This window comes from Achromobacter sp. FW305-C-28 (assembly GCF_058783235.1).
Window position 1 is genome coordinate 55065 of record NZ_JBYSYL010000019.1, and the last position, 51497, is coordinate 106561.

At 67.1% G+C, this 51497-nt stretch carries 48 protein-coding genes and 1 rRNA gene (1 of these 49 only partly in view); 28 read left to right on the forward strand and 21 right to left on the reverse strand.

Annotated features, from left to right (window positions below):
• A protein-coding gene (locus tag AC3WMR_RS29860; RefSeq protein WP_025137871.1) for an aldo/keto reductase crosses the window boundary here: on the forward strand, nt 1-446 show its end. Its footprint begins 511 nt before the window's first position; 446 of the gene's 957 nt are visible here — the last part of the coding sequence; its start codon lies off the left edge, out of view; the stop codon is at nt 444-446.
• A gap of 46 nt (nt 447-492) precedes the next feature.
• Here AC3WMR_RS29860 and AC3WMR_RS29865 read toward each other — a convergent pair whose 3' ends face one another.
• The 7 genes from AC3WMR_RS29865 to bktB all read right to left on the reverse strand — a co-directional run bounded on the left by AC3WMR_RS29865 (nt 493) and on the right by bktB (nt 8227).
• Nucleotides 493-1467, reverse strand: a complete 975-nt coding sequence (locus AC3WMR_RS29865) for a Bug family tripartite tricarboxylate transporter substrate binding protein (RefSeq protein WP_025137875.1) — start codon at nt 1465-1467, stop codon at nt 493-495.
• A gap of 168 nt (nt 1468-1635) precedes the next feature.
• On the reverse strand, nt 1636-3177 hold the full coding sequence (locus AC3WMR_RS29870) for a malonate--CoA ligase (protein WP_492266702.1): 1542 nt from the start codon (nt 3175-3177) through the stop codon (nt 1636-1638).
• 5 nt (nt 3178-3182) lie between these two features.
• The gene (locus tag AC3WMR_RS29875; protein ID WP_492266703.1) at nt 3183-3974 is read right to left on the reverse strand and encodes an enoyl-CoA hydratase/isomerase family protein; all 792 of its coding nucleotides are present in this window, start codon (nt 3972-3974) and stop codon (nt 3183-3185) included.
• 83 nt (nt 3975-4057) lie between these two features.
• On the reverse strand, nt 4058-5374 hold the full coding sequence (locus tag AC3WMR_RS29880; protein WP_492266704.1) for a malonyl-CoA decarboxylase domain-containing protein: 1317 nt from the start codon (nt 5372-5374) through the stop codon (nt 4058-4060).
• On the reverse strand, nt 5325-6077 hold the full coding sequence (locus tag AC3WMR_RS29885; RefSeq protein ID WP_025137879.1) for a GntR family transcriptional regulator: 753 nt from the start codon (nt 6075-6077) through the stop codon (nt 5325-5327). The genes AC3WMR_RS29880 and AC3WMR_RS29885 overlap by 50 nt, the downstream gene beginning before the upstream one ends.
• 148 nt (nt 6078-6225) lie before the next feature.
• Entirely contained in the window at nt 6226-6996 is a 771-nt protein-coding gene (locus AC3WMR_RS29890; RefSeq protein ID WP_492266705.1) for a class I SAM-dependent methyltransferase, read from the reverse strand.
• Between the two features lie 49 nt (nt 6997-7045).
• Complete coding sequence (gene bktB, locus AC3WMR_RS29895) at nt 7046-8227, reverse strand: beta-ketothiolase BktB (protein ID WP_175218453.1); 1182 nt, start codon at nt 8225-8227, stop codon at nt 7046-7048.
• A 216-nt stretch (nt 8228-8443) separates the two neighbouring features.
• Here bktB and AC3WMR_RS29900 point away from each other — a divergent pair, with 216 nt between their 5' ends.
• Together AC3WMR_RS29900 and AC3WMR_RS29905 are read left to right on the forward strand one after the other, a co-directional pair.
• A complete protein-coding gene (locus tag AC3WMR_RS29900; RefSeq protein WP_492266706.1) occupies nt 8444-9595 on the forward strand; it encodes an acyl-CoA dehydrogenase family protein in 1152 nt (383 codons plus the stop codon).
• A gap of 9 nt (nt 9596-9604) precedes the next feature.
• Nucleotides 9605-10624: an acyl-CoA dehydrogenase family protein gene (locus AC3WMR_RS29905; protein ID WP_492266707.1), complete on the forward strand. Its 1020-nt coding sequence runs from the start codon at nt 9605-9607 to the stop codon at nt 10622-10624.
• Between the two features lie 4 nt (nt 10625-10628).
• Here AC3WMR_RS29905 and AC3WMR_RS29910 read toward each other — a convergent pair whose 3' ends face one another.
• A complete protein-coding gene (locus tag AC3WMR_RS29910) occupies nt 10629-11525 on the reverse strand; it encodes a LysR family transcriptional regulator (protein ID WP_492266708.1) in 897 nt (298 codons plus the stop codon).
• 71 nt (nt 11526-11596) lie between these two features.
• On the opposite strand from AC3WMR_RS29910, the gene AC3WMR_RS29915 reads away from it, so the two are divergent.
• The 3 genes from AC3WMR_RS29915 (at nt 11597) to AC3WMR_RS29925 (ending at nt 14424) form a co-directional block, all read left to right on the forward strand.
• Complete coding sequence (locus AC3WMR_RS29915; RefSeq protein ID WP_492266709.1) at nt 11597-12850, forward strand: CaiB/BaiF CoA transferase family protein; 1254 nt, start codon at nt 11597-11599, stop codon at nt 12848-12850.
• Nucleotides 12847-13332, forward strand: coding sequence for a MaoC family dehydratase (locus AC3WMR_RS29920; protein WP_175196447.1), 486 nt, complete (start codon nt 12847-12849; stop codon nt 13330-13332). Before AC3WMR_RS29915 ends, AC3WMR_RS29920 begins: the two co-directional genes overlap by 4 nt.
• 126 nt (nt 13333-13458) lie before the next feature.
• Nucleotides 13459-14424 (forward strand): Bug family tripartite tricarboxylate transporter substrate binding protein, encoded by a 966-nt coding sequence (locus tag AC3WMR_RS29925; protein WP_492266710.1) that lies wholly within the window; start codon nt 13459-13461, stop codon nt 14422-14424.
• A 91-nt stretch (nt 14425-14515) separates the two neighbouring features.
• Here the strand turns inward: AC3WMR_RS29925 and AC3WMR_RS29930 are convergent, their stop codons facing one another.
• The 5 genes from AC3WMR_RS29930 to AC3WMR_RS29950 form a co-directional block, all read right to left on the reverse strand.
• Nucleotides 14516-14890 (reverse strand): tautomerase family protein, encoded by a 375-nt coding sequence (locus AC3WMR_RS29930; RefSeq protein WP_492266711.1) that lies wholly within the window; start codon nt 14888-14890, stop codon nt 14516-14518.
• A gap of 143 nt (nt 14891-15033) precedes the next feature.
• Nucleotides 15034-16407, reverse strand: coding sequence for a quaternary amine ABC transporter ATP-binding protein (locus AC3WMR_RS29935; RefSeq protein WP_492266712.1), 1374 nt, complete (start codon nt 16405-16407; stop codon nt 15034-15036).
• Nucleotides 16404-17261, reverse strand: coding sequence for an ABC transporter permease (locus AC3WMR_RS29940; protein ID WP_025135633.1), 858 nt, complete (start codon nt 17259-17261; stop codon nt 16404-16406). Before AC3WMR_RS29940 ends, AC3WMR_RS29935 begins: the two co-directional genes overlap by 4 nt.
• A 210-nt stretch (nt 17262-17471) precedes the next feature.
• The gene (locus tag AC3WMR_RS29945; RefSeq protein ID WP_492266713.1) at nt 17472-18473 is read right to left on the reverse strand and encodes an ABC transporter substrate-binding protein; all 1002 of its coding nucleotides are present in this window, start codon (nt 18471-18473) and stop codon (nt 17472-17474) included.
• A 585-nt stretch (nt 18474-19058) separates the two neighbouring features.
• Nucleotides 19059-20333 carry a class I SAM-dependent methyltransferase gene (locus AC3WMR_RS29950; protein WP_492266714.1) on the reverse strand — a complete coding sequence of 425 codons (1275 nt, stop codon included), beginning with the start codon at nt 20331-20333 and terminating at the stop codon, nt 19059-19061.
• Nucleotides 20334-20555: 222 nt separating this feature from the next.
• On the opposite strand from AC3WMR_RS29950, the gene AC3WMR_RS29955 reads away from it, so the two are divergent.
• The 6 genes from AC3WMR_RS29955 (at nt 20556) to AC3WMR_RS29980 (ending at nt 26557) form a co-directional block, all read left to right on the forward strand.
• Nucleotides 20556-21704, forward strand: a complete 1149-nt coding sequence (locus AC3WMR_RS29955) for a Bcr/CflA family multidrug efflux MFS transporter (protein ID WP_492266715.1) — start codon at nt 20556-20558, stop codon at nt 21702-21704.
• A 322-nt stretch (nt 21705-22026) separates the two neighbouring features.
• Nucleotides 22027-22263, forward strand: coding sequence for a 50S ribosomal protein L28 (gene rpmB, locus AC3WMR_RS29960; protein ID WP_006390601.1), 237 nt, complete (start codon nt 22027-22029; stop codon nt 22261-22263).
• 37 nt (nt 22264-22300) lie between these two features.
• On the forward strand, nt 22301-22468 hold the full coding sequence (gene rpmG / locus AC3WMR_RS29965) for a 50S ribosomal protein L33 (RefSeq protein WP_003810296.1): 168 nt from the start codon (nt 22301-22303) through the stop codon (nt 22466-22468).
• A 219-nt stretch (nt 22469-22687) separates the two neighbouring features.
• On the forward strand, nt 22688-23911 hold the full coding sequence (locus AC3WMR_RS29970; protein ID WP_492266716.1) for an ABC transporter substrate-binding protein: 1224 nt from the start codon (nt 22688-22690) through the stop codon (nt 23909-23911).
• A gap of 13 nt (nt 23912-23924) precedes the next feature.
• Entirely contained in the window at nt 23925-25802 is a 1878-nt protein-coding gene (locus tag AC3WMR_RS29975) for an ABC transporter permease (RefSeq protein ID WP_492266717.1), read from the forward strand.
• Nucleotides 25799-26557 carry an ABC transporter ATP-binding protein gene (locus AC3WMR_RS29980; RefSeq protein ID WP_492266718.1) on the forward strand — a complete coding sequence of 253 codons (759 nt, stop codon included), beginning with the start codon at nt 25799-25801 and terminating at the stop codon, nt 26555-26557. The genes AC3WMR_RS29975 and AC3WMR_RS29980 overlap by 4 nt, the downstream gene beginning before the upstream one ends.
• Before the next feature lie 13 nt (nt 26558-26570).
• On the opposite strand, the gene AC3WMR_RS29985 is transcribed toward AC3WMR_RS29980, so the two are convergent.
• From AC3WMR_RS29985 to AC3WMR_RS29995, 3 genes are all read right to left on the reverse strand, one after another.
• Complete coding sequence (locus AC3WMR_RS29985) at nt 26571-28346, reverse strand: SulP family inorganic anion transporter (protein WP_492266719.1); 1776 nt, start codon at nt 28344-28346, stop codon at nt 26571-26573.
• 73 nt (nt 28347-28419) lie between these two features.
• A complete protein-coding gene (locus AC3WMR_RS29990; protein WP_492266720.1) occupies nt 28420-29292 on the reverse strand; it encodes a phosphonopyruvate hydrolase in 873 nt (290 codons plus the stop codon).
• A gap of 87 nt (nt 29293-29379) precedes the next feature.
• The gene (locus AC3WMR_RS29995; RefSeq protein WP_492266721.1) at nt 29380-30531 is read right to left on the reverse strand and encodes a D-alanyl-D-alanine carboxypeptidase family protein; all 1152 of its coding nucleotides are present in this window, start codon (nt 30529-30531) and stop codon (nt 29380-29382) included.
• A 377-nt stretch (nt 30532-30908) separates the two neighbouring features.
• Here AC3WMR_RS29995 and AC3WMR_RS30000 point away from each other — a divergent pair, with 377 nt between their 5' ends.
• The 10 genes from AC3WMR_RS30000 to AC3WMR_RS30045 all read left to right on the forward strand — a co-directional run bounded on the left by AC3WMR_RS30000 (nt 30909) and on the right by AC3WMR_RS30045 (nt 40940).
• Nucleotides 30909-31367 carry an HU family DNA-binding protein gene (locus AC3WMR_RS30000; RefSeq protein ID WP_025135623.1) on the forward strand — a complete coding sequence of 153 codons (459 nt, stop codon included), beginning with the start codon at nt 30909-30911 and terminating at the stop codon, nt 31365-31367.
• A 145-nt stretch (nt 31368-31512) separates the two neighbouring features.
• Nucleotides 31513-32025 (forward strand): MarR family winged helix-turn-helix transcriptional regulator, encoded by a 513-nt coding sequence (locus AC3WMR_RS30005; protein WP_492266722.1) that lies wholly within the window; start codon nt 31513-31515, stop codon nt 32023-32025.
• A 58-nt stretch (nt 32026-32083) separates the two neighbouring features.
• On the forward strand, nt 32084-33304 hold the full coding sequence (locus AC3WMR_RS30010; protein ID WP_492266723.1) for an MFS transporter: 1221 nt from the start codon (nt 32084-32086) through the stop codon (nt 33302-33304).
• A gap of 85 nt (nt 33305-33389) precedes the next feature.
• Complete coding sequence (gene leuS, locus AC3WMR_RS30015) at nt 33390-36047, forward strand: leucine--tRNA ligase (RefSeq protein ID WP_492266724.1); 2658 nt, start codon at nt 33390-33392, stop codon at nt 36045-36047.
• 11 nt (nt 36048-36058) lie between these two features.
• Nucleotides 36059-36721: an LPS-assembly lipoprotein LptE gene (locus AC3WMR_RS30020; RefSeq protein ID WP_492266725.1), complete on the forward strand. Its 663-nt coding sequence runs from the start codon at nt 36059-36061 to the stop codon at nt 36719-36721.
• A gap of 3 nt (nt 36722-36724) precedes the next feature.
• Nucleotides 36725-37783, forward strand: coding sequence for a DNA polymerase III subunit delta (gene holA / locus AC3WMR_RS30025; RefSeq protein ID WP_492266726.1), 1059 nt, complete (start codon nt 36725-36727; stop codon nt 37781-37783).
• 92 nt (nt 37784-37875) lie between these two features.
• Nucleotides 37876-39156 (forward strand): glutamate-5-semialdehyde dehydrogenase, encoded by a 1281-nt coding sequence (locus AC3WMR_RS30030; protein ID WP_492266727.1) that lies wholly within the window; start codon nt 37876-37878, stop codon nt 39154-39156.
• Nucleotides 39157-39204: 48 nt separating this feature from the next.
• Nucleotides 39205-39585, forward strand: a complete 381-nt coding sequence (locus AC3WMR_RS30035) for a hypothetical protein (RefSeq protein WP_263912406.1) — start codon at nt 39205-39207, stop codon at nt 39583-39585.
• Between the two features lie 5 nt (nt 39586-39590).
• Entirely contained in the window at nt 39591-40373 is a 783-nt protein-coding gene (locus AC3WMR_RS30040; protein ID WP_492266728.1) for a 2-keto-4-pentenoate hydratase, read from the forward strand.
• Nucleotides 40374-40415: 42 nt separating this feature from the next.
• Nucleotides 40416-40940 carry a GNAT family N-acetyltransferase gene (locus AC3WMR_RS30045; protein WP_492266729.1) on the forward strand — a complete coding sequence of 175 codons (525 nt, stop codon included), beginning with the start codon at nt 40416-40418 and terminating at the stop codon, nt 40938-40940.
• 82 nt (nt 40941-41022) lie between these two features.
• On the opposite strand, the gene AC3WMR_RS30050 is transcribed toward AC3WMR_RS30045, so the two are convergent.
• On the reverse strand, nt 41023-42426 hold the full coding sequence (locus AC3WMR_RS30050; protein WP_492266730.1) for an amidase family protein: 1404 nt from the start codon (nt 42424-42426) through the stop codon (nt 41023-41025).
• A 142-nt stretch (nt 42427-42568) separates the two neighbouring features.
• Nucleotides 42569-43435, reverse strand: coding sequence for a LysR family transcriptional regulator (locus AC3WMR_RS30055; protein WP_492266731.1), 867 nt, complete (start codon nt 43433-43435; stop codon nt 42569-42571).
• A 213-nt stretch (nt 43436-43648) separates the two neighbouring features.
• Here AC3WMR_RS30055 and AC3WMR_RS30060 point away from each other — a divergent pair, with 213 nt between their 5' ends.
• Nucleotides 43649-45061: an MFS transporter gene (locus tag AC3WMR_RS30060; protein ID WP_492266732.1), complete on the forward strand. Its 1413-nt coding sequence runs from the start codon at nt 43649-43651 to the stop codon at nt 45059-45061.
• Between the two features lie 69 nt (nt 45062-45130).
• On the opposite strand, the gene AC3WMR_RS30065 is transcribed toward AC3WMR_RS30060, so the two are convergent.
• Entirely contained in the window at nt 45131-45781 is a 651-nt protein-coding gene (locus tag AC3WMR_RS30065; protein WP_492266733.1) for a hypothetical protein, read from the reverse strand.
• 114 nt (nt 45782-45895) lie between these two features.
• Here AC3WMR_RS30065 and AC3WMR_RS30070 point away from each other — a divergent pair, with 114 nt between their 5' ends.
• The 3 genes from AC3WMR_RS30070 (at nt 45896) to AC3WMR_RS30080 (ending at nt 47831) form a co-directional block, all read left to right on the forward strand.
• Nucleotides 45896-46840, forward strand: coding sequence for a 3-hydroxyacyl-CoA dehydrogenase NAD-binding domain-containing protein (locus AC3WMR_RS30070; RefSeq protein WP_492266734.1), 945 nt, complete (start codon nt 45896-45898; stop codon nt 46838-46840).
• Nucleotides 46841-47162: 322 nt separating this feature from the next.
• Nucleotides 47163-47435, forward strand: coding sequence for a GNAT family N-acetyltransferase (locus AC3WMR_RS30075; protein ID WP_492266735.1), 273 nt, complete (start codon nt 47163-47165; stop codon nt 47433-47435).
• Nucleotides 47436-47441: 6 nt separating this feature from the next.
• Nucleotides 47442-47831, forward strand: coding sequence for a YchJ family protein (locus AC3WMR_RS30080; RefSeq protein WP_492266736.1), 390 nt, complete (start codon nt 47442-47444; stop codon nt 47829-47831).
• Nucleotides 47832-47981: 150 nt separating this feature from the next.
• On the opposite strand, the gene AC3WMR_RS30085 is transcribed toward AC3WMR_RS30080, so the two are convergent.
• Entirely contained in the window at nt 47982-48866 is an 885-nt protein-coding gene (locus AC3WMR_RS30085) for a LysR substrate-binding domain-containing protein (RefSeq protein ID WP_492266737.1), read from the reverse strand.
• A gap of 600 nt (nt 48867-49466) precedes the next feature.
• On the opposite strand from AC3WMR_RS30085, the gene AC3WMR_RS30090 reads away from it, so the two are divergent.
• Complete coding sequence (locus tag AC3WMR_RS30090; protein WP_492266738.1) at nt 49467-50177, forward strand: haloacid dehalogenase type II; 711 nt, start codon at nt 49467-49469, stop codon at nt 50175-50177.
• 321 nt (nt 50178-50498) lie between these two features.
• The gene (locus tag AC3WMR_RS30095) at nt 50499-51254 is read left to right on the forward strand and encodes an aldolase (RefSeq protein ID WP_492266739.1); all 756 of its coding nucleotides are present in this window, start codon (nt 50499-50501) and stop codon (nt 51252-51254) included.
• A gap of 157 nt (nt 51255-51411) precedes the next feature.
• Here AC3WMR_RS30095 and rrf read toward each other — a convergent pair.
• Nucleotides 51412-51497: ribosomal RNA gene (rrf, locus tag AC3WMR_RS30100) — 5S ribosomal RNA — on the reverse strand; the annotation flags it as partial.

The window sequence follows — 51497 nt, forward strand, 5'->3', positions numbered from 1 at the left end:
AACGGCACAACCTGCCGCGCTACGAAAGCATCCAGCCCGAATACAACCTATATAGCCGCGAGCCTTTCGAGGCCGGCTTGCAGGCCCTGGTGAAAGCGCAGGACATGGGCACCATCAACTACTACGCGCTGGCCAGCGGCTTTCTCAGCGGCAAATACCGCAGCCCGGCCGACGTCGGCAAAAGCGCGCGCGGCAAGAAGATCGTCGACACCTACCTGAACGACCGCGGCTACCGCATCCTGAAGGCGCTGGACGAAGTCGCCGAAGACGCCGGCTGCACGCCCGCGCAGGCCGCGCTGGCCTGGCAGATCGCGCAGCCGGGCATCACCTCGCCGATCGTCAGCGCCACGTCGCTGGCGCAACTGGATGAATTGGTGAAGGCGGCCAGCCTGACGCTCACGCGTGACCAGTTGGCCAAGCTCAGCCTGGCCAGCGACTGGCGCTGAGGCGGCAGTCGCTACCCGCGGGCCGCCACGCGGCCCGCGGCATGCATCAATCCAGCTTCACCCCCGAATCGCTGACCACCTTGGCCCAGCGCGAGACTTCGCTGTCGACGAACTTGCCGAACTCGGCGCCCGTCAGCGTCGGCACCGACGAGCCGTTGCTTTCCCAGGTTTCCTTGATCTTGGGCGCGTTCAGGGCCTTGGTGATTTCGGCCGTCATGCGGTCCACGGCCTCGGGCGGGGTGCCGGCGGGCGCCCAGATCGCGTACCAGGTCGACACCACGTAGTTCGGCACACCGGCCTCGGCCGCGGTGGGCACGTCGGGCAACGACGGCGAGCGCTTGTCGGCGGCCACCGCCAGCGGCTTGATGGTGCCCGAGCGGATGTGGCCCGACGAAGATCCCAGCCCGTCGAAGGCCAGGTCCACCTGGCCGCCGATCAGCGCGGTCAGCATGGGGCCGGCGCCCTGGTAGGGCACATCCACCAGCTTGATGCCGGTCTGCATGGCGAACAATTCACCGGCCAGATGGTGCGTGCTGCCCTTGCCGGCCGTGCCGAAGTTGATCTCGCCCGGATGCTTCTTGGCATAGTCGACGAATTCCTGCACCGTCTTGACCGGCAGCTTGGTGGCGTTGATGACGACCACCTGCGGCGGCTGCGCCACCAGCGCGACCGGCACGAAGTCTTTCTGGATGTTGTAGTTCAGGCTCTTGTACAGCGACGGCGCCAGCGCGTGGTGCGCGCCGCCCATGAAGAACGTGTAGCCATCGGGCCGGGCCTTGGCCGCCACGCCCGCGCCGACGGTGCCGCCCGCCCCGCCCTTGTTGTCGATGACGACAGACTGCCCCATCTGCAGGGTGAGCTGCTGGGCCAGCGGGCGGGCAAAGGTATCCGTGCCGCCGCCTGCGGGAAAAGGCACGATGAGCGTGATGGGCCGTTCCGGCCAGGATGCGGCGCCGGCGGCGCCGCCAAACCCTGCGGCCGCCGTGGCCAGCAAGGCCGTGGCGAGTATGCGGTATTTCATATTGTCTCCTCTTGCTGCAGCGTGGGGACGGCGCGTTTCCCGCGTCTCGTCTCTTGTGTTTTCTGGATCGGGTGCTGCCAGGGTATTGCGGGGATAGGGTGGACTGGCGTGTTGATCGGGCTCCTTGAAAAAATGCCGGTCCCCAGGGACCGGCACGGTGTCGCGGCGCTACAGCGTTTGATAGGTTTCGCGCAGCACGTTCTTTTGCACCTTGCCCATCGTGTTGCGGGGCAATTGGTCCACGATGTGCAGGCGCTTGGGCACCTTGAAATTGGCGATGCGCGCCTTCAGTTCGGCCTGCATCGCGGCCGCGTCCAGCGACACGCCTTCCTTGGGCACCACCACCGCCACCACCGCTTCGCCGAAGTCCGCGTGTGGCACGCCGATCACGGCCGATTCGGCCACGCCCGGCATGTCGTCGATCAGGGTTTCGATTTCCTTGGGGTAGACGTTGAAGCCGCCGGAAATGATCAGGTCCTTGCTGCGGCCCACGATCGACAGGTAATCGGCCGGCACGTCGCGGCCCGCGGATTCGCCGCCCCAGCGGCCGACGTCGCCCGTCTTGAACCAGCCGTCCGCGGTGAATTCCTCGCGCGTCTTTTCCGGCATGCGCCAGTAGCCCGAGAACACATTGGGTCCGCGCACCTGCACGTTGCCGATCTCGCCCGGCGCCAGCGCAATGCCGGCATCGTCCACCACCCGCACCTGCACGCCCGGCAAGGCTCGGCCCACGGTGCCCGCCAGGCGTTCGCCATCGGCCGGATCGTAGGGGTTGGAGGTCAGCATCACGGTTTCGCTCATGCCGTAGCGTTCGAGAATGGCGTGGCCGCTGCGCTGCGCGAAATCGGCAAAGGTCTCGGCCAGCAGCGGCGCCGACCCCGAGATGAACAGGCGCATGTTGGCGCACAGTTCACGGTTGAAACGCTTGTCGGCCAATAGCCGCACGTAATACGTGGGCACACCCATCATCACAGTGCTTTGCGGCAGGTAGCGCAGCGCCAGATCGGCATCCAGCTTGGGCAGCCAGATCATCTTGGCGCCGGCCAGCAAGGCGCCGTGCGACGCCACGAACAGGCCATGCACGTGGAAGATCGGCAGCATGTGCAGCAGCACGTCGTCCGAACGCCAACCCCAATATTTGTGCAGCACCTGCGCGTTGGACGCCAGGTTGCCGTGCGACAGCATCGCGCCCTTGCTGCGGCCGGTGGTGCCCGACGTGTACAGAATGGCAGCCAGGTCATCCGGCTTGCGCGCCACGGTCTTGAAGGTCTGTGACAAACCGCCCGCGGCATCCAGCAGCGTGCCGCTGCGGTCTTCGTCCAGCGTATAAACATGGGCGCAGCCGGCCTTGTCGGCGGCGCGTTGCACCCAGTCGCGGTTCTTGCTGGCGCACACCACCACGGCGGGTTCGGCATTGCCCAGGAAGTACTCGATCTCGGCTTCGCGATAGGCGGTATTCAGCGGCAGGTACACCAGCCCCGCGCGCAGCGTGGCCAGGTACAGCAGCAGGGCCTCGGGCGATTTCTCGACCTGCACCGCCACCCGCGCGCCCTCGGGCAGCTTGAGCGAGCTGAGCAGGTTGGCCAGGCAGGCGGTGGCCCGGTCGATGTCGTCCCAGGTGTAGGCAAGGTCGGGCGTCTCCAGCGCGACCTGCTTGCGGTTGGCGGGAAATCCGCCTTGCAGCACAGCGTATAGGTTGGCGTTGCTCACCGTATTCAATCTCCGGAAAAAAGAGGGTCTACGCCAGCCAGGAAGGCGCGCACGCCTTCCTTGTGGTCGCGGCTGTCGGCGTAGGAGAAATAATCCTGGTATTCGTCTTCGGTCAAGGCGCCGCCACGGGCCAGCCGGGCGGACAGGCGCTTGTTGATGCGGGCGGCCAGCGGCGCGCCCTGGGCGATGCGCTCGGCGCTGCGGCGCACCTGGGCGGCCACGTCGGCATCGGCCACGATGCGGGTCAAAAGGCCCAGGTCGCGGGCCTCGGCGGCGCCGAACACGCGGCCTTCCAGCAGGATGGCTAGCGTGGCCGCGCGTCCCGCCAGCGCCAGCAGGCCGCGCATTTCATCGGGCGCCATGGGAAAGCCCAGCCGATTGATCGGCACGCCGAAGCGGGCGGATTCCCCCGCGATGCGCAGGTCGCACTGGCTGGCGATTTCCAGCCCGCCGCCCACGCACACGCCGTCGATCTGGGCCACCACCGGCTGCGGGCATTCAGCCACCGCCCGCAGCGCGGGCGCCAGCACCTCGCGGTGATAGCGCTGCACGCCCGCGGCGTCGGCGCGTTCGACCGGAAATTCGCGGATGTCGGCGCCCGCGGCGAAATTGCCGCCCTCGCCGCGGACCACCACGCAGCGCAGCGCGTCGTCCTGCGCGATGCGCGTGAACACATCGCGCAGCTCGTGCCACATGGCCACGGTGATCGCGTTCAGGCGGCCCGGGTGCGATAGCGTCACCCAGGCCAGATGGCCTTCGCGCTGCAACAGCACACGGCCGGCCACGTCGTCTGTCATGTCCCCTCCCGAGTTTGTCTGCGAGCCTGCCGGCATGGCACAGGCCCGCGCTCTTCTGTATTTATTGCCGGGCGGCGCGGCCGTCAGGCCACGCGCCCCACGCTGCGGCTGACCTGGGGCTTGCCATCGTGCAGCCGCGCCAGGTTGTCGTCGAGCTCATCCAGGTCGTACAGGTAGTTGACCATCAGCGCGCACGACTGCTTGAGCCCCTTGGCCGAGGTATCGGCTGCCCAGTTCAGGCGTTCGATGCGCGCGCCGTTGCCCAGGTGAAAGCGCGCCACCGCGTCCACCGGCAGGCCGTTCTTCATGGATTGCAGGTAGTGCGCGGCCAGCCGGAAGGCGGCGCGCTTGACCACGTCGGGCGTCTTTTTCGCCTGCGCGGCGCGCGCCAGCCGGGCCACCCAGCGCTGGCCATCGGGCACGCCGGCACGCTGGCGCGCCTTGGCCCGCGCCTTGTCTTCGCGCACGATGGCCTCGACCGCGTCGGCGTCCAGCTTGCCCAGCCAGTCGGCAAAACCGGGAATCGGCGACAAGGTCGCGAACGACTTGAGCTTGGGCAGCTCTTGCAGCAACTGCTCGACCACGCGCTTGAGCAGGAAGTTGCCGAAGCTGATGCCCTTCAAGCCCGGCTGCGTATTCGAGATGGAATAGAAGATCGCCCAGCGCGCCTTGTCCAGGTCCTGGCTGGGCGCATCGCTGTCCAGCAGCACCTGCACGTTGTCGGCCATCTGGCCGGCAAAGGCGACTTCGACGAAGATCAGCGGCACGCCCGGCATCTGCGGATGGAAATAGGCATAGCAGCGGCGGTCGGGCGCAACCCGGTGGCGCAGGTCGTCCCACGATTTGATCTCGTGCACGGCCTCGTAGATGATCAGTTTTTCCAGCAGCGAGGCGGGCGAATCCCAGGTCAGCGGGCGCAGTTCCAGCAGGCCCACGTCGAACCAGGCCGACAGCAGGCCTTCCAGGTCTTTGTCCAGCGCCTGGATGCCCGCCACCTGCTTGCGCCAGCGCAGCATGTCGGCGCGCAATTCCACCAGGAAGCGCAGCCCCAGCGGCTGCGCATTGAAACGCTTGAACAGGCGCACGCCTTCGCCGGCCTCGCCCGCGAAACTGCCGCGCACCTGCGCCAGCGCGGCCAGCATCAGGCGGCGGTCCTTGCCGTCGGCCGCAGCGTATTGCTCGCACCAGCGCCGCGCCAGCTTGTTGGCGGCCACGTCGGTCAGGCGCGCCTCGAACAGGCGCCGCACTTCGGATTCGCTGGGCAGGCGGCCGCGTTCCCACAGGCGCCCCAGGCGCGTGATCAGGCTGCCGGCCTCGTTGGCGGCCGACTCCACGGTGTCGGGTTCGGGCTCAGGCGTGCGTGCGCCGCGCGCGGGCGCGAGATTGGCGGGTGCGTTCATGGGCGGGTTCCTCAGCAACGGGAAGGTCGGAAAACGGCGTGTCCTGCGGATCGTCGGCGGCCAGGGCGCGCAGCACTTCAAGTTGGCGCATCAGGTGGTGGCGGGCCAGCGCTTCCGCGCGTTCGCCATCGCGAGCACGCAGGGCCTCGAAGATGGCCAGGTGCTCGCCGCAGGATTCCTGGATGCGGCCTGGCCAGGCCAGGCTGCGGTGGCGCGACAGGCTCAGCACCTTGCGCAGGTTGCCCACCATGTCCACCAGCCACTGGTTGCCGGCCAGCGCCTGCACGGCCTCGTGAATCAGGTAGTTGGTCTGGTAGTAGGCGTCGATGCGGCCGGCGGCGGCATGGCCGGCCAGCGCCTCGTGCAGCGGCGCCAGCGCCGCCAGTTGCGCATCGGTGGCCTTGCGCGCGGCTTCGAAGGCGCAGCGGCCTTCCAGCATGGCCATCAGCGGAAAGATGTCTTCGAGGTCTTGCGGGGACAGTTCATTGACAAAGCAGCCGCGGCGCGGCTCCAGCCGCACCAGGCCTTCGGTGGCCAGCACCTTCAGCGCCTCGCGCAGCGGCGTGCGGGAAATGCCAAGTTCGCCGGCCAGTCGCAGCTCGTCGATCCATTCACCGTTGCTGAGCGCGCGGGCGTGGATCATGCCCCGCAGGCGATCCGCGACTTCCAGGTACAGGGCTTGCCGGACGATGGGTTGGGTCATGGGCTGACGGCCGCAATGCGCCGTAATTCATAATTATGAATAAGCCCATCATATCCCTGGCGATCGAATTCCGGCTAGCCGGACAGCTAAGGATTTGCCCTAACCCGCCACGACAGAACGCGCGGGCGGGCAGGGACTTTCGGGGGAATCAGAAGTGCAGAATCCCGTCGACCACGTGGCGGGTCAACGACCGCGCCCAGCGGCGGGCCGGCAGGCCGTACTTGGATTCGACCACCTCGGCGCGCGCCAGCAGCTCGGCCGGCGTGATCGCCAGGCGCGGGCCGGAAAACGCCAGCACGATCTGGTTGCCGGCGTCGATTTCAGGCAGCAGCACGATGCGGTCGTCAAAGGCCTTGGACAGGTTGTCGATGTTCTTGCCGAAGCTTTCGTGGCGGCCGAACAGGTTCACCGCCACCACGCCGACATCGCCCAGCACCCGGCGGCAGTCGCGGTAGAACTTGACGCTGTCGCGCACCGGACCGGCGGCGGACGCGTCGTACAAGTCCACCATCAGCACCGGGCAGCGGCCGGCATTGGCGGGGTCGGCCGCCCAGACGGCGGCATCGTCGTGTTCGACCTTGAGCCGGTTTTCGCCGGGCAGGCGGAAGAACATATGGCAGGCGGCGGTCACGCGCGGGTTCCATTCCACTGCCAGCAAGGGACTGCGCGTGTGCTTGACGCAGAAGCGCGCCAGCGACCCCGCGCCCAGGCCGAACAGGCCGATGGCGTCTTCCTTGGGGGGTTCCAGAAACAGCAGCCAGGCCAGCATCTGGCTGGTGTATTCCAGCACCAGTTCCGACGGGTTCTTGATGCGCATGGCGCCCTGGACCCATTCGGTGTTGAAGTGCAGATAGCGCACGCCGTCCACTTCGGACAGGGTCGGCTGGTCCAGTTCAGAGGGGAATTTGGATTTGTACATGGCGCGATTGTAGGGCCGGCGGATGGGGCCGGCCCCGCCCGCCGCGCGATCAGATGCGCTCGAAGATCGCGGCGATGCCCTGGCCGCCGCCGATGCACATGGTGACCAGCGCGTAGCGGCCCTGCACCCGTTGCAGCTCGTGCAGCGCCTTGACGGTGATGATCGCACCGGTGGCGCCGATGGGGTGGCCCAGGCCGATGCCACTGCCGTTGGGGTTGACCTTGGCCGGGTCCAGCTTCAGCTCGCGGCTCACGGCGCAGGCTTGCGCGGCGAAGGCCTCGTTGGCTTCGATGACGTCCAGTTGGTCGACCGTCAGGCCGGCGCGCTTGAGCGCGGCCTGCGTGGCCGGCACCGGGCCGATGCCCATGATGTTGGGGTCCACGCCGGCATGGGCGTAGGCCACCAGGCGCGCCAACGGCTTGATGCCGCGCTTGGCCGCGACGGATGCGTTCATGAGCACCAGGGCGCCGGCGCCGTCGTTCAGGCCCGACGCATTGCCGGCCGTGACGGTGCCGTTTTCTTTCTGGAACACCGGCTTCAGGCCCGCCAGGCTGTCGGCGGTGACGTCGCGGCGCACGTGTTCATCGGTGTCGAACACGACTTCGCCCTTGCGCGTCTTTTGCACCACCGGCACGATCTGGTCGCGGAAATAGCCGGCCTCGATGGCGGCGGCGGCGCGGCGGTGCGATTCTGCGGCCAGCGCGTCCTGGTCCTGGCGGCTGATGCCGAACTTGGCGGCCACGTTCTCGGCGGTGACGCCCATGTGCATGCGGCCGAAGGGATCCGACAGCGCGCCGGTCATCATGTCCTGCATGACACTGTCGCCCATGCGCGCGCCCCAGCGCTGGGCCGGCGCGATGTATGGCGCGCGGCTCATGCTTTCGGCGCCGGCGCCGATGGCGATCTCGGCGTCGCCCAGCAGGATGGTCTGCGCTGCCGACACGATGGCCTGCAGGCCCGAGCCGCACAAGCGGTTGACGTTGAAGGCCGGCGTTTCCTTGGCGATGCCGGCGTTCATGGCCGCCACGCGCGACAGGTACATGTCGCGCGGTTCGGTATTGATGACGTGGCCCACGGCAACGTGGCCGATTTCGTCGCCCGAGACGCCGGCGCGCTCGAGCGCCGCGCGGATGACGGTGGCGCCCAGGTCGCAGGGCGGCACGTCTTTGAGCGCCCCGCCGAAATCGCCGATGGCGGTACGGACGGCAGACGCGACGATGACTTCATTCATGGTGTTTCCTCCTTGTAATGCGTTCCATCATACCCGCGCGCCCGGGGGCCTTACCGGGCACCGCCGGCCCCGCCGATCGATTATCGGACAGACATCCAGCGATCGCTGATTCATATCGCCCGCCCGGAAAAAAATATTGGACACGCCTCGCGCCGCTCGCGGATAGTGGCCTCTCGCCGCGCCTGCCCGGCGCCCGCCCGACCCGGACCCCGCCCCATGATCGATACGCTGGACCTGACCGCCATTCCCCCGCAAGACGAAGCGCTGCGCACCGAGGTCCGCGCTTTCCTGGCCGAGGCCCTGGACGGCCTGGCGCCGGACCAGCGGGCCCGCTCATGGATGGGGTATGACGCCAGCTTCAGCCGCCAGCTGGCCGAACGCGGCTGGCTGGGCCTGACCCTGCCGCGCGAATATGGTGGCGCAGCGCGCGGCCATTTCGCACGCTTCGTGCTGTCTGAAGAACTGCTGGGTGCGGGCGCACCGGTATCGGCGCACTGGATCGCGGACCGCCAGAGCGCGCCGCTGATTCTCAAGCTGGGCACGACGGCCCAGAAAGCCTTCTACCTGCCGCGCATCTGCCGCGCCGAGGCCTTTTTCTGCATCGGCATGAGCGAACCCGGCTCGGGCTCGGACCTGGCCAGCATCCGCTCCCGGGCCGAACCGGTGCCCGGCGGCTGGCGGCTGAACGGCAGCAAGGTCTGGACCACCAACGCGCACCGCTCGCACTACATGATCGCGCTGGTGCGCACGTCCGGCACGTCGGAAGATCGGCACCAGGGCCTGTCGCAGGCCATCATCGACCTGTCATTGCCAGGCATCACCATCCGCCCCATCCGTGATCTGGCCGGCGATGCGCATTTCTCGGAAGTGTTCTTCGACAACGTCGAACTGGCGCCCGACGCGCTGATCGGCGAGGAAGGCGCGGGCTGGGCCCAGGTCAACGCCGAACTGGCGTTCGAACGCAGCGGACCCGAACGTCTGTATTCCAGCATCGCGCTGCTGCAATGTTGGCTGGCGCACTGCCGCGGCGAGGACCGCACGGACAGCCCCGACGCCGCGCTGCTGGGGTCCGTGCTGTCGCAGATGGCGGTGCTGCGCGCGATGTCGCTGGCCGTGGCGGGCAAGCTGGCCGCGGGCCAAAGCCCCGCCATCGAAGCGGCGCTGGTGAAGGACCTGGGCACCGAGCTGGAACAGGACATTCCACGCCTCATCGCCGACGCGCTGGGCCGGCGCCCCGACCGCCCGCCCCCCGCGCCGCTCGTGCGCACGCTGGCCTACCTGGAGCAGGCCGCCCCCACGTTTTCGCTGCGCGGCGGCACCCGCGAAATCCTGCGCGGCATCATCGCGCGCGGCCTCGGCCTTCGATAAGGACACCCCATGGATTCCCTTTTTGGCGATGCGGCCGAACGCCTGTTCGCCCAGACCAGCACCCCCGACCTGATCCGCCGCGCCGAACTGGGCCAGCCGCCCATCGCCGCCTGGCAGGCCTGCGAGGCCGCCGGCTTTGCCGATGCGCTGGTACCCGAGGCGCAGGGCGGCGCGGGGTTGATGCTGGCCGATGCACTGCCGCTGGCCACCGCCGCCGGTCGTCACCTGTGCCCCTACCCCATCGTCGACACGATGCTGGCGCGCGCCTGGCTGGCGCAAGCGGGCGCCACGCAATCCCGTGGTTCGATCGCGCTGGCGCCGCATGGCTGGACCTTGCAAGGCCGTCGCGTCACCGGCGTCCAGGTGCCCTGGGTACGCAGCGCCGATGCGGTGCTGGCGCGTATCGACGGCCAGGCCTGGCTCTTGCCGGTGGCCCGGGCCGCGATCGCCACCGACGGCGTGCATGGCTGCCTGGCCGCCCCCGCGCGCTGGTCGCTGGACGACGGCGAACGCATCGACGCGCCCGCCGGCCTGCCCGCATTGGAAACCCTGACGGCCACGGCCTGTGCCGGTTTGATCGCCGGCGCCATGGACCGGGTATTGGCGATGACGCTGGACTACGCCAACACGCGCAGCCAGTTCGGCAAACCCATCGGCCGCTTCCAGGCCGTGCAACAGCAGATCAGTATCATGGCCGAGCAGGTCTGGGCGGCGCGCATGGCGGCGCAACTGGCCTTCCAGGGCCTTGCCCGCTGCGGCCTGCCGCAGCCGCTACTGGCCGCATTGGGCAAGGCCCGCGCCAGCCAGGCGGTCGCGCGGGTGGCCGACATCGCGCATGCGGTGCACGGCGCCATCGGCATCACCGACGAATGCGACCTGCAGCTGTATACGCGGCGGTTGCGCGAATGGCGCCTCGCGGCAGGCACCGAGTCGTACTGGCACGAGCGTATCGGCACGCAAGCCCTGGCCAGCGGCCTGGATGCGCTGCCGTTCCTGCGTGAAGCCCTGTTCGACAAGGAAGCAGCCTGACGTCTTACGCGCCCTGCCCCAGCATGCTGTCGCGCAACCGCAGCACCGACGCGCACGACGTGCCCCGATGCGTCACCAGCGACAGCGACAACGCATTGCGCGCCTCCGTATCCGTCAGCGCCACGAACGCCACGTGCGGCGTGGAATAGGCCCGCGTCACGCCCGGCACCAGCGCCAGGCCCATGCCGCTGGCCACCAGGCTGACCAGCGTCTGCACCTGGATCGCCTCCTGGCTGATATGCGGTGAAAAGCCGGCCTTGCGGCACAGCGCCTGCGTCACGCCGTGCAGCCCCGGCACCTTGGCCGGCGCATACGTCACGAAGCTCTCACCGCGCGCGCGGGCCAGGTCTACCGGCCCGCCGCCCGCCAGCGGATGCCCTGCCGGCACCGCCAGAATCAGGTCGTCGCGCTCGACCACCCAGGATTCCAGCGCCGTGCCCTCGGCCAGCGGGCCGCGCACCAGGCCGGCGTCGATCTCATTGGCGCGCAGCATCGCCGCCAACCCCACCGTGCTGTCTTCGCGCAATTCCAGCTGCACGTCGGGATATTGCGCGCGAAACGCCGGCAGGCAGCGCGGCAGCAGCATGTAGGTGGCCGACCCGACAAAGCCCAGGCGCAACGTGCCCCACTCGCCCAGCGCCACGCGGCGCGCGGCCTGGCGCGCCTGGTCGGTGTGGAACAGCGCGCGGCGGGCATCGGCCATCAGGGCATCGCCCGCGGGCGTCAGCGTCACGCCCTTGGCACCGCGCACCAGCAGCGGCACGCCCACCGCGTGTTCGAGTTTCTGGATCGACACCGACAGCGCGGGCTGCGCGATGTGCAGCGCGTCGGCGGCGCGGCGGTAGCTACCCAGTTCGGCAATGGTGACGAACTGGCGCAACTGCCGTAGATCGATAGCCATAACGGATTCCATATCAAGCAATACCGAAGCCATATTAGACGCGTATACGCCACGCCGATAGGATTCCCGCCATGACCTCCCCTTCCCCCTCCCTTGCCCACGCCGCCGCGCTGGGCGGCGTGCGCGTGCTGGACCTGACGTCGGTCGTGTTCGGTCCGTACGCTTCGCAGATCCTGGCCGACTACGGCGCCGACGTCATCAAGGTGGAGGCGCCCGGTGGCGATTCCACTCGCCGCACCGGCCCCGCGCAGGAACCCGGGCTGGCCGCCATTTTCCTGGGCCTGAACCGCAACAAGCGCAGCGTGGTGCTGGACCTGAAGCAGGACGCCGCGCGCCAGGCCCTGCTGACGCTGGTAGACCGGGCCGACGTGCTGATGCACAGCATGCGGCCGGCCAAGATGGCCGCGCTGGGCCTGGACCCGGCCACGCTGTGCGCCCGCAATCCGCGGCTGGTGTATGCGGGCCTGTACGGCTTTGGCGCGGGCGGCGCCTACGACGGCCGGCCCGCCTACGACGACATCATCCAGGGCCTGGCGGGCTTTGCCGACCTGGCCAACCGCCAGACCGGCACGCCGCGCTACCTGCCCACGGTGGCCGCCGACAAGACCTGCGGCCTGGTTGCCGCGCACGCCATCCTGGCCGCGCTGTTCCAGCGCGAACGCACCGGCCTGGGCCAGCAGCTGGAAGTGCCCATGTTCGAGACCATGGCGTCCTACGTGCTGGTCGAGCATTACTACGGCCGCCACCTGGCCGATACGCCCGACGGCCACCCCGGCTATCCGCGCGTGCTGACTCCCTGGCGCAAGCCCTGCCGCACGGCCGACGGCGACGTCTGCCTGATGCCCTACACCGACGCCCATTGGCGCAACCTGTTTGTCGCCACCGGCCACCCTGACCTGGCAGACGACCCGCGCTTTGCCGACATCACCTCGCGCACCCGCCACATCGAAACCCTGTACGAACTGCTGGCCGGCATCGTTGCCGCGCACCCCACGGCCCATTGGCTGGCGCTGTGCGAACAACTGGAAATTCCCGCCGCCCCCGTCAACCGCCTGGAAGACCTGGAAAACGATCCGCACCTGCGCAGCGTGGATTTTTTTCAGCCGCTGCAAAGCGAATCCGGCAGCGGCTATCGCTTCACCCGCAACCCCGTGCGGCTGCAACGTTCAGAGGTGCCCCCCGCCATGCCGCCGCGGCTGGGCGAGCACACCCGTGACGTGCTGCGCCAGGCCGGCCTGGACGACGCCGGCATCAACGCCCTGCTGCACAGCGGCGCGGCACAGCAGGCCGAGACCCCTTCCGTTTCCTTCAAGGATCCCGCATGACCGCAGACCGCAACGCCCCCGCCCAGCTCGGCCAGGGCTTCTACTGGCAGGACCTGACCGTCGGCCAGCGCTTTCGCACTTTCCGCCGCACCGTCACCGAAACCGACATCGTCAACTTCATCAGCGTCACCGGCATGCTGGAAACGATCTTCATCGACGCCACCTATGCGCACGGCGCCATCCAGGGCCGCCCCGCGCCCGGCGCGCTGACCTACGGCCTGATCGAAGGCCTGATCATGCAGGGCATGGTGCAGGGCACCGGGCTGGCACTGCTGGAAGTGCACAAGAAGATGCTGGCGCCGGTCGTGGCCGGCGACACCGTCTGGGCCGAGATCGAAGTGACCGGCGTGCGCCCGACCTCGCAACACAATCGAGCAGTCGTCTCGTCCACCATCGATGTCTATAACCAGCACGGCAAGGCCGTCATGACCTACACCGCCACGCGCATGCTGGCGGGCCGGCCGGATCGGAAGCCGGACTGAAACGCCCATTTTTCCGGCACCCAGCGGACAAGCGCCCCACCCAGAGGACACTGCCGCGCAGAGGCCCCGCCACGCGGTATGCCGCAGGCAACGGCCTCATCCCAAGAAAAGCACAAGGAGACAACCATGAAGCACGCATTGCGCGCGGCCTTGCTGGCCGTCCTGGCGCTGGCCGGCGCCCCCGCCGCCCAGGCCGCCTGGCCCGAACGTCCCATCACGATGGTGGTGCCCTTCCCGCCCGGCGGCCCCACCGACCTGGTCGCGCGGGTGCTGGCCAAGCAGTTGACCGACCAACTGGGCCAGACCGTGGTGGTGGAAAACAAGGGCGACGCCAACGGCAACATCGGCATGCAGTACGCGGCCGCCGCCAAGCCCGACGGCTACACGGTGCTGTACAACACCTCGTCGATCGCGCTCAGCCCCAACCTGTACCGCTCGCTGGCATTCGATCCGGTCAAGGATTTCACGCCGGTTTCGTCCACCGCCGTGATTCCGCTGGTGTTGCTGGTGCACCCGTCGGTGCCCGCCAAGGATGCGCAAGGCTTCGTGGACTACGCGCGCCGGCATCCGGGCAAGCTGTCCTATGGATCGGCGGGCGCGGGCAACGTCACGCACCTGGGCGCCCTGCTGCTGCTACGTTCGCTGCAGATCGATGCCGTGCACGTGCCGTACCGCGGCAGCGCGCCGGCCATGACCGACCTGGTCGGCGGCCAGGTGCAGTTGATGACCAATACGTTGAATGATTCGCTGGGCTTCATCCGCGAAGGCAAGCTGCGGGCACTGGCCGTCACCAGCCGCACGCGCAGCGAGCAACTGCCCGACGTGCCCACGGTGGCGGAAACGGTGGCGCCCGGGTTCGAGATGGGGGCCTGGCAAGGCGTGGTAGTGCCAGCCGGCACGCCGGACGCGGTGGTGCAGAAACTCAACGCCGAAATCCGGCGCGCGTTGCAGTCGGAACAGATGCAGAAGCAGTTGAAGGTACAGGGCGCGCAGGCCCTGGGGTCGACGCCCGGGGAATACGGCGCCTACATCAAGAGCGAGATCCAGCGCTGGGGCGCGGTCATCAAGGAGGCCGGCGTCAAGCTGGATTGAAGCGCTGGGCAATGGCGGGCGATCGGGCCGGGCGCAAACGCCCGGCAAGATACCGCCGCGCCGGGGCCTGCCCGGACCGGCGCCCTGGGCCTTAGCGGCCGGCGGCCTTGGCGCTCAGGCCGTTGGCCACGCCCATGTCGGTCTTGGGCACGTCGCGGATCAGCACGCGCACGTCTTCACCCGAAATGCCGATGCTGTCGCACACGGCCTGGTTCAGCGCCGCGATCAGGGCGGATTTCTTGGCCTCGTCGCGCCCTTCGATCAGCGCGGCGTCCACGCGGGCCATGGCGCGGCCGATCTCGCCGGCCACGATCACGTGTTCGGCCGGCACTTCCTGCAAGACGATGCGCACGCTGGCCAGCGGCGCGGCAATGCTATCCACCACCGCCTGCGAGGCCGCCTTCAGCAAGGCGGTCTTCTGGGCGGCCGAGTGGCCCTGCATGATCTGGACATTCAAAATAGGCATGACGGGTTCCGATATTCCGAATAGGGACGAACCGGCGTTCCGTGCCGGCCAGCCATCATATCCGGAGCCGGCGCCAGGGCAAGCCCTGGCGCGCGGCAAGCGGCCGCGGGTCGCCGGCCGCCGGATCGCCGGCCGCCACGCCTTCAGGCGGCTTCGCCCCGCTTGGCCGGCTGGGGCTGGCCTTCCAGCTCAGCCTTGGCGGGCGTGCCGTCGGCAGCCGGCGCAGCGTTGGCCGCGCCCTCGCCTGCCACGGGCTGGCCCGAAGCCGGTTCGCCCGCCCCGGGTTGACCCGTGCCACTGGCTTGCGCTGCGTCGCCTGCCGCCGCCTCGGTGGACGATTCCGCCAGCACCGGCGTCACCAGTTCCACCACCTTCTTGCGCGACAGCATGCCCAGGAACTCGTCGTTCTCGCCCGTCACCGCCACCGGCTGGTCGCTGTGCACCAGTTGCGCCAGCACCTCTCCCAGGCCGGCCGTGGCCGGCACCGAAGCCAGGTCCTCGACAAAGCGCGACACGTCGCGCCCGCCTTCGCGCACGGCCTGTTCAGCCGCCACCAGCGTCAGCACGCCGGCCAGGCGCTTGCCGTCCAGCACCGGCGCGTATTCATAGTTCAAGGCGCGCATGCGATCCACGGCGTGCGCGGGACGCGAACGCATGGTCAGCGTCAGGCGCGCCGGGTTCACCGCGTGGGTCGCGTTCAGCACCTTGGTGCGGTTCACGTCCTGCAGGAACGACTGCACGTAATCGTTGGCCGGGTTCAGCAGAATGTCTTCCGGCGTGCCTTCCTGCACCAGTTCGCCATCTTTCAGGATGGCGATGCGGTTGCCCAGGCGCAGGGCCTCGTCCAGGTCATGCGTGATGAAGACGATGGTCTTGTTCAGCTTGGATTGCAGCTGCAGCAGCTGGTCCTGCATCTCGCGGCGGATCAGCGGGTCCAGCGCCGAGAAGGCTTCGTCCATCAGCAGGATTTCGGCATCGGTGGCCAGCGCGCGCGCCAGGCCCACCCGTTGCTGCATGCCGCCCGACAATTGATGCGGATACTGCTGCTCGAAGCCCGACAGACCCACCTGGTCCAGCCATTCGCGAGCGCGCTTTTCGCGTTCGGCGCGGCCCACGCCCTGCACGGTCAGGCCGTACGCGGCGTTGTCCAGCACGGTGCGGTGCGGGAACAGGCCGAAGCGCTGGAACACCATGCTCATCTTCTTCTGGCGGAAGGTTTCCAGGTCGCGCTTGTTCAGGCTCACCACGTCCACGCCATCGACCAGGATGTGGCCCGCGCTGGGCTCGATCAGGCGATTGAAGTGGCGGATCAGCGTCGACTTTCCCGAGCCCGACAGGCCCATGATGACGTAGATGCTGCCTTCGTCGATCGACAGGCTGATGTCGCGCAGGCCCAGCGTGTGGCCGCTTTCGGCCAGCAGCGCTTCCTTGGTCATGCCGTCCTGGGCGGCCTTCAGCCACTTCTTCGGATGCGGTCCAAAAATCTTGTAGATGTTCTTGACTTCGATCTTGCTCATCGCTGGCCTCCCATGCGCATGCGCTGTCCATACGATTGCGTGATCCGGTCGAACAGCACGGCCAGCACCACGATGCCCAGTCCGGCCAGCAGGCCGCGGCCCACCTCCAGACGGTTGATACCCAGCAAGACTTCATAGCCCAGGCCGCGCGCGCCGATCATCGAGGCGATCACCACCATGGACAGCGCCATCATCGTGGTCTGGTTGATGCCGGCCATGATGTTGGGCAGGGCCAGCGGCAACTGCACGCCGAACAGCTGCTGGCGTGGATTGGCACCGAAGGCGCGCGAGGCTTCCAGCACTTCGCGGTCGACCAGGCGGATGCCCAGGTCGGTCAGGCGGATCAGCGGCGGCACGGCGTAGATCACGGTGGCGATGATGGCGGGAATCTTGCCCAGGCCGAACAACATCACCACGGGGATCAGATACACGAAACTGGGCATGGTCTGCATCACGTCCAGCACCGGCAGCATGATCGAACGCAGCCAGTTCACGCGCGCCATCAGCACGCCCAGCGGAATGCCGATCACGACCGACAGGCCGGCCGCCATGATCATCAGCGCCAGCGTCTGCATGCCGGCGTCCCACAGGCCCAGCACGCCGATGACGCACAGCAGCGCGCCCATGGCCAGGCTCAGCACGATACGGCGGCTGACCAGCCAGGCGATGACGACGGTGACGGCCACGACGGCCCACCAGGGCGAGCTGCGCAGCAGCTGCTCCAGCCAGACCAGCGCGTGCAGCACGGGCTGCGACAGCGTTTCCAGCGTGTCGGCGTAGTTGGTGACGAGATGATCGACGAAACCGTCGATGGCTCCCCGCACTTGGCGGGCAGGAATAATTTCAGGAAACATGCTTTCGACTCCATTTCAGCGCGTACGCCGCAAGGGCGCGCCGCTGGCGCAGGAGAAAATGCTCCTGCGCATTGCCCGCGCATGCGGGCCCTGTGCCGGCCGAAGGGCTTTTTCCCCTTGGGGGCATCCCAAGGGGAAAAAGTCCAACTGGCGGCGCGCCCGGGCGGAGGATGCCCGGGCGGCTGCGCCGCCGAGGATGGCGGCGGGCGGTTACAGCGCGCTTTGCACGCGCCCGGCGACGTCAGCGGGAACCCATTTGTTCCAGACGTCGGGCTTGGTCTTCAGGAACCACTTGGCCACGGCGGCAGCGTCGTCACCGGACTCTTCCATGTGGGCCAGGGTTTCCGTCATCACGGGCAGCGGCACCGAGACCTTGGACAGGAATTCGGTCAGCACCGGCGCTTCCTGCGAGAACTTGGTATTCACGGCCGTGAAGACGGGGTTGTCGGGATAGGCGCTGGGCTCGGGCTTGGCGCACTTGGGCGACGTCAGGCACTTGTGCTTTTCGGCGTCGTAGGGCGGCAGGTCCAGTTTGACCAGGTCCATCGCGCCCACCAGCGGCGTGGGCGACCAGTAATAGAACACCACGTTCTGCTTGCGCTTGTAGGCCGACATCAGGGCCGCCTTCTGCGCCGCGCCCGTGCCGGGCGAGTACAGCGTGAACGAATCATCCAGCTTCAAGGCATGGAACAGGTTGGTGCTGGCGACTTCGCAGCCCCAGCCCGCCGGGCAGCCGTAGAAACGGCCCTTGCCGGGTTCCTCGGGGTCCTTGAACTTGTCCTTGAACTTGGGCAGGTCGGCCGCGGACTTCAGTTCGGGCAGGCGCTCGGCCGTGTAGCGGGGGATGTACCAGGCCTCGCCGCCCATGTAGAGATCGCCGACCCGCTTGACGCGGCCGGTCTTTTCAGCGCGCTCCCAGGGTTCGGCAACGCTGTTCAGCCAGATCTCGGTATTGATATCCAGGTCGCCGCGCTCGAGCGCGGCCAGGGCGGGCAAGGTCTCGGTGGGCAGGGTTTCGGTTTTGCAGCCGTAGCCCTTTTCCATGATGAATCGTTCAACATCGACCAGAACCAGGTTGGATTCCCAGTTCATGGCGCCGAAGTTGATCGGACGCTTGAGTTCGCATTGCGGGGCATCGGCGGCTTGGGCCGTGCCAGCAAAGGCGAGCAAGACGGCCGCGGCGGCCAGGGTCTTGACGGGGGTGAAACGCATTGGCTTTTGCCTCCATAGGTTCAGGGACACGGCGGCGCGAAAACCAGCCGTGCCATGGAGCTAAGGGGGTTGTGCGGAAGACGGGCAGAACCGCCAATACAAACCGACACTAGCAACAAGAGGATCCGCAGGGTGCGGGGTCTTGCAAGACAGGAGTCTCAAAAACTAAGTTTTCGAGAACCCACAGAAAGTGAACAAACTGAAAGAAGAAGGCAGCATCTTAAACGAAATTGACGCACGACCCAACCCCAAGCCTGAATGAAACGGATACATTCCGGCCCAAAAACGTGCGGGACAACCCGGATTCCCAAGAGGCGATTCCTCGATTTTCCCTGGGGAATCGCCTGCCGAAAATGCCGATACATTTAGTTAATGTTTTGTTCGTATAAATACATTTAAGGGGCAAATCCGGGCTGGAATTGCGCCTGAATCGCGCTCGGATCGCGCCCAAAACACGTCCTATTCAGCTCATATTCAGCATCAAATCAGCCTTCAAATCGGGCCGGATTCGATCGAGAACAGGATCGAATCCGGCCCCCGAAAGCCAACGGATCGCGGCCCGGACGCCGCCCCGACACCGGCGGTTCAGGCCTTTTGTCCGTCCTCGCTGCGGTACATATAGTCGCGCCGCCACGGGTAGGCCAGATCGACGGGGTTGTCCAGTTCGTCAGACCGTCCGCCCGCTGGCGGCTGGCCCAGTATCTGGTGCAGCGCGATCCACCCATGCTCGAACGCCATGGCGCAGCCGGCCAGGTACAGCCGGTAGGCCCGCAGCGAACGCGCGCCCTGCTCGCCGCTCAGGATCTGCGCGGCCTCGGGCAGGCGCGCTTCCAGCGCATCGCTCCAGGCCCACAGCGTGCGGGCGTAGTGCGGCCGCAGGTTTTCCACGTCCACCTCCTCCAGTCCGCCGTTGGTCATGGCTTCCATGACCACGCTGATGTGCGTCAGTTCGCCGCCCGGGAAGATGTACTTTTCGATGAACTCGCCCATGCCGTTGCCCAGTTCGGCGTTGTAGACGCCGGCCGCGGTGATGCCATGGTTCATGATCAGCCCGCCCGGCTTGAGCAGGCGGCGCAGCTTGGCGAAATAGCCTTCCAGCTGGGCCCGGCCAACGTGCTCGAACATGCCCACCGACGCAATCTTGTCGAACGGCACCGCCTCGTCCAGCTTGCGGTAGTCCAGCAGTTCCATCCGCACCCGGCCCGACAGGCCCTTGTCCTGGATCAGCTTGGTGACGTGGGCGTGCTGGTTGCGCGACAGCGTGATGCCCGTGGCATCCACGCCGTAATGTTCAGCGGCCCACAGCAGCAGCCCGCCCCAGCCGGCGCCCACATCCAGGAAGCGCTCGCCCGGCTGCAGGCGCAGCTTGCGGCAGATGTGGTCGAGCTTGGCCTCTTGCGCCTGGGCCAGGTTCATGTCCGCCGTGCGGTAGTAGGCGCAGGAATAGACCCGGCGCGGGTCCAGCCACAAGGCGTAGAAATCGTCGGAAAGATCGTAGTGGAATTCGATCTGGCGGGCGTCGCGCTCGACCGAATGGCGCCACACCGACATCACCTTGCGCACCAGCTCCGTCAGCCAGCCGCCGCGCGCCGCATCCACCGGCGACCCCGGCAGCATCGCCGATGCCGCCGCCATCACGTCGCGCATCGAACCTTCGATATCGATGCGGCCTTCGACGTAATCCTGCCCCAGCACGCCCACCGCGCCTTCGGCCAGATGGGCCAGCGCCGTCTTGTCATGCGTGACGAACCGGACCTGCGGGTCCGGCGGCCCCACCACGGTGCCGTCGGGCAGCACCAGCTGAACAGTCACGGGCAAGGCCTGGAGCTTGCGTTCCACAACAGACAACAAAGGACTCACAGCATCTCCTCTGAAATACGTACGGACACGTCGAACTGTATCGGAAATCTGTTGCAATTTGCGTGTAAGGTGCCCCGTGATACAGTCATTGGCTTGGCGCAAATCGTGCAATAAAGCCCGACGCACCCTGTCCCTCGCTCCGTGTTCCCCGCGCGACCCTTCGCGATCCACATGCCCCCAACACTCTCATCCCGCGGCTCCCTGCCGGGCTGGCTCATTCTCATGGGCGCCCTGACGGCTATCGGCCCCTTCGCCATCGACATGTACCTGCCGGCGTTCCCCACGATCGCGGCGAACCTGGGGGTGCCGCGCGGCGACGTCGAACGCACGCTCGCCACCTACCTGATCGGCCTGGCGCTGGCGCAGGTGTTCTACGGCCCGATGGCCGACCGCTTTGGCCGCAAGCCGCCGCTGATGGTGGGCCTGGCGCTGTTCATGATTGCGTCACTGGGTTGCGCCCTGGCCGGCTCGGTCGAAGCGCTGACCGGCTGGCGCGTGGTGCAGGCGATGGGCGGCGCGGCCGGCATCGTCATCCCGCGCGCGGTCATTCGCGACCACTACGAAACCCACGAAGCCGCGCGCGCGATGTCGCTGCTGATGCTCATCATGGGCCTGGCTCCCATCCTGGCGCCCCTGGCGGGCGGCCAACTGCTGGCCATCACCAGCTGGCGCAGCCTGTTCTGGGTCATGCTGGCCGGCGGCGCCATGCTGATGACCGCCGTGACCCTGATCATGAAGGAATCGCTGGCGCCCGAACGCGTGGTGCCGCTGCGCTGGCAGACCATTCTGCATAACTACCGGGCGCTGTTCGCCCACCGCGGCTTCATGTCGCACAGCCTGGCCGGCGGCTTTGGCCAGGCCGGCATGTTCGCCTACATCATCGGCTCGCCGCGCGTCTTCATCGAACTCTACGGTGTCGATCCCAAGTACTACGGCCTGCTGTTCGGCACCAACGCCCTGTCGCTCATCATCTGCTCGCAGATCAGCGCGCGCTTGCTGCGCACCCACACCCCGCGCCAATTGCAGCGCCGCGCCCTGACCACGCTGGCCGCGGCCAGCCTGGCCGCGGTCGGCCTGACCCTGGTCGGCTGGATGACGCTGCCGCTGCTGATGACCTGCCTGATCTGCTACATGGGCAGCCAGGGCTTCGTCAATCCCAATTCGGCGGCGCTGGCGCTGTCGGACCAGGGCAAGCGCCTGGGCGCCGCATCGGCGCTTTTGGGGACGCTTCAACTATCCTGCGGCGCCCTGGCGGGTTTTGCCGTCAGCGCCTGGCAGACCGACAGCGCGCTGCCCCTGACCACCACCCTGGCGACCTGCGCCTGCCTGTCCTGGATTTCCGGCCGCGTGGCGCAATCGCACACCGCCTAGCCCTACCGCTTGATTTGTTTGGCTTTTTCGTATTAGAATCTACGTCTTCACATGAAGTTTCCCGTGCTGGACTACTATGCTTTGTAGTTCAACACTCTGACCCCCAAACCGCGTTTTGTGCAGGCGGATGGCAGGCAGCGGGTATAAGCACTGGGCGGAATCCCAGGCACCGGGCGAAAACCCGGTTTTCCAGATTCCCCCTCATCCACTAAGACTGGGTGGCCGGCAGAATGCTGCAACATGCAGCGTTCACAGCCCGGCGGCTGAAACCCTGTCTACCCCCCCGGCGATGCGCGCAAGAACGACATAAAGAGGTGCATCCATGGCACGCGTATGCCAAGTGACCGGCAAAGGCCCGATGGTGGGCAACAATGTTTCGCACGCGAACAACAAGACCAAGCGTCGCTTCCTGCCCAACCTGCAATCGCGCCGGTTCTGGGTTGAAAGCGAAAACCGCTGGGTGCGTCTGCGCGTCTCGGCCAAGGCCATTCGCACGATCGACAAGAACGGCATCGACGCCGTGCTGGCCGACATGCGTGCCCGCGGCGAACTGGCCTAATCGGCCCCCCGCCAATTTGACATACTAGGAGCACGACATGGCCAAAGGTATCCGCGAAAAGATCAAGCTCGAGTCGACTGCCGGCACGGGTCATTTCTACACGACCACCAAGAACAAGCGCAACATGCCCGAGAAGATGCTGATCAAGAAATTTGATCCGGTCGCTCGCAAGCACGTGGACTACAAGGAAACCAAGCTGAAGTAATTCAGCCGGTATTCCGTAAGTCGAAAAGGCCCTGCATCGCAGGGCCTTTTTCATTGGCGCCTGGCGCGGCGCCCCCTTGGCGTTTTTCCCAGGATGGCCCGTTTTCCTTGGCGAGCGGCGTCGCCCATGCTTCAATTGGGCCGAAACCGACCCCGCGCCGGCCATCGTCACCCTGCCCAGCGCGGCTTCATTCAAGCCCTCCAGCCTGCGATACCCGCCATGCTCCGTCCCTGCCTGACCCTGCTGCGCCGCGCGCTTGCCCCCGCGCTCCTGGCCCTGGCGCTGACTCCGGTCGCGTCCGCCAAAGACACGGAACCGCCGATCCGCATCGGCGAGATCAACAGCTACAAGGCCATCCCAGCCTTCCTGGGCCCCTACAAAAAGGGTTGGCAGCTGGCCGTGGAAGAGGTCAACGCGGCAGGCGGCGTGCTGGGCCGCAAGCTGGAAGTGATCTCGCGCGACGACAACGGCAATCCGGGCGACTCGGTGCGCGCGGCGCAAGAACTGCTGGCGCGCGAAAAGGTGGACCTGCTGTTTGGCGGCTTTTTGTCCAACACCGGATTGGCCCTGACCGACTTCGCCAAGCAGCAGCAGGTGTTCTTCCTGGCCGCCGAACCGCTGACGGACAAGATCACCTGGCAGGAAGGCAACCGCTACACCTACCGCCTGCGGCCATCCACCTGGATGCACGTGGCCGCCCTGGCGCCCAAGGCGCTGGCGCTGCGCAAGAAGCGCTGGGCCATCGTCTACCCCAACTACGAATACGGACAGTCCGCCGTGGCCACCTTCAAGGCCATGATGAAGTCGTTCCAGTCCGACGTCGAATTCGTCGCCGAACAGGCCGTGCCGCTGGGCAAGGTGGACGCGGGCGCCGTGGTGCAGGCGCTGGCCGACGCCAAGCCGGACGCGATCTTCAACGTGCTGTTCGCCGCCGACCTGACGCGCTTCGTGCGCGAAGGCAACACCCGCGGCCTGTTCGAGAACCGCGCCGTGGTCTCGGTGCTGTCCGGCGAACCCGAATACCTGGACCCCCTGGGCGCCGACACGCCCACCGGCTGGATCGTCACCGGCTACCCCTGGTACGCCATCGACACCCCGGCCAACAAGACCTTCGTCGAGGCCTACCGCAAGCGCTACAACGAAACGCCCAAGGTCGGCTCGGTGGTCGGCTACGCCTCGCTCATGTCGATCGCCCAGGGCCTGAAGGCCGCGGGCCAGGTCGACACCGAAAAGCTGGTCGACGCCTTCGCCGGCCTGAAAGTGGACACCCCCTACGGCCCCATCCAGTACCGCAAGATCGACCACCAGTCGACCATGGGCGTGTACGTCGGCGTCACCGCCGTGGAAGACGGCAAGGGCATCATGAAGGACTTCGCCTACATCGACGGCGCCCGCCTGCAGCCGCAGGACGAACAAGTGCGCAAAATGCGCCCGGCCCACTGACGCGCCGGCCCCGATGAGCCTGTCCGGGCTGCTGTCGCAGCTGCTCAACGGCCTGGCCGACGCCAGCGCATTGTTCCTGGTGGCCGCCGGCCTGTCGCTGATCTTCGGCGTCACGCGGGTGGTGAATTTCGCGCACGGCTCGTTCTACATGCTGGGCGTGTACCTGGCGTGGACCTTCACCCGCTATTTCGGCGACGGCCCGGGCTACTGGGCCGGCCTGCTGCTGGCGGCGCTGGCCACCGGCCTGGTCGGCGCGGCCGCCGAACTGCTGGTGCTCAAGCGTCTGTACCGCGCCCCCGAACTGTTCCAGCTGCTGGCGACCTTCGCCCTGGTGCTGGTCATCGGCGACGCCGCGCTGGCGCTGTGGGGGCCTGAAGACCTGTTCTCGGCACGCGCGCCGGGCCTGGCGGGCGCCGTCGACATCCTGGGCCGCCGCTTTCCCCAATACGACCTGCTGCTGATCGCCGCCGGCCCCGTGGTGCTGGGCCTGCTGTGGCTGCTGCTGATGCGCACCCGCTGGGGCCGCCTGCTGCGCGCCGCGGCCGAAAACCGCGACATGCTGGCCGCGCTGGGCGTCAACCAGGCCTGGCTGTTCACGTCCGCCTTCACCCTGGGCGCCTTCCTGGCCGGGCTGGGCGGGGCACTGGCCGCGCCGCGCGTGCCCGCCACACTGGGGCTGGACCTGGAAATCATCGCCAGCGCCTTCGTCGTCGTGGTGGTGGGCGGGCTGGGCTCGATTCCCGGCGCCTTCCTGGCGGCGCTGCTGATCTGCTGCGTCAAGGCCGTGTTCGTCTTCATCGGCCAGGTGCAGATCGGACCATGGGCCTTCAACCTGTCCAAGCTGACTCTGCTGGCCGAATTCGCCGTCATGGCGGTGGTGCTGGTGGCGCGCCCCTGGGGCCTGCTCGGCAAGCCGCCCGCGCCCTCGTCGCTAGCCCCGGCCGCCGAGCCGCCCATTGCCCCCGCGGGGCGCCGCGTGCGGCTGGCCTATGGCGCGCTGCTGGCGCTGTTGGTGCTGGCGCCGCTGGCGGCTGCACAGTGGCCCTACCTGGGCATCCTCTTGACCGAGGTGCTGATCGCCGCCCTGTTCGCGGCCAGCCTGCATTTCCTGACCGGGCTGGCCGGCATGACCACCTTCGGCCACGCCGCCTGGTTCGGCCTGGGTGCCTACGGCGCGGCGCTGCTCCTGAAAATGGCAGCGCTGCCGATGGAAGCCGCGCTGTTGCTGGGCCCCTTCGCGGCCGCGCTGGGCGCGCTGCTGTTCGGCTGGTTCTGCGTGCGCCTGTCGGGCGTGTACCTGGCCATGCTGACCCTGGCGGTGGCGCAGATCCTGTGGGCAACGGCCTACCAATGGGACGACGTGACCGGCGGCAGCAACGGCCTGATCGGCCTGTGGCCGTCGCGCTGGCTGGCGCAAGGGCCGGGCTTCTATTACGTGACGCTGGCGCTGTGCGTGCTGGGCGTCTGGTGGTTGCGGCGGCTGGCGTTTGCGCCGCTGGGCTACGCCCTGCGCGGCGTGCGCGATTCCGCCTTGCGAGCCGAGGCGCTGGGCATGGATACGCGCCGCATCCAATGGGCGGGCTTTGTCGCGGCCTCGCTGGCGGCGGGGCTGGCGGGCTCGCTGTATGCGTTCTCGAAGGGCAGCATCGCCCCCGATGCGCTCAGCGTCAGCCGCTCGGTCGATGGTCTGGTGATGGTGCTGCTGGGTGGCCTGCAGACGCTGGCCGGCCCATTGGTCGGCGCGGCGGCCTACACCTGGCTGCAAGACGTGGCGGCCCGCAGCACCGAGTACTGGCACGCCGTGCTTGGCCTGGCCATCCTGGCGCTGGTCATGCTCTTTCCCGAAGGCCTGGCCGGCGCGGCCCGGCGCCTGCGACGGAGATCGGCATGAGTGGCCCCCTGCTCCAGGTGCGCCACCTGCGCAAATCGTTCGGCGGCATCGACGCGCTGGCCGATGTCTCGTTCGACCTGGACGCCGGCCAGATGCTGGCGCTGATCGGCCCGAACGGCGCCGGCAAGTCCACCTGCTTCAATGCGCTGGGCGGCCAATTGCGCCCCGATGCCGGGTCCGTGCGCCTGGACGGCCACGAACTGGTGGGCCTGGCGGCCGGCCGGATCTGCCGGCTGGGCGTGGGCCGCACATTTCAAACCGCCGCCACCTTCCGTTCGATGACCGTGCTGGAAAACGTGCAGACCGCGCTGCTGTCGCGCGACCGCCTGCTGTTCCGGCCCTGGCGCCGCGCCGCAGCGCACGCCATCGACGAAGCCCGCGCCCTGCTGGCGCAGGTGCAGATGGCCGATCAGGCCGCCACACCCTGCGGCGTGCTGGCCTACGGCGAGGTCAAGCGGGTGGAACTGGCGATGGCGCTGGCGCACCGGCCACGCCTGCTGCTGATGGACGAACCCACCGCCGGCATGGCCACCAACGAACGCCATGCGCTGATGCGCCTGACACGCGAACTGGCCGATACCCAACGCATGGCGGTGCTGTTCACCGAACACAGCCTGGATGTCGTCTTCAAGCACGCCGACCGCATCGCGGTGCTGGTGCGCGGCAGTCTGCTGGCCGAAGGCCCGCCCGCCGCCATCGCGGCCGACGAACGGGTCAAGGCCGCCTACCTGGGTACCGAATCGCCGCACCCTTGAAGCGCGCCTGCGCTCAACCGCCAGACTGCGGGCTGTCCGGCTGGCATTCCCAGAACACCTTGACCTGGCAGCCTGCGCAGATGCCGCGATTCAGCTTGGCGTAGATGGTGTGCAGCGCCGTGGCCTTGTCGGGAAACACGTGGTCCGCGCCCAGCCTGTCCAGAAAGCCCGTGCGGCGCCACATGGCCAGCACTTCGGGCCGCGGCCGATGGAAATACAGGTCGCCGCCCATGGCGCGGCGTGCTGCCAGCTCGTCTTCCCAGACCTGGGCGCCGGCCAGGTCGATGAAGTTCATGCTCTTGGCCATCACCAGCAGATGCCGTGGCGCATCCGGACCCGCGCGCAATTCCTGCAAGCGCTGCGCCACATGTGCGGCGGCGCCGAAATAGACCGATCCTTCCATGCGCAGCAGCTTGAGCTGCGGGCATTCCGGCAGCGTATCGGGCGGCGCATCCCTCGTGCCATTGCGCGGCGCCTCCAGCACCACGAAGCGGCGGTCCAAACCGCGCGAATCAAAGCCCATCGTGCGCATCGCCGGCCGCGAAGTGCGATGCAGATACACCATCAGCGACAGCACGGTGCCCAGCAAGATCGCCACTTCCATGCGAATCGTGATGGTGGCGGCCAACGTGGCCGCGGCAATCGCGCTTTCACCCGGCTGCGTGCGGATCAACTGCCGCCAGCGCGGCACGTCCAGCAAAGTCCAGGCCACCAACAACAGCAGGCCGGCAATGGCCGCATGCGGAATCTGCGCCAGCAAAGGCCCGGTCAGCGCCACCAGCGCCATCAACAGCAAGGCCGAAAACACCGAGGCCAGCGGCGTGCGGGCGCCCGCCTCGAAGTTGGGAATCGACCGGTTCAACGAGCCGCAGGACAGGTAACAGGAAAAGAATCCCCCCACCACGTTCGACAGCCCCTGCCCGACGAATTCACGGTTGGCGTCGATGCGCTGGCCCGAGCGCGCAGCCACCGCCTTGGCGATGGAAATCGACTGCGCCAGGGCCACGATGGTCAACGCAAACGCCAGGCTGAGCAGGTCGGGCAGCGCGCGCCAATCGACGCTGGGCACATGGAATGGCGGCCAGGGCTGCGCCAGGTCGCCCAGCACCGGCACCGGCGCCGCGCCGTGCTGCGCGGTCAATGCGTTGAAGGCGGCCGCAACCAGCGCCCCCGCTGCCAGGCCCGCCAGCATGTAGGGCTTGCGCTTGTCCCAGCGCTTGACCAGCAGCGCGGCAGCCAGCGTCACGGCCGTCACCAGCACCGCGCCAAGCTGGATCTGATCGGCGTTGGCCCCCACGCTGGCCAGCAGCGTGCCCGCCCCGTGCGAAGCAGGCGCCGGCAGGCCCAGCGCATCTTTCAGCGCATGTACGGCGATCAGCAGGGCCGCACCGCTGGTGAAACCGAACAGCGCCGACGGTGATATGAAATGGGCCAGCGAGCCCAGGCGCAAGGCGCCCACCAGCCATTGCATCAGCCCGACCAGTACCGTCACGGCCAAGGCCAGTTCGATATAGCCGGGGCTGCCCGCCGCCGCCAGCGGCGTCAGCACCGCGAACAGCGCCAGTGAATTCGCGTTGGTGGGACCGGACATGACGTGGCGGCTGGAGCCGAACAGCGCCGCGACAATACAGGGAACGATGGCCGAATACAGGCCGTATTGCGGCGGCAATCCCGCCAGCGTGGCAAACGCCACGCCCTGCGGCAGCACCAGCAAGGCGCCCAGCAGGCCGGCGGCCAGGTCCGCGCGCAGCGTCATGGCGCCCACTTCCGGCACCCAATCGCCAAACATGCGCGTCAGCCACGCCCTGCGTCCTACCGCCCCCATTGCCCGACCCCTGGTTTTTCTTCGAATGGCAACGCGCTCAACGCAGGAACTTGCGTTCCAGCTCGCGCATGCCCGCGTCGCCTTGAAGGGCGATGATATCGCGCACCGTCGGCAACGCCGCGTCCACGGCATGGATGCCGCCATCGTGCCGGATGCGGGCGAACACGTCGCGCATCGCCCCCACGGCCGCGCGGATCGCATGATTGCCGTAGATCACCAGCCCGACTTTGCCCAGCGCCTGGATGTCGGCCTCGCGCAGTTGCGGGTAGGCAGTGGGCACCAGCACCAGCGGCACCCGGCCCTGCCAGGCCGCGATGAAGGCCAGCACTTCGTCGGGCGTGGTCTGCTTGGAATGAATCAGGATGGCGTCGGCGCCGGCGGCTTCATAAGCGGCGGCGCGCGCCAGGGCCTCGACCTGGCCCAGGCCGGCGATCAGCGCCTCGGTGCGCGCGATGACGCAGAAATCCGGGTCGCGGCGCGCGGCGCAGGCCGCTTCGATCTTGCCCTGGAATTCTTCCGTACGCACCAGTTCCTGGCGGCCGTCGGCACGCAGGCTGGTGTCCTTGGGAAAGGTCTTGTCTTCCATCACCACGGCCGATACGCCCGCCGCTTCGTATTGCGGCACGGCGTAGGCCACGTTGATGGCGTTGCCGAACCCCGTGTCGATGTCCGCAATGACGGGGATATCGACGACGGTGGCGATGGCCCGCATCATGTCCAGATGCTGGCCGGCCGACAGGATGTTGGCGTCCGGCACCGCATAGCTGGCCGACAGTTCGAAGCCGCTGCCCCAGATCGCGTCGAATCCTGCGTCGGCCGCCAGCCTGGCCGACAAGGGATTGTGCGCCGACATGGCGTGCATCAGGGTGGCATGCTGCAGTTGCTGGCGAAATCGGGCGTTGCGGGACATGGGGGGGCAACCTGAAGATCCGGCGCACAATGCCCCGGCCAAGGCATTTTTTACACTAAATGCCCCGCCCGCTCTTCGATATTGCCGCTAGCCGCGCCACCACAGGCGGATGGAATCCCAGGTGCGGCCGACGAACCCGGCCTCGGCCACGGGCTCCAGCGCCACCACCGGAAACTGCATGGCCGGCTTGCCGTCGACCATCACGCGCAGAGCGCCCACCGTGGCCTGCGCCGCGATGGGCGCCACCAGCGGGTCTTGCGGCGTCCAGACCGGCTCGACCTTGGCGCCCGCCGGCACCGTCACGTAGGCATCGCGCACAAAACCCGCCTTCAGCGTGTCGGCCTGGCCCTTCCAGACTTCGGGCGTCGCCACCGGCTGGCCCTTGGCGTACAGCTTGACGGTCTTGAAGCCCTGGAAGCCCCATTCCAGCAGCTCGCGGCTTTCCTGCGTACGCAGCTTGTCCGAGGCCGTGCCCACCACCACCGTCACCAGGCGCCGCGGGTCCGTGCCATTGGGACGCCGCGCGGTGGCCACGATGCAATAGCCCGCCGCCTCGGTATGGCCGGTCTTCAGGCCATCGACGCTGGGGTCCAGCCACAACAGGCGATTGCGGTTGGGCTGGGTAATATTGTTATACGTAAACGTCTTGGCCGAATCGTAGGACTTGTACAGCTCGGGATAGTCGCGGATGAATCGCGTGGCCAGGATCGACAGGTCGCTGACCGTGGAATACGTGCCCGGGTCCGGCAGGCCGTGCGGGCTGGCGAAATGCGTGTTGTGCAGGCCCAGTTTCACGGCCGTGTCGTTCATGCGGGCCACGAAGGCCTCGACGCTGCCCGACACCGCCTCGGCCAGCGCGATGGCCGCGTCGTTGCCCGACTGGATCATCAGGCCGCGCAGCAGCAGGTCCACCGACACCTTCGAGCCGGGTTCCAGGAACATCTTCGAACTGCCCGCCGGCACCTTCCAGGCCCGCGTCGAGATGGTCACCTTCTGGTCGGGCGAGATTTCCTTGTCGTGCAGCGCGCCGAACACCACGTACGCCGTCATGATCTTGGTCAGCGACGCCGGCTCGATCCGGGTGTTGGCGCCTTGCGAGGCGATCACCTGCCCGCTGGTCTCATCCAACAACAGCCAGGCCTTGGCCGACAGGACCGGCGGGGGCATCGATTGCGCCATGGCGCCTGAAATACACGCGGTCGCAACGAGCAGGCTCGCCGCCAACTTCTTCATCAACATATAGCTGCTTCACTTCCATGCGGGGTGGGGATGACGCGCAGGGTGGCCGGCAGACGGCAACCACCAGGCCGCCGCCCACTCCTGCCGATGCGCGTCGCGATGCATTGGAACACGTCGCGCCCGGATGGTTCAAAACCCCTTCAATCAAGCACTTTTCGCATGTCGCGCGGCACTGAAAAAATCGCTGCGATTGTCACGACATTTTGCGCGGCCCCTTGCAGAAAGGGTTTTTCTGCGTGGAAAACAACAAACATTGATCGAAAGGCCTGTAGAAAGGCGCAAAAACCGCCGAGGTTCCGCTATCATCGGGCGCGTAGCGTCAAACGCCGATATTCGGCGCGCGCTGCCCCAATGTCCTCAACATACGGATTTTGACCATGGCCACGAAAGCAAAAGCTCCTGCCAAGAAAGTCACCAAGCCCGCCGTCAAGGCGCCCGCAAAGAAGGCTACCGCCGCCAAACCCGCAGTGAAGCCGGCAGCCAAGAAGGTCGTTGCCGCCAAGAAGGTTGCTGCCGCCCCCAAGGCTATCAAGGCTGCTCTGAACAAGACCCAGCTGATCGCCTACATCGTCGAGCAGTCCGGCGTTGAAGCCAAGTCGGTCAAGGCCGTCCTGGCCAGCCTGGAAACCTCGGTGCTGAGCTCCGTGGACAAGAAGGGCGCTGGCGAATTCACGCTGCCCGGCCTGTTCAAGGTTGCCGTGCAGAAGGTTCCCGCCAAGGCCAAGCGCTTCGGCAAGGATCCGTTCACCGGTGAAGAGCGCTGGTTCCCCGCCAAGCCGGCTTCGGTCAAGGTGAAGGTTCGCCCGCTCAAGAAGCTGAAGGACGCCGCGCAGTAATTCTCGCGCGAGTATCCGGTCAAGCCGGAAAGGGCCTGCTCCGCAAGGGGCGGGCCCTTTCTTTTTGGCGCGGGGCGCTTTGCATGACTCAACGCCAAGCTGTTAGAATTTATCTTTACGTTAAGAAACTTTACGTCAAGCCATCATGAACGATCTGGTCGATCTGGTGCTGTCGCAATGGGGCCAGGAATGCCCCAACCTGGACACCGCCCCCATGAGCGTCGTCAGCCGCGTGTTCCGTTTCAACGCCTTCGCGGTGCGCGACGTGAACCGCGCCTTCAAGCGCTACAACCTGCACCAGGGCGAATTCGACGTGCTGGCCACGCTGTACCGCACCGGTGCGCCCCATGCGATGAATCCGCAGAAGCTGGTGGACGCGCTGCTCCTGACCTCCGGCGCCATGACCAACCGCCTGGACCGCCTGGAACAGGCCGGCCTCCTGGCGCGCACACCCAACCCCGAAGACCGCCGCGGCGTCATCGTGGCGCTCACCGCCGAAGGCCTGCGCGTCATCAAGCTGGTGCTCAAGGACTACCTGCGCGAACTCGACGCCCTGCTCGCGCCGCTGACCGCGGCCGAACGTCGCCAGATGGCCGGCCTGCTGAAAAAACTGTTGATCCCGCACGACCAGGAAACCCCTGGCGGCGTCGGCGTCTGAACCGGCGCTTTTCCACCGGGCCCCGCTTGCCCGGATCTTCATCCACGCATTGCTCCGCATGAACTCCGCCTCCCGCACCGCCCAGCCCGCCCCGCTTACCGCACCTGTCATCCTGCTGATGTCGGTCGCCACCGGCCTGGCCGTCGCCAGCAACTATTACGCGCAGCCGCTGCTGCACACCATCAGCCAGCAGTTCTCGCTGTCCACCGCTGCGGCCGGCAGCATCGTCATGACCGCGCAGCTCAGCTACGCGGTCGGCCTGCTATTGCTGGTGCCCCTGGGCGACATGTTCGAGCGGCGCGGCCTGATCGTGCTGATGAGCTTCCTGTCGGCCGGCGGGCTGCTGGTTTCCGCCTTCGCCCCCGACATCCTGACGCTGATGCTGGGCACCGCCATCACCGGCATGCTGTCGGTGGTGGCGCAGATCCTGGTGCCGTTCGCGGCCACGCTGGCCGCGCCGCACGAGCGGGGCAAGGCCGTGGGCACCGTCATGAGCGGGCTGCTGCTGGGCATCCTGCTGGCCCGTACCGTCGCCGGGGCGCTGGCCGACCTGGGCAGCTGGCGCACCGTCTACTGGGTAGCCGCCATCATGATGCTGGGCATGTCCTGCGCGCTCTGGAAGGTGCTGCCGCGCCACCAGGCCCAGGCCGGCATGAGCTACCCGCAGCTGCTGGGCTCGATCTTTCGCATGTACGCCGAAGAACCCCTGTTCCGCGGCCGTTCGATGCTGGGCTTTCTGCTGTTCGCCGCCTTCAGCATGCTCTGGACGCCCCTGACTTTCCTGCTGTCCAGCCCGCCCTACCAGTTCAACAACACCACGATCGGGCTGTTCGGTCTGGCCGGGGCTGCCGGCGCCTATGCCGCCAACCGCTTCGGCCGGCTGGCCGACCGCGGCCTGGGCAACCAGGCCACCCGGGTCGGCCTGCTGCTTCTCTTGGCGTCCTGGGGCCTGATGGCCTTCGGCCAGGCCTCGGTGATCGCCCTGCTGGCCGGCATCCTGATCCAGGACCTGGCGATCCAGGGCGTCCACGTCACCAACACCAGTTCGCTGTACCGCCTGCGCCCCGAAGCCCGCAGCCGCCTGACGGCCGGCTACATGACCAGCTATTTCATCGGCGGGGCCACCGGATCGCTGGTATCGTCCTGGCTGTACTCCCATTTTGGCTGGCCCGGCGTGGTCACCGCGGGCGCCGTTCTCGGGGCCATAACCCTGGCGTATGGCATGCTGGCGGCCAGTGCCCGCATCCCGGAAACGGCCCCGTCCCCTATCCGCGCCTAGCACCTCCTATAATCAGGGGTTTTGACCGCCCCCGCGCCCCGTGCGCGAGGGCGGCTCACCCTTTTTCGCCATCGCGCACGAGCCCATGCAGGAACGTTACCTCCCCACTACCGTCGAAGCGGCCGCCCACCAAGACTGGCAGGCCCGCGACGCCTATCTGGTCCAAGAACACGCGAAGAACCCGGACGGCTCCGAGAAGCCGAAGTTCTACGCCTGCTCGATGCTGCCCTACCCCAGCGGCAAGCTACACATGGGCCACGTGCGCAACTACACCATCAACGACATGATGGCCCGCCAGTTGCGCATGCGGGGCTACAACGTCCTGATGCCGATGGGCTGGGACGCCTTCGGCATGCCGGCCGAGAACGCCGCCATCAAGTCCAAGGTGCCGCCCGCCAAGTGGACCTACGACAACATCGCTTATATGAAGAAGCAGATGAAGTCGATGGGCCTGGCGATCGACTGGTCGCGCGAAATGTGCGCCTGCGACCCCGAATACTACAAATGGAACCAGTGGCTGTTCCTGAAGATGCTCGAAAAGGGCGTCGCCTATCGCAAGACCCAGGTCGTCAACTGGGACCCGGTCGACCAGACCGTGCTGGCCAACGAACAGGTCATCGACGGCCGCGGCTGGCGCTCGGGCGCACCGGTTGAAAAGCGCGAGATCCCCGGTTACTACCTGCGCATCACCGACTACGCCGACGAACTGCTCGGCGCCGTCCAGAACGACCTGCCCGGCTGGCCCGAGCGCGTGCGCCTGATGCAGGAAAACTGGATCGGCAAGTCCGAAGGCCTGCGCTTTGCCTTCCCGCACCAGATCGCCGGCCAGGACGGCCAGTTGATCCAGGACGGCAAGCTGTACGTCTTCACCACCCGCGCCGACACCATCATGGGCGTGACCTTCTGCGCCGTGGCGCCCGAACACCCCCTGGCCACGCACGCCGCGCAGTCCAACCCGGCCCTGGCCGCCTTCATCGAGCAATGCAAGCTGGGCGGCACCACCGAAGCCGAGCTGGCCACGCGCGAAAAAGAAGGCATGCCCACCGGTCTGACCGTGACCCACCCGGTCACCGGCGACGCAATCGAAGTCTGGGTCGGCAACTACGTGCTGATCACCTACGGCGACGGCGCCGTCATGGGCGTGCCCGCCCACGACGAACGCGACTTCGCCTTCGCCAAGAAATACAACCTGCCGATCCGCCAGGTCGTGGACGTGGCCGGCAAGGCCTATTCCACCGATGGCTGGCAGGAATGGTACGGCGACAAGCAAACCGGCCGCACGATAAATTCCGGCAAGTACGACGGCCTGTCGCACAAAGAAGCCGTGGACGCCATCGCCGTCGACCTGGCCGCGCAAGGCCTGGGCGAAAAGCAGACCACCTGGCGCCTGCGCGACTGGGGCATCTCGCGACAGCGCTACTGGGGCACCCCGATCCCCATCATCCACTGCGCCGATTGCGGCCCGGTGCCGGTCCCTGAAAAAGACCTGCCGGTCGTGTTGCCCGACGACCTGATCCCCGATGGCAGCGGCAACCCGCTGACCAAGAACGAAGCCTTCCTGTCCTGCGCCTGCCCCAGCTGCGGCAAGCCCGCACGCCGCGAAACGGACACGATGGACACCTTCGTGGACTCGTCCTGGTACTTCATGCGCTACACGTCGCCGGGCAACAACACCGCCATGGTCGATGCGCGCAACGACTACTGGATGCCGATGGATCAATACATCGGCGGCATCGAGCACGCGGTCCTGCACCTGCTGTACGCCCGCTTCTGGACCAAGGTCATGCGTGACATGGGCCTGCTCAATTTCGACGAGCCCTTCACCAAGCTGCTGTGCCAGGGCATGGTGCTGAACCACATCTACTCGCGCAAGAACGCCCAGGGCGGCATCGAATACTTCTGGCCCGAAGAAGTCGAAAACGTCTATGACGCCCGTGGCGCCATCACCGGCGCCAAGCTCAAGTCCGACGGCTCTGACATCACCTATGGCGGCGTGGGCACCATGTCCAAGTCCAAGAACAACGGCGTCGATCCGCAATCGCTGATCGACACGCTGGGCGCGGACACCGCGCGCCTGTTCGTCATGTTCGCCAGCCCGCCAGAGCAGACGCTCGAGTGGTCCGATTCCGGCGTCGAAGGCTCGAACCGCTTCCTGCGCCGCCTGTGGTCCATCAGCTACGCGCAACGCGACACGGTCGCCCGCGGCCTGGCGGCCGGCGCCAACTGGGCCGACGCCCCCGCCCCGGTGAAGGATCTGCGCCGCGAGGTCTACAACCTGCTCAAGCAGGCCGACTACGACTACCAGCGCATCCAGTACAACACCGTCGTCTCCGCGTGCATGAAGATGCTGAACGCCATCGACGACGCCAAGCTGCCCGAAGGCGCCCACGCCGACGCCGCCTACACGGAAACGCTGGGTGTGCTGCTGCGCGTGCTGTACCCGGTGGTGCCGCACATCACCTGGCACCTGTGGCAAGACCTGGGCTACGCCAAAGAGCTGGGCGACCTGCTCGATGCGCCGTGGCCGCACGTCGACGAAGCCGCGCTGGTGGCGGACGAAATCGAACTGATGCTGCAGGTCAACGGCAAGCTGCGCGGCTCGATCCGCGTGGCCGCCAAGGCCGCCAAGGAAGAGATCGAACAGCTCGCCGCCGCCCAGGAAGAAGTCGCCCGCTACCTGGAAGGCCGCCCGCCCAAGCGGGTTATCGTGGTCCCGGGCAAACTGGTCAACGTCGTAGGCTGATGAGGTCAAGCATGTACTTCGCCGGGCAACAAACGCACTCCCCCCGCCAATCATGGCTGCTGCGCGGCGCCTGCCTGGCGCTGTTCATGCTGCTGACGGCCTGCGGCTTCACGCTGCGGGGCGTCACGCCTCTGCCGTTCGATACGCTGTATATCGGCATTCCCGACAACACCCTGTTTGGCGCCGACGTGCGCCGCGCGCTGCGCGCGGCCTCGCCCGACACCAAGCTGGTCGCCACGCCCAAGGAAGCGCAGGCCATCCTGCAGCAGGTCGCCAATGACCGCACGCTGCGCGAGGTATCGCTCAATGCCCAGGGCCGCGTCGAGGAATACGAACTCGGCATCAACTACACCTTCCGTCTGATCGACGACAAGGGCCGCGCTCTGATCCCGGACACCACACTGTCGATCTACCGCGAAATGCCCTACGACGACCAGATCGTCCAGGCCAAGCAAGGCCAGATCGAAACCCTGTACAACGCCATGCAACGCGATCTCGTGGCGCGCCTGCTGCGCCGCATGACCGCCCCCGAAGTGCGCAAGGCGTTCGACACCCGCGAACAGCGCGGCGAAGACGGCGAAATCCCGCTGTACGATCCCACTGCGCCGGCACAACGCAGCACCCCGGCCCCGTGGCAGACGCCGTCCACCACCGATCCGGCCAACCTGCGCTGACCGATGGCACAAGTCCTGGACGCGGATCGGCTGGCTGATCACCTGCAGCGGGCGGGCAACCGCCTGGCCCCGCTGTACACGGTATCCGGCGACGAGCCGCTCCTGGTCACCGAAACCGTCGACGCCCTGCGCGCCGCCGGCCGCAACGCCGGCTACACCGACCGTCTGTCGATGGTGATGGACGCGCGCAGCGACTGGAGCTCGGTCACTGCCGCCACGCAAAGCGTGTCCCTGTTCGGCGACCGCCGCATCCTGGAAATCAAGATCCCCACCGGCAAGCCCGGCAAGACGGGCGCCGACACGCTTGCCCGCCTGGCCGAACAGGCCGAGAAACAGGCGGACAACCCCGATACGCTCGTCCTCATCGCCCTGCCGCGCCTGGACAAGGCCACCCGCGAAAGCCGCTGGGTCCAGGCCCTGGGCCGCGGCGGCATGATGGTCGACATCGCCAACATCGAACGCACCCGCCTGCCTGCCTGGGTCGGCATGCGCCTGGCCCGCCAGAACCAGCGGGCCGACAACGCCACCCTGCAATGGATGGCCGACAAGGTCGAAGGCAACCTGCTGGCGGCCCACCAGGAAATCCAGAAGCTCGGCCTGCTCTACCCGGAAGGCCAACTGGCCGCCGAAGACGTCGAACGCGCCGTGCTCAACGTCGCCCGCTATGACGTATTCGGCCTGCGCGACGCCATGCTCGCGGGCGACGTCGCCCGCACCATCCGCATGATCGACGGCCTGCGCGCTGAAGGCGAAGCCCTGCCCCTGGTGCTGTGGGCGGTGGGCGAAGAAATCCGCCTCTTGGCGCGGGTGGCCGAAGCCCGCAACCTGGGCCAGGATGCCAACGGCCTGATGCGCCGCCTGCGTATCTTCGGTGCCCATGAACGGCTGGCGCTGCAAGCGCTGGGGCGGGTGCATCCCGCCGTCTGGCCCGCCGCCGTGCAGCACGCCCATGAAGTCGACCGTCTCATCAAGGGGCTGTCCGTCCCCGGGCGGCTATCCGACCCCTGGGAAGAAATGACCCGCCTGGCCCTGCGCGTGGCCGCTGCCGGCGGCCGACCGTGAAGGCGGCCTAGCCGCCCCACTCGTCCCCTCCGGCCGCCCGGCCGGATAAACTATCCCTATTCCGCTGGCGGTCTCCCTACCGCCCCAACACTATGAACGACGCCGTCATGTCCTCGTCTTCCATCGAACAAGCCATGCTGACCCTGGGCGAGAACGCACGCCGGGCCTCCCGCGCCATGATGCGCGCCAACAGCGCTGCCAAGAACCAGGCCTTGCTGGCCATGGCCGACGCGCTGGCCGCCAACCAGGACGAACTGCTGGCCGCCAACGCCAAGGATGTCGCCGCCGCGCGCGCCAATGGCCTGGAAGCCGCCCTGCTCGACCGCCTGACCCTGTCGGAAAAGACCTTGGCGCACATGGCCGAGGGCCTGCGCCAGATCGCCGCCCTGCCTGACCCCATCGGCAGCGTCACCGCCACCACCGTCCGCCCGAACGGCATGCGCGTGGCCCAGATGCGCGTGCCGCTGGGCGTGATCGGCATCATTTACGAGTCCCGCCCCAACGTCACCATCGACGCCGCGGCGCTGTGCCTGAAGTCGGGCAACGCCGCCATCCTGCGCGGCGGCAGCGAAGCCCTGCATTCCAACGTGGCCCTGGGCCGCATCGTGCAGCTGGGCCTGGCCGCCGCCGGCCTGCCGCAAGATGCGGTGCAGGTCGTCGCCACGGCCGACCGCGCCGCGGTGGGCAAGCTCATCACCATGACCGAACACATCGACGTCATCGTGCCGCGCGGCGGCAAGGGCCTCATCGCCCGGCTGGCGCAGGAAGCCCGCGTGCCGCTCATCAAGCACCTGGACGGCAACTGCCACATCTACATCGACGCGGCCGCCGACCCCGACAAGGCCCACGCCATCGCCTTCAATGCCAAGACCTACCGCTACGGCATCTGCGGCGCAATGGAAACGTTGCTGGTCGACGCGGTGGCCGCGGTGTCGATCCTGCCGCGCCTGGCGGCGGCCCTGACCGAACACGGCGTCGAACTGCGCGGCTGCCCGCGCACGCTGGCACTACTGCCCCACGCCAAGCCGGCCACCGACGAAGACTGGGGCACCGAATACCTGGGCCCGATCCTGGCGGTGCGCATCGTCGACTCGCTCGATGACGCCATCGAGCACATCGCCCGCTGGGGTTCCGGCCACACCGACGCGATCGTCACCGAAGACCTGTCCTCGGCCCAGCGCTTCCAGCGCGAAGTCGATTCCAGCTCGGTCTACGTCAACCTGCCGACCTGCTTTGCCGACGGCTTCGAATACGGCCTGGGCGCTGAAATCGGCATCTCGACCAACCGCCTGCATGCCCGCGGTCCGGTCGGCCTGGAAGGCCTGACCACCCTCAAGTGGGTACTGACCGGCGAAGGCCAGACCCGCGGCTAACCCTTCTCTTTGACCTTGCGGCGGCGCCGCGCATTTGTCGGAATTTCCATGCATTCACCCGCCATGGCCATGGCCTTCAGCCTTTTCGTGCTGTGCTTCATCACCTGCTCGCTCTGCGGCATCTGGTTGTTCTTCGTCAAAAGCAAAGAGATCAACGCCGTACTCAAGCACCCCTACCTGCAGCACCGCCCGTTCAAGGCCTATCCGCTGGCCATCCAGGCCGCGATCATGCTGGACTATTTTTTCCGCCTGATGTTTCCGGGCACCCGCTTCTGGCTCATCGGCAACGCCAACGACCTGCTCCCTCATGTGGATCCCAAGAAAACGCCGTTGGCCCTGAAATGGCCCATCGTCGGCTTCTGGGGATCGTGCTGGCTGGGCCTGATCGCCATGATCGTGCTGTGGACCCTGCTCTACCTGGGAGCCTGACCCGCATGCATCTCCAGATCGAAGACTATCCCGGCTGCGCCGACGCCGCGCGCGCCCTGATCGCCGCGCGCGAATCCGGCGTGGCCGGCCCGCGCCTGCCCGCGGCCTGCCGGCCGCAAACCGTGGGCCAGGCCCTCGCCGTGCAGCAATGCACGGCCCGGTTGCTGCTGCAAACCCGGCAGGACGCCATCGCCGCCTGGAAAAGCGCGCTGCCCTCGCCCGAAAAAACCGTGGTCGCCCCCATCTACGCCTCGACGGTGGCGCAGGCCGGTACCATCGCCAGCCGCACGCCGGTCGTGCGCATCGAACCCGAAATCGCGTTCGAACTGGCGCGCGACCTGCCTGCCCGCAGCGAACCCTACAGCCACGCCGAGATCGACGCCGCCATCGGCGGTGCACGGCTGGCGCTGGAAGTGCTGGGCTGCCGCTACGCCGCCCCCGAACACGCCAGCCTGCCCGAACTGCTGGCCGACCACATGTTCAACGGCGGCCTGGTGCTGGGTCCGCGCCTGGCATCGCCCGATGACGCCCCCGCCACCATGACGCTCACCCTGTCGGTGGACGGCGCCGAAGTCGAACAGCACGCCGGCATCCACCCCAACGACCATCCCAAGGCAGGGCTGTACTGGCTGGCGAACTTCCTGCGCGAGCAAGGGCTGGGCCTGCAAGCGGGCCAGCACGTCATCACGGGCTCGTATGCAGGCTTCCTGGACGTTCCCGCCAACCGCGACATCGACATCGCCTATGGCGATCTCGGCGTCATGACATTGCGGTTCACGGCTCCCTGATTTCCCCCGGCGTTTCACTCGCATCCCGACTTCAGGACTTCCATGCTGACCCTGCGCCCGTTCACTCCGTCCGACTACACCCGCCTGGCCAGCTGGTTCACGAGCCTGCCCGACGTCGTGCAATGGGGCGGGTCACACGTTTCTTACCCGATCACACCGGCCGACCTGGACATCATGTTGCGGGAAGGTGAAACGCAGCCACCCTCGCGGCGCTGCTGGATGGTCTGCCGCGATGGCGCCCCCGTGGGCCATGCGCAGCTGGCCTACGATTGGCGCGACGGCAACGCCCGCCTGGGCCGCGTCGTAATCGCCCCCGACCAACGTGGCCAGGGGCTGGGCCGCCCCATGGTGACGCTGCTGATCGACGAAGCCTTCCGCACCCCGGGCATCGAGCGCCTGGAACTCAACGTCTACACCTTCAACGAACGCGCCATCCACCTCTACCAGGCCCTGGGTTTCACGTTCGAAGGCGTGCGGCGTTCGTCCACGCAGGCAGGCAACGTGCGCTGGGATACCGGCATGATGGGCCTGCTGCGCGCCGAATGGCGCCAAGCGGCAGCCGCCTGACAACGCCAGAAACGGCAAGGCCCCGGATGCCGGGACCTGCCAGACAGCGCCACGGGCGTCGTGCCCGCCCCCCATCACACGCTCAGCGCGGACGCGGCTGCGCGATGTCGACCGGCGGCCCGGCCGCTTCAATCGCTTCGCCTGCCGCCAGGCACAGGTCCTCGCGGTAGCGTCCCGCCACCACCTGCACGCCCACCGGGCTGTCGCCCGCGCTGCCCATGGCCACGGTCAGGCCGGGCAAGCCCATGAACGGCAGCCCGATCTGCGTCATCTGCGCGCGCCACACGCGGTCATACGCCGCGTCGCCTTGCAGGTCCAGGTTGTCGGCAAACGGCAATTCCGCAGACACCGGCAACAGCAGCACCGGATAATCGGCCAGGAACAGTTCCCAAAGACGCGTCAATGTCGCGCGGCGCGTCAGGATGGCCGAAAACTGCGCCAGGTCCATGCCGGCCGCACGCTCGCGCTGGCCCGCCAACGCCGCAATCGCCCCGGCATCGCCTTCCCTGCGGGCGGCCTCGACCATGCCCTCGTAGCCATCGGCCATCCACATGCGGATCTGCAGGTCCGCCGCTTCCTGCAAGGGCGGCACCGCATCGAGCGTGTCCACCGACCAGCCCGCCTCGCTCAGGCGTCGGGCGGCCTCCTGCAAGGCCTTCACCACGGCGGGTTCGGTCTGCATGCCATCCGGGTTCAGGCACAACGCCGCACGGCGCGGCACGTCCGGCCCCGTCAGCGGCGCCGGCACCCACCAGGGATCGCGCGGATCGGGCGCCGCCATCGCGGCCAGCCCCAAGCGCACATCGGCAATGGTGCGTCCCAAAGGCCCCGACACCGCGGTGATCTGCCCGCCAATGGTGCGCTCGGGCAGCGCGGCGTTGTACGCCGGCACCCGCCCCAGCGAAGGTCGCAGGCCATGCACGCCGCAGGCATAGGCCGGGTAACGGATCGACCCCGCGATATCCGTGCCATGCGCCAGGTGGCCGATGCCCGCGGCCACCGCCGACGCCGCGCCGCCGGAAGAGCCACCAGGAGTCAATGCCGGATTGCGCGGATTCAGGGTATGGCCGTGCAGCTGATTGCTGGTGAACCAGCGCAATGAGAAAGCGGGCGTGTTGGTGCGGCCCACGATCACCGCACCGGCGCGGCGCAGATTGTCCACCACCGGGTTGTTGACGGCCGCGATCAGGTCCTTCTGCAGCGTCACGCCGTTGGTGGTGGCAAAGCCCACCTGATCCACGTTGACCTTGACCGTCACCGGCACGCCTGCCAACAGGCCGGGCGCCTCGCCGCGCGCCAGAGCTTCGTCCACCTGGGCCGCTTGAGCCAGCGTGTCTTCGGGGCGGTAATCGACCACCGCGTTGATGGCCGGATTCACCGCTTGCAACCGCTCCAGCGCGCTTTGCGCGGCCTGGACCGCGGACACCTCGCGCCGGCGGATACGCGCGGCCAGTTCAACTGCGGACAAACGCCAAAGCTCGGACACACGCAACTCCTTGTTCCAGGTCAGGGAAGACGTTGCGGCGGCGCACGGCCGCCGGACGGTAAACCTTAGCGCCTGCCGCGCGCCGCCACAACCCGGGCAGGCCCGGTGCTGACACTGGCGCAGCACGGCATTGCAGTCCGTCTCAGTCGTCCTCGAACACCTCGATGATCGCGTCCGCCACGGCCCGAACCCGCGCCGTGCGGTTAAGGTCGCCGTGCATCACCAGCCACAGGTCGTAGGGTTCGCTGCGGTTCGGCCAGATGCGCACCAGATCCGGATACTGCGGCGCCATGTGCACCGGCAGTTCGCCGATGCCCAGCCCCGCCGCCACGGCCTCGATGATCATCAGGCCGGAATTGAGCTCCATGGCGATATGGCCGTTGCCGGTCGGCTCGCCGCAGAACGTATCGGACCAGCCGGGCAGCACCGACTGCTGGTAAGTCACCAACGTATGGCCCGCGAACGCCGTGCCGGGCTTGGGCTCGCCATGCGCCTTGAGATAGGCCTTGGACGCGTACAGTCCGACTTCCTTGCGCGCCAGGTGGCGCTGGATCAAGTCCGGATTGTCCGGCTTGATATTGCGGATCGCCAGGTCCGCCTCGCGCCGCGTCAGGTTGCTCAACTGGATCGACGTCGACAGCGCGATGCGGATGTCCGGGTGCTGCGTGTGCAGCCGGCGAATGGCCTCCATGATGAAGTAGCTGGCGACCGTCTCCGACGTCGCCACCCGCACCACCCCCGACAATCGATGGTCCAGCCCCTGCATCTGCCGCTGCAGCTGGTCGGCCGCCTGCTCCATGCGCTCGGCCGCCGCAAAGGCCTGCTCGCCGGCCGCCGTCGGCACGTAGCCGCTGGGCGTGCGCAGGAACAAACGGGCGTCCAACGAGGTTTCCAGCGCCGCCAGCCGTCGGCCGGCGGTGGCCTGGTCGATCTGCAGCAACGCCGCCGCGCCGCGCAGCGTGCCGTTGCGATAGATGGCCAGGAATATCCGCGCGTTGTCCCAATCCATGGGTCAGCTCCTTGGGCCGCCGTCGCGGCGTGTTTCAGGGACGGGATGCCTGCACAGGCCGGCCAGGCAGGGCGCTGAACGACAAAACCATGACAGCGCCCGGATCATCGATAGATGCATTTTTGCATCACTATAAAGCAATTATTCCTCTTTTTTGCATCAGCCAAACCTCCTAAGCTTTGCACCTCGGAAAGTCCCCCCGGAATGTCTGCAATGCGCACCGCCTGCCCCACCGCTCCTGTCACTCCCCCCGTCCCGGAGCCCGCCCTGCGGCCCGCCACCACGGGCCTGTTGCCGCTGGTCACCCTGGCCATCGGCTTCGTCATGGCCATGCTGGACGTCACCGTCGTCAACGTCGCCTTGCCCAGCATCGCGCTGCAATTCACCGTGCCGCTCACCGACCTGGTCTGGATCGTCGACGGCTACACCCTGACCTTCGCCGCCCTTTTGCTGGTGGCCGGCGCGCTGGCCGATCGCTACGGCGCCAAGACCATCTACCTGGCCGGCCTGGGCGTCTTCACGCTGGCCTCGCTGCTCTGTGGCATCGCCCCCAACGGCGACCTGCTTATCGCCGCCCGCATGCTGCAAGGCCTGGGTGCGGCCCTGTTCATGCCCAGCTCGCTCAGCCTGCTGACCCATGCCTACGAAGACGAACACGTGCGCAACCGCATGTTGGCCGCCTGGTCGGCCATCGTGGCCGTCGCGGGCGCGGCCGGCCCCCTGCTCGGCGGCGTGCTGATCCACCAGTTCGGCTGGCGCGGCATCTTCCTCATCAACCTGCCGCTGGGTCTGGCCGGCCTGTGGCTGGCGCGGCGCCGCATCCAGGCCGCCCCGCGCCGGCCGCGCGCGCTCAATCCGCTCAGCCATCTGCTGGGCGTCATCGCCTTGTCCTCGCTGTGCTTCGTACTGATCCAGGGCAACGCCTACGGCTGGTCGTCGACGCCCATCCTGGCCGCCGTTGCCCTGTGCGCCGCAACCACCGTCCTGCTGGTGCGTCGCGAACGGCGTCACGCCGAACCGATCATCCCGCGTGCCCTGTTCCAGACCTCGCAATTCGCCGCGGCCAACGGCGTCGGCTTCCTGATCAACCTTGCGTCGTACGGCCAGTTGTTCCTGCTGAGCCTGTTCCTGCAGCACGCCCGCGGCGCCGACGCCTTGCAGACCGGCATCCAGCTCGTGCCCATGCTGGCCGTGTTCTCGATCGGCAACCTGATCTCGGGTCGCGTGTCAGCGCGCTGGAATGTGTCGGCCTCGCTGCTGGGCGGCATCTCGCTCGCCACCCTCATGAGCGCAGTCGGCCTCGCCGCGTTTTCACCGGACATTGCCTACTGGCCCTTTGCCATCGTGGTCGCCCTGGCCAACCTGGGCGTGGGCATCGCGGTCCCCGCGATGACCAGCGTCGTCATGCAAGTGTCCGGCAAGCACCATGCCAACAGCGCCGCGGCCGCCTTGAATGCCAACCGCCAATCAGGCGCCCTGGTCGGCGTGGCGCTCATGGGCACCGTGCTGCATCTCTTGCCCGACTGGCACGCCAGCCTGCCCGCCGCCTACAGCATCATCGCCGCCGCCTATCTGGTCGCCGCGATGCTGGTCTGGACGCATCTGCGCCGCGCCCGCAACGCCTGATCGGCGGCAACCACGCGTTGCGCCTGATTGCGTCGCGGCTCGGATCGGTTCTCCGTGCGCGGCCGCGCGTCAGGCGTCCTGCCCGGGCCGGCCGCCTTGCGGCAGGATCGCCACACCCCGACCCGCGAAGAACGTATCGAACACGTGCAGCGGCACCGTGGCATCCGCCTGCACACCCGGTTCACCAGACGGGTTGTGAAAGGTCACGCCATCCGCCGTCGCCCGCGTCACCAGCACCAGGTGCCCGCCCTTGGCCGGCGGTTCGCGCTCCGGCCAGCGTATCCACGGATGCACCGAGGCCATGAAGTACTCGGCCCTCGCCATCAGCGCCGGCAGTTCCGCGGCGCGCACGCCCACCCGCACGTCGGCCTCCAGGCCGAAGTCCTCCGCCACGAAACGCACGAACGGCGCGTAGATCAGCCCCTTGATGTGGCCATCCACGTCCGTATATGCGCCATAAGGCAGGCTGCGGCGCGCCAGCTCCAGCGTCGGATGAACCTTGCCGGTACGCGCGGCCAGCACCATCTTCAGACAGGCCATGCCACAGACGTGGCTGGCCCAGCGCGCGTACTCCTCCACGCTGTTGGCCCCTGAACCGCGCCACGCGGGGTCTTCCTCCAGGCGCAGCGTCTTGCGGATGATCTCGCCCGCCAGATGCGCGGATTCCCACTGGCAAAAATAAGGCACTGCCGGCTGCGCGCCCGATCGAGAATCGTCCATCCACCGTTCCAGTCCATGTCAGGAGCCCCCATCTTGCCGTTCGCCGCGCCGCGTGGCAACACCGCCGCCTTTGCTTCACAATAGCCCTTCCCCGACCTGCTTCCGGAGCGCCGCATGACCGACTCGTCCTCTCATCCCGCCATCCGCCGCGTCGCCATCGTCGGCGCGGGCACCATCGGCGCCAGCTGGGCCGCGCTGTTCCTGGCGCACGGCCTGGACGTCGTGGTCAGCGACCCCGCCGCCGACGCCGAATCCCAGACACGCGCCCGCGTCGCCGCCGCCTGGCCCGTGCTGACCGAACTCGGCCGCGTCAACGCCGGCGCCAATCCCGACGCGTTGCGCTTCGAGCCCGACCTGACCAGCGCCCTGCAGCGTGTCGATTTCGTCCAGGAAAACGCGCCCGAACGCGAAGACTTCAAGACCGACCTGTTCGCCCGCATCGACGCCATCCTGCCGCCTCACGTCATCGTCGCATCCAGCTCATCGGGCCTCATCATGACTCGCCTGCAAGCGCGCTGCCGCCACGCCGGGCGTTTCGTCATCGGCCATCCCTTCAATCCGCCCCACCTCATCCCGCTCGTCGAAGTCGTGGGCGGCGAACAGACCTCGGCCGACACCATCGACCGCTGCATCGCCTTCTACCGCCAACTGGGCAAGCACCCCATCCGCCTGAACAAGGAAGTGCCCGGCCACATCGCCAACCGCCTGCAGGCCGCCCTGTGGCGCGAGGCCATCCACCTGGCCGCCGAAAACGTCGCCAGCGTCGCCGACATCGATGCCGCCGTCTCGCAAGGTCCGGGATTGCGCTGGGCCCTGTTCGGCCCGCACATGACCTTCAACCTGGGCGGCGGCGCCGGCGGCTTGGCGCACTTCATGGACCACCTGCTCGGCCCCGTGCAGACCTGGTGGGACGACCTGGGCACCCCGGACGTCACCCCCGAACTGCAACGCCGGCTGATCGAAGGCGTCAACGCAGAAGCCGGCTCACGCAACATCGCCGACCTGGTCCAGACCCGCGACGCGCAACTCACGGCACTGCTCAAGGTCCTGCAGCGCTGAGCAGTCCTGCCCGGATTGAGGTCGACGTGGCGTCGATCTCCCACACGCTGCGGAATATCCCGCAACACCGCCGCCTCGCACGATGGCGGGCACATGCAGCGTTGATACCTTCCCGTACATCGGGGCTATCGCGGAAATGGTGCCGTCTCGCATGACGGCAGCCCATGCACCGTTCATGGCTTCCCGCGCGACGGCAGCGATCTCAGCATTCAGGTTGCGTGGCGGTTCTGGCGAGCCGGCACGCGATCGGAAGCGCGCCGCGCCGCTGGTATCCTATGAATCATCCGGCCACGCTGGCCCCTCAAGCACAGGATTCTCTCCCATGATTTCCGTGACCCACGACACCGCGCATTCCCGCTACACGACCACCGTAGACGGTGTTCTGTGCGTGCTGGACTACCACCTGCAAGACGGCGTGATGACCATCACCCACACGGGCGTTCCCAGCGAAGTCGGCGGCCGCGGCATCGCCGCCGAACTCACCCGCGTCGCGCTAGACAGCGCCCGCGCTCAAGGCTTGAAAGTGCGCCCCAGCTGCTCCTACGCCGCCGTCTACATGCGCCGCCATCCTGAATACAACGACCTGCTGGCCTAGCACCTGATGCTCAATCCCGCCGCCTGCCCCTGTGGCTCCGCGAAATCCTACGCCGCTTGCTGCGGCCGCTGGCACGAAGGCCCGCAAGCCTTGCAAGCCCCGACCGCACAAGACCTGATGCGTTCGCGCTACAGTGCCTTCGTCCTGGACAAGCTGCCTTATCTGCTGGAGACCTGGCACCCCAGCACCCGTCCGGCCTCGCTCGAACCCAACCCGCCCGGCCTGAAATGGCTGGGGCTGACGGTCAAGCAAGCCCGCGATCAGGACGCCGACCACGTCACCGTCGAATTCGTCGCCCGCAGCCGCCTGGCCGGACGCGCCAGCCGCCTGCATGAAGTCAGCCGTTTCGTGCGCGAGTCCGGACGCTGGTATTACGTCGATGGCGACCTGAGTTGACGCCGGGCGCGAGTACGACGTCGACAGTGATCCAGGCAGATACCGGACGCGGATTCCAGGTCAACCACTATCCAAGCTGATACCGCGCAGGGGTTCCACGTCGATCACAACCCGAGCTGACGCCGGGCGCTGACCCAACGCCGACAAAGCCTAAGCGGACACAGGCCGCCGCGGCGGCGGCGCCGCATCCGCGCCCACCGCCTCCTTCAGTACCGCCACCAGGCTGGCCTGCGCCTCGGACGCGGCCCGCAGGTCGCCCACGATCGCCAATTCCGTCGGCGGCGCCTCGGCCAAGCCCTGCTCCACGCCCAGCACCCCGTGTTCGGGCAAACAGGCAAAGGCTGGCAACAACGATACGCCCAACCCCGCCGCCACCGCCGCCTGCACGCCCGCCAGGCTTTGGCTGTGATAGGCCGCGCGCCATGGCCGCCCCGCGCTTTCCAGCGCGTAGACCATGCGCTTGCGATAGATGCAGCCCTGCGGAAACAACACCAGCGGCACGGCATCCTGCCCCTGCAACAAGCGCTTGTCGCCCACCCACACCAACCGTTCCGGCCAAGCCGCCAGGCTCGCGCCGTCGCCCGGTTCGCGTTTGATCAACGCCAGGTCCAGCTCGCCCGCGGCCAGCCTGGCCTTCAGGTCGGTGCTCATACCGCTGCCCGTCTCCAGGCGTATATCCGGATGGCTGGCGGCAAATCCCGCCAGCAACGTCGTCAGCCGCGACACATCAAAATCTTCCGGCACGCCCAACCGGATGACCTGCGCCCGTCGAGGCGCCGACAACACCAGTTCGGCCTCATCCGCCATCGCCAGCAGCTTGCGCGCGTAGGCCAGCATCAGTTGGCCATCCTCGGTCGCCGCCACCTGGTTGCCGGTACGGTCGCGCAGCAGCAAAGTCTTGCCCACCGTCTGCTCCAGCTTGCGCACCTGCTGGCTGACGGTCGATTGCGTACGATGGACCCTGCCGGCGGCCCGCGTAAAGCTGCCCTCATCCGCTACGCAGACGAGCGTCCTGAGAAGTTCGAGATCAAGCATGAAGGGTCCGTCATCTGTCTATAAGGTTGAAATGCGGGAAATTTGAGGCTTCAAGAGACCCGCGAGCATGGCCCGGGTAGGGCTTTGGCTTGGCTTGGCTTGACTTGGCTCGGCTTGACTTGGCTCGGCTTGACTTGGCTCGGCTTGACTTGGCTCGGCTTGTACTTGGCTCAGCTTGTACTTGGCTCAGCTTGGCGCGGCTTCGTTCGATTTGACCCGGCTTGGCTTGGCTCGGCTCCGCTTGGTGACTTGGCTCGGCTCCGCTTGGGTTGACTTGGCTAGGCCAGGCTTAGCTTCGCCAGGCTTAGCTTCGCTAGACTTGACTCGGCTTGCATGTCCGCGCTTGGCTTCGCGCAGGGATGTGCCGGGCTTGGCTTGCGCACCGCCCTGCCCGCTTCGGCCCCGCCCCGCTCGCCTGGCGCCACCCCCCACACTTCAGAATCCGGAGTCGCGATCAGGCGCGGAATCGCAATCGTCGGACGCAAGCCTTGGATATCTATTTAATCACTAACAAGAGTTTTATTATTAATTTTACATCTCACGGTGAGCCACTCTAAGCTGGTACGAATTCTCCAACCGCTTATAGAAGAAGGACTTCTCATGCCCCTGGACCACCTTCCCCTCCCGCAATGGCTTACCTTCGACTGCTATGGCACCCTGATCCAATGGGACGAAGGCCTGCAGGCCGCGGTAGCCCGTATCCTGGCCGGCGGCCAACAAGCACACACGCCCACACCAGCCCAATTCCTCAGCGTCTACGACGAACATGAGCACCGGCTCGAGCGCACGCCTCCCCACATGAGCTTCGCCGACGTCACCCGGGAATCCCTGCGGCTGACCATGCACGACCTGCAACTGTCCTACCGCCCCGAAGACGCCAGCCTGCTGACCGGCAGCATCTCCGCCATGCCGCCGTTTCCCGAGGTCGTCGACACGTTGGCGGTCCTGAAACAAGCCGGCTTCAAGCTCTGCATCATTTCCAACACCGACGACGCCATCATCGCCGGCAACGTCGCACAGCTCGGCGGCCATATCGACCGCGTCATCACCGCCGAACAAGCCGGCGCCTACAAGCCATCACGCAAGATCTTCGCCCACGCCCACGACAGCCTGGGCGTCACCCCCGACGAGGTCGTGCACATCTGCGCCAGCCCGCACCTGGATCACGCTGCGGCCCGCGACATCGGCTTTCGCTGTGTCTGGATCGACCGCGGCACCGGCCGCCAACCCTTGCCGGACTACCGTCCCGACGCCACCGTCTCCACCTTGGACAAGGTTCCGGCCCTCTTCCGACAGGCAGGCTGGCTGTAAAGCGGGTGACGCCAGGGCAGCCTGTGTGGCTGCACTCGAACATGGCTTTGAACCTGGCTTTGAACCTGGCTTTGAGACCGGCTTTGAGACCGGCGTTGAGCTTGGCTTTGAGACTGGCTGTCAGGCAGCATTCCAGGCAGCATATAGGCTGAGCAATCAGAGATACGCCAGATCTTCTCTGCCAGGCTTGCAAAACCGAAAACCTGTATCGCCGGTTGATCAGCCGTAGCGCGTCTCGGCAGGCAATGCCAATCCGCTACGGTGATCAAGCCATTCGCCCTATTCCAACCGTCAACCTGGACATCCACGCTGGGTAGCCCAATGAACAAAGATCCTCACTTCCCCGACGCACTCTTCCATGCCGAACATGTCGCTGCCTTGCGCGCCGACCTGGCCCTGGCGCTGCGTGCCGCCGCCTCCCATGGGCTCGGCGAAGGCGTGTGCAACCATTTCAGCGTCGCGCTGCCCGGCGATCCCGATCATTTCCTCTTGAATCCCCGCGGGCTGATGTGGAACGAAGTCCAGGCCGACGACATCGTGCTGGTCGACGCCCATGGCCACAAATTGGCAGGCCGCCATGAAGTCGAACCCACGGCCATGTTCATTCATGCCGCCATTCACCGCATCGCCGGCAAGGCCTGTGTGCTGCATACCCACATGCCCTACGCCACGGCCTTGACGCTCACGGCCGATCGCACGCTCGACACCACCCTGTCCCAGAACGCCATGCGCTTTCATGGCCGCATCGCCGTCGACGCCGACTACAACGGCCTGGCCCTGGACGCCAGCGAAGGCGAACGCATCGCCCACGCCATGCAGGGCGCCGACATCGCCTTCCTGGGCAATCACGGCGTCGTCGTCTGCGGCGAACGGCTGGACTACGCCTACGACGATCTTTTCTTCCTCGAGCGCGCCTGCAACGCCCAGGTCCTGGCCCAGTCCACCGGCCGCCCCTTGGCGCCGGCAGACCCCGCCATCGCTGCCAAGGTCGCCGCACAGATCCAAAGCGAACGCCTGCAATCCGAACTGTTCTTCATTGCCCTGCGACGCCAACTGCCGGACACGGGATCGCGTTGATTCGACTTCCGGGATCGCGTTGACGCCACCCGGTGCGTAATCGCATCAAGTCGATTCAACAAAATCCAATAGCGGCGGGATCGCATTGACGCGTCCACTACCGCCCAAAACAAAAACCCCACAGGCGCGAGCCTGTGGGGTTTTCTTTTGAATAACTGCCTGACGCTGACCTACTTTCACAGACGTCCGTCCACTATCATCGGCGCAAAGGCGTTTCACTGTCCTGTTCGGGATGGGAAGGAG

Coding starts and splice junctions, on each gene's coding strand:
- AC3WMR_RS30080 (WP_492266736.1), top strand. CDS start 47,442: ATGCTCAATCCCGCCGCCTGCCCCTGTGGCTCCGCGAAATCCTACGCC.
- AC3WMR_RS29925 (WP_492266710.1), top strand. CDS start 13,459: ATGAAGCACGCATTGCGCGCGGCCTTGCTGGCCGTCCTGGCGCTGGCC.
- AC3WMR_RS29990 (WP_492266720.1), bottom strand. CDS start 29,292: ATGTCCCGCAACGCCCGATTTCGCCAGCAACTGCAGCATGCCACCCTG.
- AC3WMR_RS30010 (WP_492266723.1), top strand. CDS start 32,084: ATGAACTCCGCCTCCCGCACCGCCCAGCCCGCCCCGCTTACCGCACCT.
- AC3WMR_RS29900 (WP_492266706.1), top strand. CDS start 8,444: ATGATCGATACGCTGGACCTGACCGCCATTCCCCCGCAAGACGAAGCG.
- AC3WMR_RS29985 (WP_492266719.1), bottom strand. CDS start 28,346: ATGTTTGGCGATTGGGTGCCGGAAGTGGGCGCCATGACGCTGCGCGCG.
- rpmG (WP_003810296.1), top strand. CDS start 22,301: ATGGCCAAAGGTATCCGCGAAAAGATCAAGCTCGAGTCGACTGCCGGC.
- AC3WMR_RS30040 (WP_492266728.1), top strand. CDS start 39,591: ATGCATCTCCAGATCGAAGACTATCCCGGCTGCGCCGACGCCGCGCGC.
- AC3WMR_RS30005 (WP_492266722.1), top strand. CDS start 31,513: ATGAACGATCTGGTCGATCTGGTGCTGTCGCAATGGGGCCAGGAATGC.
- AC3WMR_RS30085 (WP_492266737.1), bottom strand. CDS start 48,866: ATGCTTGATCTCGAACTTCTCAGGACGCTCGTCTGCGTAGCGGATGAG.
- rpmB (WP_006390601.1), top strand. CDS start 22,027: ATGGCACGCGTATGCCAAGTGACCGGCAAAGGCCCGATGGTGGGCAAC.
- AC3WMR_RS29915 (WP_492266709.1), top strand. CDS start 11,597: ATGACCTCCCCTTCCCCCTCCCTTGCCCACGCCGCCGCGCTGGGCGGC.
- AC3WMR_RS29980 (WP_492266718.1), top strand. CDS start 25,799: ATGAGTGGCCCCCTGCTCCAGGTGCGCCACCTGCGCAAATCGTTCGGC.
- AC3WMR_RS30060 (WP_492266732.1), top strand. CDS start 43,649: ATGCGCACCGCCTGCCCCACCGCTCCTGTCACTCCCCCCGTCCCGGAG.
- AC3WMR_RS29880 (WP_492266704.1), bottom strand. CDS start 5,374: ATGAACGCACCCGCCAATCTCGCGCCCGCGCGCGGCGCACGCACGCCT.
- AC3WMR_RS30090 (WP_492266738.1), top strand. CDS start 49,467: ATGCCCCTGGACCACCTTCCCCTCCCGCAATGGCTTACCTTCGACTGC.
- AC3WMR_RS30065 (WP_492266733.1), bottom strand. CDS start 45,781: ATGGACGATTCTCGATCGGGCGCGCAGCCGGCAGTGCCTTATTTTTGC.
- AC3WMR_RS30055 (WP_492266731.1), bottom strand. CDS start 43,435: ATGGATTGGGACAACGCGCGGATATTCCTGGCCATCTATCGCAACGGC.
- AC3WMR_RS29920 (WP_175196447.1), top strand. CDS start 12,847: ATGACCGCAGACCGCAACGCCCCCGCCCAGCTCGGCCAGGGCTTCTAC.
- AC3WMR_RS29995 (WP_492266721.1), bottom strand. CDS start 30,531: ATGTTGATGAAGAAGTTGGCGGCGAGCCTGCTCGTTGCGACCGCGTGT.
- AC3WMR_RS30000 (WP_025135623.1), top strand. CDS start 30,909: ATGGCCACGAAAGCAAAAGCTCCTGCCAAGAAAGTCACCAAGCCCGCC.
- bktB (WP_175218453.1), bottom strand. CDS start 8,227: ATGAATGAAGTCATCGTCGCGTCTGCCGTCCGTACCGCCATCGGCGAT.
- AC3WMR_RS29885 (WP_025137879.1), bottom strand. CDS start 6,077: ATGACCCAACCCATCGTCCGGCAAGCCCTGTACCTGGAAGTCGCGGAT.
- AC3WMR_RS29945 (WP_492266713.1), bottom strand. CDS start 18,473: ATGCGTTTCACCCCCGTCAAGACCCTGGCCGCCGCGGCCGTCTTGCTC.
- AC3WMR_RS29905 (WP_492266707.1), top strand. CDS start 9,605: ATGGATTCCCTTTTTGGCGATGCGGCCGAACGCCTGTTCGCCCAGACC.
- AC3WMR_RS29910 (WP_492266708.1), bottom strand. CDS start 11,525: ATGGCTATCGATCTACGGCAGTTGCGCCAGTTCGTCACCATTGCCGAA.
- leuS (WP_492266724.1), top strand. CDS start 33,390: ATGCAGGAACGTTACCTCCCCACTACCGTCGAAGCGGCCGCCCACCAA.
- AC3WMR_RS30070 (WP_492266734.1), top strand. CDS start 45,896: ATGACCGACTCGTCCTCTCATCCCGCCATCCGCCGCGTCGCCATCGTC.
- AC3WMR_RS29975 (WP_492266717.1), top strand. CDS start 23,925: ATGAGCCTGTCCGGGCTGCTGTCGCAGCTGCTCAACGGCCTGGCCGAC.
- holA (WP_492266726.1), top strand. CDS start 36,725: ATGGCACAAGTCCTGGACGCGGATCGGCTGGCTGATCACCTGCAGCGG.
- AC3WMR_RS29970 (WP_492266716.1), top strand. CDS start 22,688: ATGCTCCGTCCCTGCCTGACCCTGCTGCGCCGCGCGCTTGCCCCCGCG.
- AC3WMR_RS30020 (WP_492266725.1), top strand. CDS start 36,059: ATGTACTTCGCCGGGCAACAAACGCACTCCCCCCGCCAATCATGGCTG.
- AC3WMR_RS30095 (WP_492266739.1), top strand. CDS start 50,499: ATGAACAAAGATCCTCACTTCCCCGACGCACTCTTCCATGCCGAACAT.
- AC3WMR_RS29865 (WP_025137875.1), bottom strand. CDS start 1,467: ATGAAATACCGCATACTCGCCACGGCCTTGCTGGCCACGGCGGCCGCA.
- AC3WMR_RS30045 (WP_492266729.1), top strand. CDS start 40,416: ATGCTGACCCTGCGCCCGTTCACTCCGTCCGACTACACCCGCCTGGCC.
- AC3WMR_RS29955 (WP_492266715.1), top strand. CDS start 20,556: ATGGGCGCCCTGACGGCTATCGGCCCCTTCGCCATCGACATGTACCTG.
- AC3WMR_RS29875 (WP_492266703.1), bottom strand. CDS start 3,974: ATGACAGACGACGTGGCCGGCCGTGTGCTGTTGCAGCGCGAAGGCCAT.
- AC3WMR_RS29940 (WP_025135633.1), bottom strand. CDS start 17,261: ATGTTTCCTGAAATTATTCCTGCCCGCCAAGTGCGGGGAGCCATCGAC.
- AC3WMR_RS29890 (WP_492266705.1), bottom strand. CDS start 6,996: ATGTACAAATCCAAATTCCCCTCTGAACTGGACCAGCCGACCCTGTCC.
- AC3WMR_RS30035 (WP_263912406.1), top strand. CDS start 39,205: ATGCATTCACCCGCCATGGCCATGGCCTTCAGCCTTTTCGTGCTGTGC.
- AC3WMR_RS29935 (WP_492266712.1), bottom strand. CDS start 16,407: ATGAGCAAGATCGAAGTCAAGAACATCTACAAGATTTTTGGACCGCAT.
- AC3WMR_RS30075 (WP_492266735.1), top strand. CDS start 47,163: ATGATTTCCGTGACCCACGACACCGCGCATTCCCGCTACACGACCACC.
- AC3WMR_RS30030 (WP_492266727.1), top strand. CDS start 37,876: ATGAACGACGCCGTCATGTCCTCGTCTTCCATCGAACAAGCCATGCTG.
- AC3WMR_RS29930 (WP_492266711.1), bottom strand. CDS start 14,890: ATGCCTATTTTGAATGTCCAGATCATGCAGGGCCACTCGGCCGCCCAG.